This is a genomic window from Planctomycetota bacterium, from assembly GCA_016235865.1.
In the GTDB taxonomy this organism is placed as follows: domain Bacteria; phylum Planctomycetota; class MHYJ01; order JACQXL01; family JACQXL01; genus JACRIK01.
Map to the genome: position 1 here is coordinate 57,672 of JACRIK010000019.1, position 42,356 is coordinate 100,027.

Sequence of the window (42,356 nt, forward strand, 5' to 3'; positions counted from 1 at the left end):
CGCCGGAGAATATCTCTGAGGCGCTGGCGCTTCCCCCGTCAATCAGAATATACATCGGCACGTCTATTTTATCATCATTCTGTGTTCTATATTCCGCGACAATGCCTTTTCTGTCCCGGGTCGTGACAATGACCTTATCCTTTTCTATAAACAAATCTATCATCTCATTCACTGTTCTGAGCAGACCGCCCGGATTCCCCCTGATATCAATGATAATCGCCTTGACCGACTGATATTTCATCTCCTGCAGGCATTTACTTGCTTCCTTGGCCGTATCGGTGGCAAAATTGACGGTAAGTTGAAGATATCCGATATTACCCGGCAGGATATGATAGGATGCGGTGGAGACATTAACAATAGCACGAGTTAGAGTGTATTCCCGTTCCTTAGGCCAGCCGCGGCGATAGACCTTGATTTTAACCGGCGTACCCGGGTCGCCTTTCAAACTCTTAACCAATTTATTAATATCCTTACCGCGGGTTGTTTCACCCTCTACCTCAATGATTCGGTCTAAGGAACGAAGCCCGGCCTTATCGGCCGGCGCGCCATATATCGGCCGTTCAATGGTCAGGTAATCATCTCGCATACTCACATGGGCGCCAATCCCGCCGTATTTCTTGGAGATGTCCTCATTGGCTCTTTTCTTATCTTCTTCATCCTCGTATTCTGAAAATCGGTCTAAACTGCCGGCGATACCCTTGGCCGCAGCAGTCATCAGTTTCTTGATATCAAACTGATTGGGATCAACATACCGTTCCTTAATCAGCCCTAAAACCTCATCCAAAAGGGTGTAATCAATCTCTGATTTCTTGGACGATTTTGAGGTCTTGCGGCTATATGAATCCTGGTCTTCTTTATACTTCAGAAATAACCTGGCCAATCGGCCGGTCGGAGTCGGGTCTAAGGATAATTGTTTTAACACGTCCTTGCTTCTCTCAAAATCATTCATTGATGCCAGAACCAATGCGGCTGACAATCTGATATCCGGGTCTTTGAGAGTGGAGATTTCCCTTACCTCCTTAACAGCTAATGATGACCGGTCCACTTCATACCATAGTTTTGCCAGCCAGAGCCGGCGGCTTGCCTCAAGCGTTCCATCCAGAATGGACTGGACCTTCTTGGCCAGTTCGCCCCGGTCGATATCGCTTCCGCCCCCATCACTGGCGATAAGATTAGCCAATACCTCTGCGGCCGCGGAAAAAACCTGTTTATCAATCTGCTGGGCCGGCAAGGCCAATACCGCAATGAGGACCTTTACGGCCTCCTCGCGATAACCCACCTGATACATGGCCCGGGCGCAACCAACCCGCACCTTGATGTCGGAATTCTCTAAGCCAAGAGCTAACTTAGCCAACCCATCTTTGCCAACGGCTTCTATCTCTGCCACGGCCTTCCAGAAACTATCCGTGGTAATATCCTGCTTGGCTAACCCTGAAATAAGGTCGCCAATATTAGCCGCGGGCTGTTTTACCGGAGGCGGCAGTGTTCCGGTTGCGGCTGGCGGCTCCCCGATAGACATCGGGGTAAAACTCATCAGCGAAACCAAGATAACGGCGTAAAGCAAAGTCGTGATAATCTTCTTAGGCATATCTATTCCTTTCGCAATCAACAGTAACTTAAGATTCTAGGATTTGTATATTATCAATTATTTTCAAGACAGTCAAGTATAAACCAAAAAGGGGATACCCAGCCTGTCCAAGCTGAATATCCCCTGTCTTCACCAAAAATTAATTACCACTGCCAGTTGTTCCAGAAGAAGAAATAACCAATACCGCCGCAGGAATAGAATACCCCAATCATCTCGGCGCGTTGTGCTTCAGTCACTTCTCCAAAATTACCGTAATACCACGGCGTCCCTGCAGGAATCCCTTGCGGAACTACACTGGCAACCGAAACATCATGCCCGCTGCTTTCGTATCTCCGTGTTCCACCTGTGGTATTGTCAAACATAAAATCAAAACTACCCACCAGAGATTTTAGGGCGCTGGTATCCGTAACCTCAACATAAGCCGCACCGTCCCAGGCATACCACTTAACATCAACCGAAGTTATCCTTTTGCTCCCATCAACATTAACCTTAATTGAAGGAACAAAACCCTTGATAACTGTTCCGGAAATAGGCGAGGCCACCGCCACATCAAATTCAGCGCTGGAAAGTAAGGTTGATGTGCCAGTGTTGGTAACTCCAAACTTCCAGAATCCGACTGGAATTGTCCCGGTAAGCGAACCTGTTGAGTAAGATATATTACCGTATCTTTCTCCAGCAAAGAAGTCATTCGCCCAGGCCTCCCATTCACCACCGACGGTCGGCCCACCGGTAGTATTATTCAGATTAGATATCGGGGTTGAAGTATCATAGATAAAACCGCTATCTTTCGCTTCCACACTGGCAGGCGGATACAATTCCAACAATGCCTTGGGTGTTCCGGTCGGAGGACCTATAAACTGCTGAACAGTGATTCCCATAAAATTGCTATCCAGTTGGAAGTTATAGCCACCGCTGAACGTGAAAGTGCTTGGGTTGGGGAAACCGGTACCGCTGATGGCTGAATAATCCCCGCTCCAATTATAATCAGGCCTAAGATTCCAATATACGCCGCCCTGATAATTAAAATACAGATTCTTAACAATCTTGAGCAGGTCGTCGTTCTTGGCTAAATCAAGCAATTGGGACTGGCTCAAGGAAAAAGCGGTTGTGGTTACCGTATTTTCGGTCAGGGCAACATCGCTGTCGGTAATACTTTGCTCAATCGTTCCCAGATCAAGCGAGGAAGCAGTAGCCGAACTTACCGGAGCCAGGAGCATACTGTCTGTTGTATTCATCTTCAAGGCAACATAACCCACGAATTTCTCCCGGCCGGTTACGCTACTATCTACCAGAATCAAAAGCCAATTCCTGTCCTTCTCTAATGATAAATTAAAGGTGCCGTCTACGTTTATAACCGCCTCTTTTATCCCCTGGAGACAATATTCGCCCAAGTATCCGCTGTCATATGGCATTGCAATAACCTTATCCACCGTGCCATCAGAATACGCCGCCCAGGCCTTCTGGGGTTGGAAAATAGTGCAGAACCTATCAAGGATATTTGATGGCGCTGCAGCAACAATATAACTGGTACCGATTTTACCGCTTAGCGTCAGTTTGGCTACGCTGCTGCTGCCGCTGGAACTACTACTACCTCCGCAGCCGTTATAACCGATAACTATCACGGCTATCAATACTGCAACCAGCCCCAGCTTCATCCAAAGTCCTCTGTTCATACACGCTCCTATCTTTTAGCTGCGGGTTATTTTGCTTATTATATAATCACTACAACAACCCTGAATAGCAATTATATATTAATATAACCACTTACATTAATTTGTCAAGTGGAATCTTGGATTATTTCGATGCCGATTCAATATTGCGCAGTACGCCTTTGTAGGCATTCAGAAATGCTTTTACGGACTTGTCGTCAAAGCCGGTGGTGGTGACCACCAGTCCGTCGGCCTGAACCGATTCGCCGGTATAATTGGCCTTCTTGGCCATCATAACCGCGGAATACTCTTCAGCCGTGGTTATTTTCTTGGAGATAAATCTCTCGTCGGCATTGATTAGTATCACCGATGCGCCGCCAATGGCGCCGATGGCCTTTTTATTGTCCAGGCAATACTTGATGGCCGAGATAACGCCTTTGTCATTGACACTTTCACCACCCATCAAAATAACGCCGTCAATTCCGGATAACGAATCAGGATTAACAACCTGGTCTTTCGCAGCATTTACAACGACAAATTCCGCGCCATTGGTCATAAGAAATCTCATAATTATCCCCAAGTATTCAGTATCTGAAGAAGAAGACCAAACCAATACCTTCTTTCTGGCCTTGCCGGCCGGCGCCAGGTCATAGAACGGCTTCAATGCCGTCCGGATTACGGTGTTCCCGCGCTGGATGACCAGGGAAATAAATTTCTTCCGCTCGGTTAATGACTTCTCTATTTCCGTCTGGAAATCATCAATGGTATTGACAGCGACATTGTTTATATTGGTAATCATATCGCGTATCTGGAGATCGGCCCGGGCGGATGAGGAATTGGGCTGAACCCTGGTCACCCGCACGCCCTTCCGGTGCGGCAGTCCATAAATATATTGGGTCAGGGCGGTTATTCGCTTTACCCCCAGGCCCAAGTCATCGTATCTCAGCTCCTTGATTTCACCCAACTGGTAGGCGTATTCCACGGCCGGCTCGTCTTCCACCATCTTGGTTTCAATAATACACTCACTATGTTTGTCCGACGGCCTGATAACCTTCAATTTGATGGGACTGCCTATTTCACGGCAGACAATATTCCAATTGACATCATTGGCCTCGGCCGGCGTGCGGGCTGAAATCGCCTTGTCATCAATCTCAACGATAACATCGCCGGTCCGCAACCCGGCTCGGTAAATATATGAATCCTCTTCCACAAAACTGACCAGCAACCCTTTGGCTACACCCAATGCCTGGGCCAGGTTGTCATCCAGCTGATTGCTGAAAATGAACGGGATATCAGCCCGTTTGAATCTCCCGTATTTCAGGAAATGCTCTTTTAACACCTTGACCACATTAATCGGTATGGCAAAACCGATGCCCTCTTGGCCTCCGCCGTAGGTATTCATCCCGATGACATTGCCCTTTTCATTGAGCAGCGGCCCGCCGCTGTTGCCCGGATTTATCGGCGCATCGGTCTGGAATACCTTGGTAAATGTCACCAAATCAGTCCGTTCAATGTTGCTTAAAATACCGGCGGTCAGGGTGCGTTTCAGCCCGCCCGGCGAACCGTAGGCATAGACCCGCTGTCCGGCCTGGACCGAATCGGAATCGCCTAATTCTATCGGAACCAGCGGATTCTCCGGCTCAATCTTGACCAGCGCCACATCCGGGTCCAGGCAATGCCCGATTACCTTTCCCTTATAACTCTTCTCATCGGACAATACCACGCTGATAAGCTTGGCAATCTCCCTGGGGTCCTCGCTGTCCCGTTCCATGGTCGAAACCACATGCCCGTTGGTCAGGATATAACCGTCCGAACTGATGATATAACCGCTGCCCAAGCCCAGTTCGTGCTGAATCGTCACTACCGACGGGTCGATCTTCTTCAGGAGCGATGACCCGGCCTCGTCCAGTTCCCCGGGCTTGGCGTCGGTATCGCCCGGCTGGCCTTCCCGACTTCCTTGCTCGGCCGGCGCAGGTTCCTGCACACCCGAAGGCGCTGTCCCGCCCGCGGCGGGAGTCCCTTTGGGTTCGCTATCGCGGTCACTGCTGTGTTCGCTACTATCCTGGCTTAATGTAATAGAAGAATCTGCTGTTGCCAAAATCGCAACCAGAACCATCAGATATATTAAATACTTCACCCAGCCCCTCCTTTCATTCCGCCCATAAGTTATGCGCTTAATGTTTCTTTAAGTCGTGTTTTTAGTTTCTGTAAACTACTGCCGTATTGTTTTAGGTGTTTTTCCCGCTCATAGGCATCTGATTTTGAGATATATGTTTCATAATATATTAAACTAACTGGAAGATATTTACCGGTAGAATATGATTTACCTAAATTATGTTCTTCCAACCTCTTTTTTAGGTCTGAGGTACAACCGACATAAAACCAATTGCTTTTTTGGCTTTTTAGCAGATAAACATAATACATCTTAGGAGGGGCTGGGTTCATTTTTTGCCCTTCAGGTTAAGCGCCGTAAAGGAGGTGGAAATCCCGTTGGAGGTCTTCACCAGGACAATGGCCACCTTATCACGCCTGATGGCCTCCACGGCCTTGATAAAATCGTCTACGTTCTTAATCGGGGTTTTATTTAATTCTATGATAACGTCGTCCCGGTTAATCAGATAGCTGCGTCCCGATATCGTCCCGGCCGGACTGCCCGGCAGGATATTATCAACTATCACGCCTTCCCGGATAAAAAGCCCTCTTTCGTAATAATCCACATCCGTAATATCCTGAACCGCCACGCCGATATCATCAGCCCGGAACTCCTTGGATTCGGGCTTCTTGGCGAACTTCACCTTGACCGGAATCACATCAGCCCCTCTTAATACCTTCAGATTTGCCTCCTTGCCCACCTCAGGGTCAAGGTATTTGACGAACTGCGATTCCAGGGCCTTGGCGCCCACCTTGGTCAGCGGCTTGTTATCAACCTCGATAATCAAATCGCCCTCTTTTATCCCGGCCTGTTCCATCGGGCTGTTCTTGACCGTGTATTTAACGATAATTCCCTTTTTGGGCAGGCCAATCATCTCGGCGTAATCCTCGTTAATCGGCGCCCAGCCGAATCCCAGCCAGGGCTTGCCTTTATCTTTTTCCTCATTGCTACCCGGCCCGGTTGACGGCTGGGCCTTGGCCGTCAGCTTGTCAATGCCCTTTTGCACCTCATTACTGACCACCCAGTTCTGGGGCAGGGACCGGCTGTATTCGGATGTTCCGGCGCCCCGCAACTGGACCGCGATAACCCGGCCGTCCAGGGTCAGCATCACCGCGCCCTGGTTTGAGGTCAGGCCCGGGCACTGAATCTGGTCAAAATCGCCGTCGTCATTCCGGCCCCTGACAAATCCCACGTCCACCAGCACCTTGAAATCATTGGACTTGCCGCCGTTGACCGCGCCCAGCACAAACTGCCCGGTCTGGACCGCATCGGCATTGGCGAAATTAACCGGCGTCAGCGGCGCCTCAACCTGGATTTTCATAATACTCACCCGAAGCCGCTCGTCCGACTGGACCAACGATGCTTCATATCCGGTATCATTCAGCCAGACCTCAACCCGGTCATAGGAATCCTTTTTTAAATAGGCCGGCAGAAGAATCTCGCCGGATGATGAAATAACCAATCCGGTCATGCCGGACACATTGCGTCCGCTGCCGATTTCCGCGTAGGCCAAACTCGGCTCTACGGCCTTGACCGCCTGATTGATATCATCCTGCAAAGTGGTGAGTATCTTGGGCACATCCGGCTTCTGCTCTATGGGCTGGGCGGAACAACTCCAGACGAAAATAGCCGTCGTAACCATGGCTAAAACAAATATAAATCTTTTCATTCTTTAGGTTGGGGTGGCGGTTGATTCTCTGCCGGTTTAGAATTATCCTTGGCCAGTTTAAATATACCCTCTTTGCCTAAGAAAGTGAAACTACCATTAATTTTGTTTCCTTCATATAAAATACGTCCTTTTATTTCTTTTAACAGCGGATGGGCCAAGGCCAGCTCAATCCGTTTCTCTCCGTTTTCCTGGACAAATATGGCATTACCGGTCCCGCCGGACTGGGACACCACGGCTAACTTGCCCGGCCCATCCTCCTTGAAAATAAACTGGAGGTTAACAAAGTTTATCTTTTCCTCGCCCTTGAAAAATATATCCCAGCCCCAGAAAACCAGGCCCGGGTCGTTCACCTGTTCCCAAACCGGCTTTACCGATTCAGAGGCCTTTCCTTCCTTGCTTTCGCCAGATACCTTTACCGTCTTGGCCGGGGCCTGTCCGGTCGGAGAGACCATCCGCTCGATGATCGGCCTGCGAACCAACACCCTTATCTCCCTGGCAGTCCCGTCCCAGTTGGATTCGCCCTTCCACATCCCGGCCAGCGAGGCCGGACCGAATGGCGCATCCGGACCCGGGCCTTCCATGCCGGCTTCATCAATGGCCACGCACCCGGCTGAAAGAAGCAACAACCCGATTACCAAATAAAATATTATCTTAGGCATTCCAAATAATATTAACAACAGGATTGAACAACCCCCTTTAATTCCCCCTTTGTTAAGGGGGACTAAGGGGGTTGTTACTCCGTTTCCCTTTGCGACGCAATGGTCGGTCAGCATTTAGCCGGGGGCTAAAGCGCACCGGGTACATCCTGTTGTCTATAATTTAATACCCCGAATGGGATTTGAACCCATGCTGCAGGCTTGAAAAGCCTGTGTCCTAGACCAGGCTAGACGATCGGGGCGATTTCCCAATGTGGAATGACGAATGTGGAGTGCGGAATTTAATTATTCATTCCGCATTCATCACTCTGCATTCCGCATTTATTTTATGAGGGCGGGGCGACTCGAACGCCCGACCAACTGATTAAAAACCAGTTGCTCTACCGACTGAGCTACGCCCCCGTTAGAACCTGTTAGTCCACCGACGCAATGTCGGGGGCGTTACAGGTTCTTACGTCCCGCCGCTCTGGCGGGACACGCGTCGGAGCAAATATTTAATATACTCCCTATTCTTCTTGGTTTTTATTTCCGCTTCTCGTTTTATCGCTTCTTCTCGCGTCAAGAATTCCTCGGAATATGCGATTACCCACGGCTTTTTACCGCGCGTAAATCTACTTCTACCGCTATTATGTCTTTGCAATCGCTCCTCTAAATCCTGCGCTTGCCCGACATAAAAACTACCGTCTTTTAAACTCCTTAATATATAAACGTAATAAACCATCTACCGACTCCCGACATAAAGCCGGGATAAGTGACTGTAACGCCCTGCGGGCTAACAGTCACTAATGATCTACGCCCCCGTTAGAGTCCGTTGAAGCGAAGCGACTTACGGACTCTTACGCTCCGACGCATGTCGGAGCAAATATTCTTATACTCCTTACTTCTGTACAAATGCGGCACACGGAATTCCATTATTCATTCCGCATTCCACACTCTACATTCCGCATTATATCAGATGCCCCATCTTCTCTTTCTTTGTCCTAAGATACCTTTTACTGTGTTTGGTGCAAGCAATTTCTATCGGCACCCGCTTGACGATTTCCAATCCGTAACCATCCAAGGCGCTGACCTTGCGCGGATTATTGGTCAGCAGTTTAATCTTTCTGATGCCTAAGTCAACTAAAATCTGCGCTCCGATTCCATAATCCCGCAAATCAGCCGGGAATCCCAGTTTGGTATTGGCCTCAACCGTATCCAATCCGCCATCCTGCAAAGCGTATGCCTTGAGCTTATTCTCCAGCCCAATGCCCCGGCCTTCCTGCCTCATATACAGCACCACGCCCTTGCCCTCCTTGGCTATCAGCTCCATAGCCCGATGCAATTGGTCTCCGCAATCGCAGCGCAAGGAGCCGAAGATATCCCCGGTCAGGCACTCCGAATGCACCCGGACCAGGACCGGCTCCTTATGCACCTTTCCGGTACCGATATCTCCCAGGCACAGGGCCATATGCAGGTATTCATCCACCTGGGACCGGTAGAGCCGCAACCTGAAATCGCCGTATCTGGTCGGCAGTTTTGCCGTGGTGATATTCTGAATCAGTTTCTCATTCATCCGGCGGTAATTGATAATCTCGGCGTTACTGGCCAGTTTCAGTTTATGCTCCTTGCAGAACTTGATTAACTCCGGCAGACGCGACATGGTGCCGTCTTCATTCATTATCTCGCAGATTACGCCGATGGGCTTGGCGCCGGCTAATTTAGCCAGGTCAACCGAGCCCTCGGTCTGCCCGGCCCGGACCAGCACTCCGCCGGCCTTGGCCCGCAATGGGAATATATGGCCCGGCCTGACAAAATCATCACCGGTAGCATTATCCTTGATAGCGTCCAGAATGGTCTTGGCCCGGTCATAAGCCGAGATACCGGTGGCAATACCCTTGCCGGCGTCAATGGAAACGGTAAATGCCGTTTCAAACTTTGAGGTATTATTGCGCACCATCAGGGGCAGGTTAAGCTTATCGGCTTTCTCATCGGTCAGGGTCAGGCAGATTAAACCCCGGCCGTATCTGGCCATGAAATTAATGGCATCCGGCGTGACCTTCTCGGCCAGCATCATCAAATCGCCCTCGTTCTCGCGGTCCTCGTCATCCACCAGGACAATCATCCGACCCCGGCGCAGGTCTTTGATAACCTCCGGAATCGTGGCAAAAATCTTGGTCATATAATACTCGCTCCTGTCTCAAAATAAGATTTTTGATAATACCATCTCCTTTTATCTGAGTCAAGAAAAAGATTAAAGACGGGAAGGAAATCAGAAGACCAGGAAAAGGAAATAGCACGCAGATAAACGCAGATTTTGTAGATTCCCCAGATAATCGGCGTAATCTGTGTAATCTGTGCAATCTGTGGCCTACATCACATAACCCAATATGTAAATCACTAACTCAGTGGAGTTGTTTCCTGACACATAGGCCTGCCACAGGAGCGTCCTATCGGCCGCCACCGGCATCAGGACTGAGCCGCCGTTAGATACCCCCGGAGCGTTAGCGGGCGGAGCCATGACTTGTAGGGCATATTCCGCGCCCAACTGACGAAAGATGTAGGCCATCATTCCGCCGTTGGCATAACTCTGGGTGATACAGGCGATGGAGACAATCACCCCTTTGGTGTTGAGCGGAATGATTGCCGATAAATCCACTGTCGCCGGTTGGGTTGTTGCGTTAATCCCGCCCAGGTCAAGGGCCAGCGCCGGTACCGGAAACATAGTCAGGACATCCCCGCCGCCTATGCCCGGGGCTAATTTTTCCGCTGTGACTGCCCCATTTGCTATCTTCTCGGTTATGACCTCGCCGTTAATAATCTTTTCGCGATTGATGCTGTTAGACGCGATTTGGGTATAGCCAATATCGTAGTCCTTGATTTTAGCACCGGTCACGGCCTGGTTGGCTATCTTTGCCGTGGTAACTGCGTTCGTAGCAAGTTTTGAAGCAGTCACTGCGCTATCCGCAATCTTTGGTCCGCTGACCGCGCTATCGGCAATCTCGGCGGTGGCAACCGGCGGGGTAATCGGCCGGGAAATAGCCGGCGGGGTAAATGCCAGTTTCTCCAACGTGATAGCCCGGTCGAGTATCTTGGCCGTGCTGACGGCGTTATTGGCAATCTTTGACCCGGTGACGCTGTTGTCCGCCAGTTTAGAGGAAGTCACCTGCTGTTCGCCGATTTTAGCGGCGTTGACTGCGCCGGCGGCGATTTTAGCCCCGGTGACACAACCGTCCCGCAGGTCGGGCGTGTTTACCTCCAGGTCCTTGATTTTCGCGGCGCTGACCGACGCATCGGCAATCTTTTCGGTAGTCACGGCGCCGTTTGCTAATTTACTGGTGACGATGGCCCCGTCCGCAACCTTGGGCGTGGTCACCGCGGCGTCCTTTAATTTGCCGGTGGTGACCTGCAATGCGCCGATTTTGAAGGTGGTCACTGCCCCACTCTTTATTTTCTCGGTTATTACACTGTCTACTGCCAACTGACTACTGCCTACTGCGCCGGCCGAAATCTTCGGCCCGGTCACGGCTCCGGGGGCGATAGTGATGGTGGTTACTTCATTGGGTAAGAGAGACATAAATCATCCTTCGGAGGAAAGAGAAAAGATGAGAGATTATAGATGAAAGTATTTCTCTCATCTCTTCTCTCTCATCTATCATCTTTTCCTGCGTTTACGGCGCGTATTTGGATTCGGCCCCGCTGAATGCGCCCTGTCCGGCCGCACCGATGCCGGCCACCCGGAACCAGTATTTAGTTCCGCTGGTCAGGCCCAGGATAGCGGCGTAGGATTCAGTGGCCTTGGCTTTATCCGCCCAGCTGTCCGGCACGTTCGGGTCAGTGGTCATCTGGATGACGTAACTTTTTGCGCCCCGGACCGGCTCCCAATTCAGGTCAATCTCGCCGTCATTATTACCGGCCATGGCGCTCAGGGCCGAAGACGGCAGCAGTTGCCCAACCGGCACGCCTGCATCCTTGACGGACATTCCGGCGGATTGGATTTTGGCATCATCGCCGCCGGCGGCGCTCTCGACATAGAGCGATAGTGAGGTCAAGGTCCGGTCAAAAACCTTTTCCTTATCGGCCATCAAATCAGTCGCGGCCTGGGCCTGCTGGCGCAGGGTCAGCGCATTATTATAAGCGGTCAGCAAGGCGGTCTTGGCGGCCATAGTATCGGCCAGGGACGGAATGGGCGTAACGAAATTCGGATTCCCGGTCATCGCATTAATAATCCGGATGGCCAGTTCGCCCTTAACCGTAATCGGCATCCGAAAAAGGCCTAATTTTACCTTTGCCATAGTCGTGTCTCACTTTCTCTAACCGTTAAAAGACTGTCACCCTGAACTTGGTTCAGGGTCTAATGGGATGCTGAAACGAGTTCAGCATGGCACTTTCTTATAACTCCATATATTATAGATGTTATATCACATTCAAGTGATTTTGACCCATGTCCACATGCCACAGTTGTATATCAACTTACCGCAGTTGTATATCAACTTACCGCAGGTGCATATCAACTTGCCGCAGTTGTATATCCACATACCGCAGTTGCATGTCCACATACCGCAGTTGCATGTCCACTTGCCGCAGTTGTATATCCACATACCGCAGTTGCATGTCCACTTGCCGCAGTTGCATGTCCACATACCGCAGTTGTATATCAACTTGCCGCAGTTGCATGTCCACATACCGCAGTTGTATATCAACTTGCCGCAGTTATTGATGACCTGCCTGGTTGTAATCACAACTGCTCAGGTCTTACATCACCTCCTTTTCTTAGTCGCTGTTAGCCCGAATGGGCGTTATCAGCCACTTATCCCGGCACCCGCCCTAACGACCGAATGCTTTCGAGGCGGTACATTCGGGTTCGCTGTCGCGGTTACTGCGTGGTCATCGGAGCCCTCTGGTATCACCAAACCAGAGTTACTTACGAGTTGTCACTGCCGGCATACGCGGATACCAATCCTGGGGAATAACAAATCGTTGCGACTCTATGTATTGAGGAACGATTTCTATAAGAATGGCGCCCGTGCGCGCCGCGGTGGTTTCCTGCGTCGCCAGCGGTGTATCATCCGGGAACTCGGACAACCGGTTCATTATCGTCCTCATAATCTGTCCGTATTCCGTTTCGGTTTGCTGTATCAACCGCGCTTTGCCCTGGACCAGAACCGTGGTCCAGTTGATATTGTTGCCGAACCACTCGGTGGTAAAATTTACATTCTGGTTATGATTTATATTGGCAATCTTCAAACTGTTCACGCCGCGAGTATGGATATATATCTTGCCGTTAAGATAAGTATGATTTACCACTACCGAATATGGTCCATCTTTACCCGATGTATTCAACCGCCCGGCCCAACAACGGTAAAGAACGGCTTCCGCGGCTTTTAGATTACCCGCAATCTGCAGCGCCGGATTCATGGTTATTGGCACAGCCATAAATTTATTAGCATACTCAGCTGTTTCTGATTCTACATCGTTAACATCACCGGCTAATAAGCCATCTTTATTAACAAACATCATCGGTATATGCCGCGCTTGTATCTCGGACATGCCGATGCGGCGCGAGGTAACCAGATCAGGCGTTAGCTCAAAATAATCGGCGGGTGAATCTTTAACCTGGTCGTTCCAGTGCCGGATGTTATATTTATCGGCGGTATTTCCGTCAATGGCCCGGGCATTACCAAAGATATGAACGGTGCTCCATGAAGTAGGTGTGGGGGCAACGGCATGCGCCCGGCTGCCCGGAATATCAATGTGCTTGTCCACCGTGAATATTACCCGGTCATCATTCTTTAGCGCCTGCTTTAGGTTCGGATTGTACGACTTCAGGTAAATCCGTCCGTTCTTATACATATAAGGGCAGAGCTGTGTCAACGGCGCCGCACCGTTATTGACCGTCAGGTAACCGGCGACGGTCGCGCCGATAAACTTTTTCACCTCGGCCTCTGCCACCCGGCCTTTAAACTCCACCTCTAATTCACTTACAGATTCGGCATTTCCCGGAACCGGAACAGCCAGAATTGGTTGAGCGTATTGTGCCGGCTGAGTAGCGGGTGACGCACAGCCGATTAGAAACCAGACCGCCAGAATGCTAATGTGCCGATAATGTCGTTTTGACATAGTATAATCCTTTCCTTATTTTATTTTTATAAAGTTATCTTGTTTTGACGCCGGGCATCTGGGGATACCATCTCCGGGGTATGATTTCCATCTGCCGGGCGGATATCTTTTCAGGCACGAATTCCAGCACGGCCATCCGCTGGGCCATCCGGTCAAGCATCTGGGGATTGCCCATACCCAGCGCCTTGGCCATCTCTTCCGGCTTCTCAAGGATATTTATATGCCCCTCTAAATTCAGTGCTATCCAATTAGAATTGTTCCAGAACCATTGGAAATCCAGGCTGACCCGGGGATTAGCCCGGAGTAAATCCATCTTCTGGCCCTTTTTATTGGAGTGCAGGATAACCCTGCCGTTGATGTAGGTCATCGTGCTCATCGGGATGGAGTAAGGATATTCGGCGTCAATGATATTCAACCTGCAGGCGCCCACGCCCTTGAGGATTGATTCAACCACCTTGGGGTCAACTCCGTCCAACGACACTTCCTTAGCCAATGTAGAGCCCGATACCTGAACCGGCAGGTCCCTTGATTCCGCGCCATCATCAGCCGGTCCGCGCGACGGGGTCATCCAGGGCAAGCGGGCGGCATAATTCGGGTTCGCCGGGTCGGTCATCTTCCGGCCCGTGATGGTTTCGGGCGTAATCTTGACAATGACTGTATTGGCTATATCTTTTTGGGCCGGATAATTAAAACCATCCTTACCCAGGGCTTTCTCGTATTCCTTAAGCCACTTGGCCACCTGAGCAGTGTCTTTGATTACTTCGGCTATGCCGAAGACATTAGCGCTCCACCAATACAACTGGGTATATTTGTCAATCGCAAAAAAGACCTTGGGATTGGCCTGGAGCGATTTGAAAATGACCGGTTGCGCTCCGGTAACCAGCGGGAAATAAAAACATTTGTCTCTATAGAGATAGTTGACCGGTGTTGAACGGGGATATTCGCTGCGCGCGACCCCTTCGGGTTCGCCTTCGCGGTCACTGCGGTGTTCGCTGGCGCGGTCTCTGCGGAGTTCGTCATTGACTATCAGGTATCCGGCCAGGACCGAACCCATGACCTCTTCCATCTCTGCCTGGGAGGTGGCGCCCCGGTCTATGAAGTCATAGTTTAGCGTCTCGGTTGGCTGGGTCGGTTCTGGTTGTTGTACGCTACTCCGGGTGGTTTGAGAACATCCGGCTGTAATTATCAGTAAAGTTGCCAAGATAGAACCGGTGAGCGCCATAAGGACGCTCCCCGCCGAAGCGGGGACAGGCATGGCGCGGAGTTTATCCCGCTTCGGCGGGGGCGCCATAATCTTTAGTGCCGTATTTATCACAACAATTTCCTTTCTATTCAATAAAACTATTTATTGTCTTCCACTATTCCTGATTTCTCTAAGGCGGCCTTGACGCAGGCAGGCCAGCTACACATTCGCCCGGCTCAGTGTAAACGAATCACCTCCTTTTCTTACCGGCCCATTGAGCCCCCGAAGTTACATCGGGGAATAAACTCCGAGAATTAGGGGCAGTTAGACCCCCGACTACCGAGTCGTGACCGGAGAGAAGTAAACAAAATCACCGATAAGCGGATTTTCGGAGAGTAGTTTCCTGAAATCAGATTCTTTTCCCCGGTTGTCATTAAGTGTATACGGCACCAGAGTTCTAAAAGGAACCGGAAATCTTTTGTATGAGCGCTCCGGCGTATTAAATTTATAAGCCGCATGTCCGGAACCCAAAATCACCATTACCTGGATATTTTTATCATTCTTTTCCTTAAGATAATTGGCGATGGTTTCGCCGAAGGTTTCATCCCAGACACACATACTTTTATACATCCGCTCCTCCATTGGACCCTGCATCATATTTTTCATCCCGGCCGAATTCTTATCATATAACGCCCGATGCGCCTGATTCGACATATCAATATCTTTGGCGACCAGTTTCTGCTCTTCAGGAGTAAGGCTGCCCCAACCGGACGTAACCATTTTCATCCTTATATCTCGTTCCACATTCATTCCCAGGATTTTAAGTTTATTGGCCCGGGCAAAGTGGATTATCGGACTGTACATCGGATACCATCCGGGACTGAATTTATCCGCCACCCCTTTATCAAAATCCGCATCGGATACTTTGCCGGCAGAATAGTCATCCAGAAATACTTGTTGCGAACGATAGAGGAATTCCATTGCCAGAGCGGTTTTGGGATTTCCGGCGCTGAGGCTTTTTAACACGTCTGCCTGGAGGCGGTGGTGCGCCATATTTGTGTGCTCTTCTGCCAGGTAAATCACCTGGATATCCTTCAAGCGCGACATCATTGCGTCGTAATCAATCACCTCAAGAGTCCTGGTATCCAGGTATTTGCCATACAAATCCGGCATCTTCATAGACGCCAAAGCCAAAGCGGTCTTGGTAATCATTTCGCTCCGGTCCAGTGGGTGCTCGCTATCGCGCCTGCCTGCCCCGCTGGGGCGGGACTCCGCTGTCGCTCCGCCGGCAGCGCCCAGAAATAATCGGGACTCCCCCAAAATAATCGGGACTTCGCTGCGGCTTCGCGCTTCGGCTACGCAGGAAGTCAAAACCCCATTTAGAAATACCAGGCCAATTAATAATATCAGTTTACCCATAAATAATCCTTTCTATTTTTATTCCGGGAACACCGCAGTGACCGCGCGCCCCTGCTGGGGCGTAGCGAACACCGTCCGCAGACGAGGTCTCGCCGAAAGCGGACAGTGACCGCGCAGTGAACACCTTATCAACTTATTTACTTATCTACTATTTTTTACTCAATTACCCCGGTAGTTGTTACAGAATAAGGATTTGTCCCGGCAGCCACTGTGCCCTGGTCAGTCAATGCGCCGGTCGTCTGGTTAATCGTATATCTCTGGACATTGTTGGAATCCCGATTTGCCACATAGCAGAACCGGCCGGACGAGTCAACGGTGACAGAGTAAGGACCTGTCCCGGCGGCCACTGGTGTGCCGGCGGTCAGGGCGCCATTGGTCTGATTTATGGTATAGACCGAGACATTGTTGGAACCCCAATTTGCCACATAGCAGAAACGGCCCAAGGGGTCAACGGTGACAGAGTAAGGATTTGTCCCGGCTCCCACGGCAGTGCCGGCCGTCAATGCCCCGGTGCTCCCGTTGATGGTATAGACCGAGACATTGTTGTTAATATAATTTGCCACATAGCAGAAACGGCCGGACGGGTCAACGGCTACAGAGATAGAACCTCCCGCGATGGACTCGTTTTCAACCCAAGTCAATGCGCCGGTGGTCTGGTTGATGGTACAGACCGAGACAAAGACGGAGGTAAAATTTGCCCCATAGAAGAAGCGGCCGGACGGGTCAACGGTGACAGAGTAAGGATCTGTCCCGACCGTCGCGGTCAGCGCTGTTGTGGTCAATGCCCCGGTGGTCCGGTCAATCTGATAGACCGAGACATTGTCGGAACCCCAATTTGCCACATAGCAGAACCTCCCCGAAGGGTCAACGGTGACAGAGTAAGGACCTGTCCCGGCGGCCACTGTGCCCTGAGAGGTCAATGCGCCGGTGGTCTGGTTAATGGTATAGACCGAGACATTGTCGGAGGCACTATTTGCCACATAGCAGAAACGGCCCAAGGGGTCAACGGTGACAGACCAAGGATTTGTCCCGGCTGTCGCAGTCAGCGCTGTTGTGGTCAATGCCCCGATGGTCCGGTCAATCTGATAGACCGAGACATTGTTGGAGTTGTAATTTGCCGCATAGGCAAAGCGCGGGACATAGGTGATGGGGTTGGATCCAGAGGCGATTGAGATAAAATAAACCCCATTCCGGACGCTGGTGGTCCATACGTTAGTCAATGCCCCGGTGGTCTGGTTAATGGTATAGACCGATATGGTGTTGGAGGTGTAATTTGTCACATAGCAGAAGCGGCCGGACGGGTCAACGGTTACAGAGATAGGACCTGTCCCAGCGGCCACGGTGCCCTGGGAGGTCAATGCGCCAGTGGTCTGATTTATAGTATAACGAGAGACATTGTTGGAACCGTAATTTGCCACATAGCAGAACCTCCCCGAAGGGTCAACGGTGACCTCTTGAGGACCTGTCCCAGCGGCCACGGCTGTGCCCGCAGTCAATGCACCATTCGTCTGGTTAATGGTATAGACAGAGACATTATTGGTGAGATAATTTGCCGCATAGCAAAACCTCCCCGAAGGGTCAACGGTTACAGTGAAAGGACCTGTCCCGGCGGCCACGGTGCCGGTGGCGCTCAATGCGCCAGTGGTCTGATTTATAGTATAACGAGAGACATTGTTGGAACCGTAATTTGCCACATAGCAGAAGCGGCCGGACGGATCAACGGTTACAAAGTTCGGCCCTGTCCCGGCAGTCACGGTCACGGGTGTGCCTGGGGTCAATGCGCCGGTGGTCTGGTTAATGGTATAGACCGAGACATTGTTGGAACTGTAATTTGCCACATAGCAGAAGCGACCGGACGGGTCAACGGTTACACCGCGAGAACCTGTCCCGGCAGTCACTGTCGGGGGTGTGCCGGCCGTCAGCACCCCGGTGGTCTGGTCAATCGTATAGACCGAGACATTGGCAGAACCGTTATTTGCCACATAGCAGAACCGGCCTGAGGGGTCAACGGTGACAGAGTAAGGATTTGTCCCGGCGGCGATATAGCCGTTATGACGGAGTTGGCCTGTGCCCGCATCTAAAGTGTACATAGAGACAGTATTATTAGTATAATTTGCCGTATAGGCAAAGCGCGTGGCATAGGTAGTGAAGGTCAGTGGATTGGTGTCTAATGTTGTGCCGGCGGTGTTGCTGGCCGCGACCCTGAAATTATAGACCGTATTGTTGCCGATTAGGCCAAAGACCGTGGCGCTGACTACGACATCAGCCGTGCCTGAGCCGATGGCCGTTGCCGTGGTAGAAATCGTATAGGTAGGCGAGATGCCATACTGGAACCAGGCCGTGGTGGCTATCCCATTGGGATTGACGATGGCGTTTAATATGGCTGAAGTGGCCGTAACCGTGGTTGCGGCCGTGGTGGTAACAACGGGCGGACCAGCGGCCGAGGCGATTCCGAATGTCCCTGAGGTGGCTGGGGTCAGTCCGTCAGAATCGGCTGTTAAGGTGTAGGTCGCGGCCACCTGGCCGGTTATTGTAACTGCGGTGAATGTAGCCAGCCCTGCTGAAGCGGCTACATTAGTGTAGGTCCCGCCTAACGCGGCACCGGCGCTGACCGTGAGCGATACCGGGTTGGATGCGGCGGTATTATTATTATAGGCATCCCTGATACGGACTGTAACGACCGGGTTAAATGCCGAGCCGTCCACGGTCGTGGTCGGCTGAGAGAAGAAGACGAGGTTATTGGCCGGGCCGTAGCCGGTAATAGCAAAGAGCGTAGAGCTTATAGGAGTAAGACCGGAGGCAGAGGCAACTAATTGATAATTATTGGCCGGGCCGCCCACGGTCAAATCAGAGAAGGTGGCGATGCCGCCGACCGCATTGCGCGGATTGGTGCCGCCAAAGGTTAATCCGGTGCCAGTGATGGTGATGCTGTTGGTGGCAGAGGTAACCGTGTTGCCGTAGGCGTCCTGGACTGTTACCTGAATGGAGGGCGTAAACCCGTTGCCGACCGTGGTGTTAGACGGCTGCACAGCAAACGTTAATTGAGCCGGTGGGCCCGGAGTAATATCAAATGGGTCAGAGTCGGTCTGGGAATAAGCGGAACCACAGATGAACACAGCTAAACACAGATAAATACAGATTAATCCAATGCCTAATGCCCAATGACTAAATTTCTTCATAATTTTCATCCTTATTTTTCACAGGGACTTATCCCGCGGCGATGGGCGGCAACCGTCATGGGCTCACCGCCCTCGCCCTTCCCTCACGGGATGCGCTGCGCTGTGATATACCGGACCCTGTCTTATTAAGGTACCACCGTGGCTCGTAATCTATAGTTTGTACCAACCAACCGTATAGATAAATCGGCAAAGATTGCTAGCCCATAAGTTGACCCGGGAGCAGCAATAGTAGTTTGCCGGACGGTTGTCGTATTTTGCTGGTTTGTCCCATAGAGAAGGGTACCAGCCGTCGGGGAAACAATCACATCAATCACGACATTCGGAACTAAGTTACTGTATACATCCAATGCTCTAACATAAACTGATGGTGCCATACTAACACCAGCGACTGTATTAGTCGGCTGATTGCCCGGGACAAATGCTATGGTGGACACTGCTGCCGAACTAATAGTAAAGACGTTTGAAGTTATGGTCGTGTACGCTACAGCTGACGCGCTTAAAGCACAGGCGGTCGTAGATGCTAAGGTCATACTTATTGATGTAAATGTGGCTATGCCATTAACATCACTGGTCCGGGTCAAGGTGCCATACATATACGTCCCAATAGTTGTGGTGATAGAAACATCCACACCCGGGACATCGTTATCAAACTGGTCTGCGACCCTGACAGTAACCGATGCCCAGGTATTACCGGCTGTTATGGTCTGCGGCTGGGCAACAAATGTTAAGTTACCCCCTGTTGCCGAACCGACCACGAGATTACCGGTGGTTGTAGTGTCAGCCAGACCAGCCGCAATTGCCCTGACAGTGATGGTCTCAGCCGTATTATACTTAAGGGCATTAAAGGTGGCTAACCCGGCCGTTACCGTTGCAGTATAACCAGAGGCAAACGAACCTGTACCGGCTACCCTGGTTACTGTTATGACAGTAGTGTTGTCAGTAATTCTGGTGTTACCATACTGGTCAGTAATCCTAACTGTCACGGTTGTCCAGTTGGTGCCGGCGGTTATGGGTTCGCTCGGCGCGGCTACCCAGGTTAATGAAACGGCGGTGCTTGGTGTAATATCAAATGGGTCAGAATCTGCTGTTTGAGCCGAGACGGTTGAAACCACAGACCCCATTAGCAATATTATCAAAAGGATACCAGGCACCATATGTACAATTTTATACATACTTGCTCCTTTTTAATTAATATGTAGCAGTGACACCACTGCATTGTTATGACACAGTATAAACAAAGAGGTGGAAACCAACCTCTTTTAATTCCCCTTTTAGGAAGGGGAAAAAACCCGCCTACGGCGCGGTTAAACTGGCTCGTAGGCGATAGCCAACACCTGCCGGTTGTATAGATAAATCCCCAAAAGTCGCCAGACCATTAGCATCAGTAGTCATTGGTGATGTTCCGTAGAGCGTTGGACTACCACCCACGACTATCATCCAAACAGAGACATTCGGCACCAGGTTATTGTATTGGTCACGGCATCTCACCGTAACTGCCGGAGTTATGGACGCACCGGCTGTGGTCGTAGTCGGTTGTTGGACAAACTCCAGGGTGTTTGCCACGGCCGGGGTAACATTAAACCCGGTTGATGTTGTAAATAAGGTATTATAGGTGGCACTCAGGGCATAGCCGGTGGCGGCTAAGGTCATACTTAACGGCCCGAATGTGGCGATGCCATTACTATCACTGTTCTGAGACAATGTCCCGTAGATAAACGCGCCGTTGGTCGTGGTGATAGCCACCGAGATACCTGATACCGGATTGGTGTAGGCGTCCCAGACCCGGACGGTCAGGGCGGCCCAGGTGTTGCCGGCCGTGATGGTCTGCGGTTGAGCAATAAATGTTAGGTTATTGGCCGCACCCGGACTAATCGCAAAGGCAGTGGATGTTGTGGATGTCAGGCCGGCTGAGGTGGCGGTTAAGGTGTAGCCGGTGGCCGAGATGCCGCCCACGGTCAGGCCGGTAAAGGCGGCGATTCCATTGACTGCGTTGGTCTGGGTAATCACGGCTAATGTGACTCCGGCATCAGATGTAATAGTAATCGTATTGGTCGCATTCGGAACGGTGTTACCGTAGTCGTCCTGAACCGCGACCTGAACTGTCGGTATAAATGGGCTGCCTGCCGCGGTGTTGGTTGGCTGGACTGTGAAGACCAACCTGGTGGCCGGGCCGGAAACAGGGATAGTGATTGTCCCGCTGGCGCCTGTCTTGCTATTGGCGTCTGTAGCGCGCAGGATAAATCCGTCAGGCGGGGTTCCGTCGTGGGTTGCTCTGTAATAAATTGTGGCTATGCCACTGGTCAGGGTGTAGGTAACTGTCTGGACTGTGTAACCGCTGTTTGTGTAGAATAGTACGGTTGGGGTCGCGGTTACCACGGTTGTGGTCATTGTGATAACTGTAGATGAGTCGGTCGTAACCGTGTTATTGTTGGCGTCACGGGCAGTAACCGTGGCGGTCTGGTTGGTACCGGTAACCGTGGAAAAAGAGGCCGGGATAACTGAATAATTGGCGATGGCGCCGGGAACTACGGTAACGGTCTTGCCGCCGGATTTGGCCGGTGCCGAGATTGAGGTGGCGGTTATCGTTACCGTGCCTGATAAGACGCCGGTGAGTTTATCAATATTGCGGGTGGCCGTGCCGGTGCCATTGAAATTAGACCAGTTAAAGGTGTCAGTCACGGTGTTACCGGCTACATCGCGTGATGTCGCAATGTATGATGCGGTCTCTACGGCTGAAGTAATGGGGTCAGAACCGGACACCGTAACTGTAACTATGGCACCCGGAATAACCGTAACCGTCTTGCCGCCTGCTTTGCTCGGAGCCGCCACAGAGGTGGCGGTGATTGTTACCGTGCCTGATAAGACGCCGGTGAGTTTGTCTATATTGCGGGTGGCAGTGCCGGTGCCGTTGGAATTAGACCAGTTAAAGGTATCAGTCACAAAGTTGCCTGCCGTATCGTATGATACGGCCGTATATGAAGACGATTCCACGGCTGAGGTAATCGGGTCTGGGCCGGAAACGATTACGGTGTTAACTGTGCCGGGGATGACCGTAACTGTTTTACCACCTGCTTTACTTGGAGCCGCCACCGAGGTGGCGGTAATCGTAACCGTACCTGATAAGACGCCGGTGAGTTTGTCTATATTGCGGGTGGCAGTGCCGGTGCCATTGTTATACGACCAGTTGTGGGCATCTGCACCAACCGTATTACCAGCCGCATCATAGGATACAGCGCTATATGAGGATGATTCCACACCCGAGGTAATCGGGTCAGGACCCGAGACGATGACGGTGTTAACCGCGCCCGGGATAACCGTAACCGTCTTGCCGCCGGATTTAGCCGGGGCAGAGACCGAGGTGGCGGTGATGGTGACTGTGCCGGCCAGGGCTCCGGTGAGTTGAGCGCCATTAATGGCGGCTGTGCCGGTGCCATTGGCTTTGGTCCAGTTATAGGTATCAGAGACAGTATTATTATTGATGTCCCTGGAAATCGCGGTGTATGAGGATGATTCCATACCCGAGGTAATCGGGTCAGGACCCGAGACGATGACGGTGTTAACCGCGCCCGGGATAACCGTAACCGTCTTGCCGCCGGATTTAGCCGGGGCAGAGACCGAGGTGGCGGTAATCGTAACCGTGCCGGATAAAACACCGGTGAGTTTGTCAACACTGCGGGTGGCTGTGCCGGTGTTGTTGGAATTAGACCAGTTGAATGTATCAGTTACCGTATTGTTATTTATATCCCTGGACACTGCGGTATATGAACTTGATTGTATGCCTGAAGTAATCGGGTCTGAACCGGACACCGTGACCGAGTTAACTGTGCCCGGCACGACCGTGACGGTCTGGCCGCCGGATTTAGTTGGAATAGCCACCGAAGTAGCGGTGATAGTTACCGTGCCGACCAAAACTCCGGTCAATTTATCCACACTACGGGTGGCAGTGCCAGTGCCGTTGGAATTAGACCAGGTATAGGTATCCGAGACAATATTATTATTAATGTCTCGGGAGACCGCAGTATATGAAGCGGATTCTATGCCCGAAGTAATTGGGGTTGAGCCGGACACCGTGACCGAGTTAACTGTGCCCGGCACGACTGTGACAATCTGGCCGCCGGATTTGGTCGGGGCAGAGGTAGATGTTGCAGTTATTATTACTGTTCCACTTATCACCCCTATCAACTTATCAACATTCAGATTTGCCGTGCCCGTGCCATTGGCCTTGCTCCATGTATAGGTATCCGGGACAATGTTATTATTAATATCTCTGGAGACCGCACTGTATGAAGTGGATTCTATCCCCGAGGTAATCGGGTTTGAGCCGGACACCGTGACGGTGTTAACCGCGCCTGGCACGACGGTGACGGTCTGGCCTCCTGTCTTGCTCGGAGCCGCCACCGAGGTAGCGGTGATGGTGACCGTACCGGATAAGACACCGGTGAGTTTGTCTATATTGCGGGTGGCTGTGCCGGTGTTGTTGGAATTAGACCAGTTAAAAGTATCGGTCACAAAGTTGCCTGCCGTATCGTATGATACGGCAGTGTATGATGATGACTCCACGCCTGAAGTAATCGGGTCTGGGCCGGAAACGGTGACCGTGTTAATAGCGCCGGGGATAACCGTAACTGTTTTACCACCAGATTTACTCGGAGCCGCCACCGAGGTGGCGGTGATGGTGACCGTACCGGATAGAACGCCGGTAAGTTTGTCAACACTGCGGGTGGCTGTGCCGGTACCATTGGAATTAGACCAGTTGAAGGTATCGGTTACCGTGTTGTTATTTATATCCCTGGACACTGCGGTATATGAACTTGATTGTATGCCGGAGGTAATCGGGTCTGAGCCGGCCACGGTCACGGTGTTAACCACGCCCGGAATAACCGTGACGGTCTGCCCGCCGGATTTGCTCGGAGCCGAAATCGAAGTGGCCGTGATGGTTACCGTGCCGACCAGAACTCCAGTCAATTTATCCACATTGCGTGTGGCAGTGCCCGTGCCGTTGGAATTAGACCAGGTGAAGGTATCTGAAACGGTATTATTGTTTATGTCTTTAGAAACCGCAGTGTATGATGATGACTCTATTCCTGATGTGATGCTGTTGGAGCCTGCCACGGTTACTATATTAACGGCGCCGGGGATGACTGTGACGGTCTTGCCGCCCGCTTTGGTCGGAGCCGAGACCGAGGTGGCCGTGATGGTTACCGCACCGGCCAGAACCCCGGTCAGTTTATCAACACTGCGGGTGGCTGTGCCGGTGTTGTTGGAATTAGACCAGTTGAATGTATCAGTTACCGTATTGTTATTTATATCCCTGGACACTGCGGTATATGAACTTGATTGTATGCCTGAAGTAATCGGGTCAGAGCCGGCTACCGTGACTGTAGCAATTGTACCGGGCAGAATCGTGACGGTCTGGCCTCCCGCCTTGGCGGGAGCGGTATTAGATGTGGCAGTAATGGTCACTGTGCCAGCCAGGATACCGGTAAGTTTATCCACACTGAGATTAGCCGAACCCGTGCCATTGGCCTTGGTACAGGTATAGGTATCAGCCACCGGGTTATTATAGGTATCATAAGAGGCCGCGGTATATGAGGACGATTCTACTCCCGATGTGATGGATGATGGGCCTGAGACGGTTACAGTGGCAATGGGTCCGGTATTGACCGTGAACGGAGCACAACTCTTGGTGCGTCCGGCCCGGTCTGTGGCGGTAATAGTCGTTGAGCCGGCTGAGGTTATCCTGACATATACAGTCGCAGTTCCGTTGGTCATTGTATAAGTGCCGGTGGGATTAACGACGGTTAAGGCGTTATTAGTATAGTAAGTAAGCCCGGCCCCTGAATTCATCGTCAACGTAAATGGAATATGAGAAGACACAATTGCATTGATGGAATTATAGGCCGTGATGGTCATCGTTATCCCATTACCAGCCGTGATAGTCGTGGCTGTGGGCGTGATGGTGTAAGAACTTATCGGGCCGGTTACGAATGAATAGATAGAAGACGAGCGCGTGCCGAAGGGATTATAGGCATCCACCTTCCAGTAATAGCGGGAGGTCTCGGTCAACCCGGCTGATGAGGGAATCTGGATGCCCAGTTCGCCGGGCCTGGTTGTATCCGTATAAATCGGCGAGGAGAAGTTGGAGTCGTTATCCAGATAGACGATGTATTTGCTTTCCTTGGGCGCATTGGTCCAATCTAATTCAGGAGTTAGGTCCAGGCCGGAATCATTATCACTCGGCGTGGCTAAATTAAATGCGCCGGGAATAATGCCGCCCACAGAGGTATAGAAACAAGACGGGGCATCTGATGAAACGGTGGTGCCAAAGGCATTGACGGCCGTGACCCGCCAGTAATACCAGACCCCGCCCCATAAGGTGCCGAAGGTTACGGAATGGCTGGTGGTGTTGGGTCCCAGGGTGGCAGAGTAAACCATATTAGCCGGTGTGAAATCGTCATCTTTGGCAACTTCCAGGATATAACTGTCGGTGTTACTTGATGCGGTCCAGGCTACCGGCACGGGCGCTGAAAAGACATCCACATTGATAACGCCGTCAACCGGTAAAATGGTCTGGAAAGCGCCGGGCTGTGCGCTACTGCCGGATTGTGGACTTGGCTTCTCACGCTTGAAACAGCCCTTAGTGGCTATGACCAACACAAGCACGACCAGAAAAACAAAAATAACAACCCGATATTTACTCATGACAGAACCTTCTCGTTTTAACACGAATCACACAAATACGACGAATCGCACGAATAATTCATGGGATTCGCCTTTATTCGCTGGACGCGGTCCCTTCGGGTTCGTCCTATTCGTGTTATCCTTACCCCCTTAGCCATCTCTAACGGGGTTCATATTCTTGTTTTCTCCCATTTCACCAAACGCCCGTTCCGGAAGAAATAATGCTCTCGGGTATAATCAGGCAATGAATAATAGACCCATTCGCTGTCGCGGTCACTGCGGTGTTCGCTGTCGCGGTCTCTGCGGAGTTCGTCATCTTTTAATTGTGTGGCTTTTACTGCCGGTTGTCCGCGGAGATTAAGGACATCCTTTTCACTCAGAGGCGGACAGGCGGTCACTATACCGGTATTATTTCTTATAGCAGTCGCTTTCATATAATACCACTCTCAAATTATTGTTTTGTTCACTGGGCGTCTTATTCTATATATGCAAATAGCGTGCCAGATTTATGGAAAAATGATTGGGATGGCTGTTTTATCCTAACTGATGATAAGTAAAAAGGTTAGATATGATAGAGAATGACAGGTAATGGTAGTTTCTGGGGCGTTTTGACCAAATGGTCAATAGCCGTTACTTTTAGGTAACAAATTCTTGCTCACCACAAAGGACACCCCGATGTTATATCGGGGTGGTCTTAGTGCTCTTTGTGGTTAAGGAAAATCCTATAAATCTGCGTCCTGTTGCTCTGGCGTTATCTTCAGGTGTTTCATCTTCCGGTAGAAAGGCGAGAGCGCATAACCCAGTTGTTTAGCCGCCTCTGTTACATTGCCATTGCATTTCTTTATGGTTTGGGTAATTATATCCTTCTCCCATTTCTTCCTTAATTGTATTAATGTCAACCCTTCAGACAATTCTCCTGTAGTTTGGCTGCATTCCCTGATAGATTCAGAAAGCATTGTTTCAGTAATCAGTTTGGCATCAGGATACAGGACAAGGATTCTCTGAATCTCGTTTTCCAGTTCGCGGATATTACCGGGCCAGGGGTAGGCGGTGAAAAGGCCGATTGCGGATTGCGAAATGCGAATTTCGGATTTAGAATATTTCCGGAGGAAGTGTTGAACGAGAAGCGGTATATCTTCTTTCCGCTCTCTCAAAGCCGGCAGGTTAAGCACAATTGTATTAATCCGGTAAAACAGGTCTTCCCGGAAGAGTTTTTTCTTAACCAACTGTTCTATATCCTGATTACCGGCAAAGATGAAACGGGTGTTGACTGCTACCTGTTTCTGCGCGCCAATCCGCCAGACCAGATTTTCCTCCAGCACCCTCAGAAGTTTCTGTTGCATCCCGATGGACATATTACCAATCTCGTCTATAAAAAGCGTTCCGTCAGAGGCAAGTTCAATATACCCCTTTCTGTCTTCAGTAGCGCCGGTAAAAGCGCCTCTGGTATGACCAAAGAGCGCGCTCTCCAGGAGCGATTCCGGTATCGCCCCGCAATTAAATGCCAGAAAGGTTTTGGCTGAACGCTGGCTATTGGCGTGAATCGCCTGGGCAATCAATTCCTTGCCTGTGCCGGTCTGGCCCTGGATTAGAATCGGCAAATCCGCTGGCGCTATCTTCTCTATCAATGCGAATACATCCTGCATTGATTCGGAACTACCAATAACCATCTCTTTATACGGCGAGGTTTCGTAGCGGTGATTCAATGCTTTAACCAAGACTGCAGGCAGGGATTTTGGAGATGACTGTAACCCCGATGAGTAATCGGGACAAGAACCAGTACGTCGCTTCGCTCCTACTGGCTCTAACTGGCGATAAAGTTTCTCAAACTCACGGGTCTTTTCATAGAGCCAGACCGTATCCAGTCTTGAGAGCGCCGGTTTAATCCGTTGTTCCATAGCAATCGCTTTATCAGACATATCCTTAAGAAAATAGCATTTGCTTAAAAGTAACCCGGATTCACAGATAAGGCCATTGAGTTTTAGACGTCTGGCATCTCTCAGGTTTCTCCGCAATGTCTTAATGGCATCATCTATCCTATTTTCCAGAAGGTCAAGAATAGCAAAATGGATTCTGGCTTCCAGTATTCCTATGGGGATATAGAGTTGTTCACTCAGTTTAATACATTCCTGAAATGACTCACGGGCTTGTTTGTATTCTTCTGATGCAATTAAATACTCACCCCTAAGATGCTTGTAATCTAAAAGAGTAAGTTTGTCGGAAATAATAAATTCATGAGAAAACAATCGATTTTCAATAACATCCCTCGCCTTCTCTAATTCGTTTTTATCGAGATAGCAATATCCCAACCCAAATAGAGTCGCCGTTTCTGTTCGACTATCCATCGGAAATATCTTATCGCCATAATTTTTATAGTATTGCTCCACCTTCTGGAACTGAGTCAGAGCGATGTCAATATTTTTCATCGCAAGAAGATTAAGTCCCATACCATATAAAGCATAAATAATCTGTGCTTCCGGAAGAGAATGTCTTGAGGATATCAGGTAAGCCCGGTAAAAAATATCCAGAGAACTGGAATATTCTTTCAGATTAAGATAAGCGACTCCCAATCTTGTTTCTAAAAGGTATTCATCATGAGGAGAATAAGAGAGGGAGTGGAGTTTTCTCAAGGCAATTTCGCCTATTCGTTTTGCCTTGTTATAATCCTGTTGTTTTAGGGCTGATTGGATGCGGTCAAGATAATCGGATAGATTCCCCCCGCTTTTAGCTGGGGTCACTACAGGTAATTTTTGGCGTTGCATTTGACTGTTGTATACACAAGAAATGACAGGTTGTCAAGACCCCACACCTACTTTGTAATCATATTTCTATTATTGTGAATAAGTTCTATAATACAAAGTAGGTGTGGGGTCAAGCCAAATTGATTTTTGAATTTCGGGGAACGCCGTCTTCAATTCCCTTTTATCCCGCACCCCGAATGCTTTCGGAGTGGGGATTTACAATCCGCTCAGGAAGAAATCGACCCGCTCTTCGTTCCGTATTTTCCACTGGACAATTGCTCACGCTCACGCTACGCTTAGTTCAAACTTGGCCCGCTGGAATTCCGGAAACCCGCCATGTAGCGGTCCCGGGATACTTTTTGCAGGGTTACTTATTAAAATACCTTACTGGTTTTTCCTCACATTTGATTAAGGATTCCTCACCAAAGGAATAGCACAGCAAGGTACGGGTGGCCGGATTAAGATAGACCCACTCTTCAATCATTTTCTCATCTATCTTTTTTACATTTTTCAGATCCGGTTCACCATGGAGAAGAATCACCTGAGACCTATCTAACGAAGCCACTGAATTTGTCATAAGAACTCTTCTTTCTAAATAGACAGTTATTGCCTGCCAACTACTTCTACAATTGGCGTTTACCAAACCGGTATGCCACCGATATGGTCCCGAATCTGCGATGAGACATCAATTAGGTTGCCGGTTATTTTGTTAAGTGGATTTAACCGGTTTTTATCCATCAGAAACCCGATGGCGCTCATAGTGGTATACATAATAAAGGTATTGTCCTTGTCTGCGGCTGATGAGACCAATAGCCCGGCTGATTCCCGGTCGCCAATCAGGCCCAATGAATGGATGGCATGGGAGCGCAGGAGCTGGTTCTGGGTCTGACCGGCCTGTTTTACCAGGGCCGGCATGACAATGTCTTTTTTCCGGCCGAGCATGGTCAGGGCAATGGCCAGATTTGAATGATACGGGTAGGTGTATGATTTTTCCGGCAGTTTGTCCCATAACTTCTGCAGGGGCTCGACGCCTCTGGGGTCTTTAATCATGCCCAGCGCCAGGATAAGATACGGGGTCAGGAGCGTATCGCTTTGTTGTTTCTCATTACTAAGCATATTAACGATAAGGGGGACCGCTTCGGTGTCTTTCAACAGTCCCAAGCCAATGGCCGCCGATGCCTTGAACAGAGGCGAGCGTGCCTTTTTGTTCTCGAGTATCTTTCTCAGATCCGCCTTGGCTTTTTCGTTGCCGGTCAGTCCTAAAGCCAGGGCCATCAGGCCGTCAGCCTCGACAAATTTCTCTTTATGGAATAACTCTGATATGATTTCATAGGATTTAGGATTCTTTGTCTGGGACAGTGCCAGGGCGGCATATCCGCGGACCGGCGAATACCTGTCACGCAGGAACGGCGCAATAGAATCTCCGGCTTCGGGCAACCCGGTCATTCCCAGTGCCATCACCACAGCCGTACGAACATCCGCTTCTTTTTCGCTGGCGGGTGTGGATTTTCTGAGTTCATCCAGCGCTTCTTTGGTGGCGATTCGCCCCAAACCCAAGGCGGCATATGACCGAACCGCCGGGGGTTCCTTTTTCCCGCCTTCTGATTGGTTGAGCATCTTTCCCAAAAGCGGAACGGCCGAGACGTCCTTAAGATTGCCCAGAGAAAGCGCGGCGCAACACCTGACCTCGTGGTTATCACTCCGGTCTGAGAGCACATCCATAAGTGTTTTAGTTAATTCGGAGTTGTTTCCGGGCAGATAACCGAGGGCCAGAGCCGCATAAGAACGCCTTAAAGGTCCTTCCTTTTTATTATCCATCAGGACCCGCCGGGCGGTTTCACCGGCCGAGTCATCTCCGATAAAGCCCAGGGCCAGTAATACGTTATTACGGACAAAAAAGCGGTTTTCCGATTCCTCTGATTTCTTGAGTTGCTCGGCCGCCTTTTGGCTGGAGACGGCCGGGGTCAGGGCATCCGGAACTTTACTGAGCGAGATGGCGGCCCGGAAGGCGACAAAGGAATTCTTGTTGGAAAGGCCATCTACCAGGACATTGATGAGTTCATCATAAACGGGATATACCGTGACTGATTTTGAACCCTTGCCGTCATCCATGACGCTGGACCATTCAACCGGTTCCCTGAAAGAAAGATATCTGTCGCGGTTATTGCTCCACCATACTTCCCATGGTTCTACCACGCCGGATAATGACAGTGTTCCCTGGTGCATACTCTGTAAAAGCGGCTGAAGACCCAGACCTGGAGCCGGCCGAGTGGCACCGGGTGCGGTTGCGCCGGCTTTGGGGCCGTTGGCGCCGGAACCTGATGGCGGTTGCGGGTCGGGATTTGAAGGAGCCGCAGGTGGTGCGGGCTGACCGGGCGGCGGTCCCCCTTGAGACGGAAGCCCTGGTAATTGCGGCGGTGTGGGCGGAGGCGTTGACGGAGTTGAAGGCCTGCTCGGCTCATTCGGAGTAGAAGGCGCAGGCGGTGCCGGAGGGGGTGGCGGAGGCGAAGGCGTTGAACTCGCACCACCACCACCGCTTGGGCACGCCGCTTTAATATAATTACCCCGGGTTATCAGTATAGAACTTATTAGGACCAGTCCCAATATAAAACAGGGCTTACTCATGGTTAGTTATTCTTTTTATTTATAACGGCGCCAAAATGGCCTTGACGGCATTATTGACGTTGTCTACTATGTCTATGCAATTAACCAGCCCGAACAGTCGGAGCATTTCCTGGACCGCCGGTTCCCGGGGCTGGACGATAACCACATTGCCGCCCTTCTCCCGGCAGGAGCCGACTATTTTTATGAAGGTACCGATACCTGATGAGGTAAGGGCGCTCAGCCGGGACAGGTTAAACACAAGATGGTGTGTTCCGCCGACCTGTATTTCTGTTATGGCTCGCATCAATTCGTTTTCCGTATCATGGTCAAATGGACCCTCCAGTCCAATAACCACAACATTGTCCGGCAGTTTCATTGTCTGGAATACCAGTTCGCCCACACCGTCACTTTCCCTGATTCCTATCACGGATTGACCCATTTTATTCTCTCCAATCCATATTATATTTTAGGGTTTAAATAAAAACCGCGTCTCAATTATCCAGGGCTTTGACGGCATTATTGACGTTATCTGCCGTCCGGATAAAGTTGAACAACCCGAATACCTGTAATGCCTCCTGGACGGCCGGCTGGGGCTGGACGATAATAAGATCACCATAGTTTTCCCGGCAGGAATTCCCTATCTTTATAAAAGACCCGATGCCCGAAGAGGTGATGATATTCAACTTTGATAAGTCAAAGACAAAGCGATGGATGCCTTCGTACTGCATTTTAGTTATTGCCTCATTGAATTGGTTTTCGGTATTACTATCCAAAATTCCTTCCAGGCCGACAACAGCATTATCATCCTGCATCTTCATTATCCTTAATACCAACTCGCCCGCACAGTATCTTTCCCTGATTCCTATGACAGAATGACCCATTTTATCTTCTCCTATCCATCTTATGTTTATGGCCTAAATAAAAGCAACGTCATATTGTCTTTAATATTCATCTCGCTTCGTTCAGTTCATCACGGTGATTGGGAATTCTGTAGCCGCTTCTCCGTAACCCGGTTCACGATATATGAAGCCCCTTGCGGCGTTGACTGGCCCAACCAAAGATTGACAATCAGCCGGTTGCCGGCAAGGATATCTTCCATCCCGGAACTGTTAACCATCAGGAATAACGGGTCAGGCATACCGTCACCATTCACATCGCCTTCCAGTGGAGATTCCCGCAGGAAGATATTGCTGCCCATTAAACTACTCACTACCATATTATCCGAATTATCTTTTAGTAGGCATTGCATATTACCATGGACAAATCTATCCCGGAGCTGGCCATCCCGATTGTAATCAATCCGACTGGTTGTTTCATCCAGGACGACGCCGTTCGGATTAAAGCGAAAAACGAATTTCCAGTCGGGTGTGTCTCCGGCGCCCCAGTAGATATTGCCGCTGGCATCGCAATAAGAACCGCTGACGGCTACCGGTACCTGGAAGGTAATTTCGGTATGCCCGGTCGCGGTGACCGGAGGAGAAATAACCTTGCACTCCCCCATATATTCCGTGATAAAATCGCCCACCCGGTTAATCTCGGTTTCCAGGTTAACTATCCGAACCTGTTCCCCATAATTGGCCTGGATGCTCATCAGGCTGCCCAAAGCAAAAACCATAATGATGGCTATTATGGAGGCGGCAATCAGCACTTCAAGTATGGTGAATCCGGCTGGTTTATTAATTTTAATCATTTGCCCTCATCGTTTTCATGGAAAAATTCAGGGTCGCATTGGGGTCAAGCGCACCCTGCCAGGTGATAATGACGGTAATATCCAGCAGATTAGGATTAGTGTTATTGACCGAAATATAACCCGGGTTAGGCTGAGCAACCGGTGCGTTTAGTCCCGCCACGGTAAAATAGGTATTATGATAACGAGTTACCACCTGATTGAAGTCACAGGCCCCGATATCTTCCATCTTGTTGGCGGCGGCTGACTTGGCTGTGTCATATTCCTGGGTAACCTGGGTGAGGTATAAAGCTGAAGGGATAAGGGCGGTGGTGCCTAAAATCCCAATGGACAGGATGGTCATGGCGCTGATAACCTCTATCAGGGTAAATCCTTTTTCGGCGCTTTCCGGTAATTTCATAGATTTAGGCCTTTAGTTTATAAACCAGTTTATTGCAGTTTCTTAACCACCCGCGTCTGGAGGCCCCCCGGTCCCGGCGCCAGTAAAAAAGTAGTAGGCAAGGGGGTAGAATTATTAATATTACCTGCCTGAAGCAAACTAAGCGGCGACGCGTTCTTTCCCATTATCATTGAGCCGGCGGTAATCGTGCCGCCGCCTAATCGAATTATTCCTCCATTTGAATCTGCCGCAACAACACCGTTGCTCAATTTAAAATTAGACATAACGGCTTGTAAATCGTAATTGGTGTGCGCTAACACTTTGGTGGGGTTAGATGGACCCTGCAACAGGGCAAAGACGCCGCCTTTATGGGGGGTTACTATCCCCAAGCTAAAATCAGCGGTAGAAACATTCTCCGCAAGGATGGTCGCTTGCCAGGGGGGCGATGCCGGGTTCAGCATATGGTTGATTATAAATACTTGTATCCGATTAGTGTCTCTACCATAAGGGTAAGTTTCACTTACCGGACTCTCCCCGCCCGGGATATAAAATGTGCCGTTCTGGGTTCCGTCACCGTTATAACTCCAGCTTAATTCTCCCGGATAGTATGACAAAGGGACCCGGCCAATTATCTGCTGAGGCGCTTGTGTCTCTGAGCAACGCCAACCCATTACAGTACTTGTCTTTGCGTTGCCATATATAATGGTGCCGGTCTTATCGGTGACATCGCCATTATCGTGGAAGACGTAATCCGCCTGGTCCTTATAAGTAACGGGTTCTAAATTGGGAAAATTAGCATCTGGAAGTGGCGGTTGATTTTGGGAAACGGTCCCGCCGACGGTTGTCCCGCCAGTGTTGTTAAAGACCCCGGCGGTATAAATGTCGCCGTCCACACGTCCACCCTGCCCCCAAACATCTCCATTAGCCTTGATATGCCCTTTGGGCCCTAAAATTTGACTAGCTGTGCTTACCGTGCCGCTCCCGCTCAGAATGGCATAGTCCGGAGGAATGGGTGGTGTGGCGCCGCAATAATAGACGGACTCGTATCGCGACTTGGAACCATCCGGTAACATACCTATCACGCTAACATTTACAATATTGTCACTATCATGCAGGAGGTCGGAATCGCCGTCATCATTATCCGTCACCGTGGCCATAAACAAACCGCCGTTATAATCAATGTTCCGCCCAAATTGAAACCCGGCGGTTGTGGTGTCCACCGCTAGCGGTGTCGGACTCCAAGGGTCTGAAGGATAACTGGCATAATTACTTTGGCTCTGAACCAGTTCGTCATCCCATGAATTAGCTTTGCCGGTTACTAACACCGCATTAGACATATTAAGCCCAGCCAGAGCTATCTGCGAAGCGGTATGGTAATTAACCGAGGAGACGACCTCGTTATTGTTATCCAAAGCCAATGTCGTAAAAGCCATACCCAACGCCATGACCATAAATAACATCAGCATCGCGGCGACTAATGCAGTGCCTTTTTTTATTTTCTGGCATCGCTCCTTATTCTTCTTAACCATATTTCTTATTCTCTTTACCTTTTCTCCACAAGAATGACATTAAAGGGTCTTAGTTTCGCCTCGCGAACCTGGGAAACTGACGTCGCCTGGTTAATGGACATCGGAGCAAAACTGGATTCGCGAACAAAATAAACGGTGGCCGTTACGAAGGACAAGACTAATGCTAAAACGGCTATCGGCAAACCCCAGGCCTTTTTGGCGGCTGGGGCTATAGCACTCATGAAATTATAATAATCTACGGGTTGGGTTGCCCCCCAGCAGTAGTGACAAGTAAAACCACAGGATTCGCACTGGATAACTCCGCACCGTTCGCATTTCCTTAGTCCGAGTGCAATAACCTGCTTATGACAACGATAACAACTAATATTATTCACCATATATCCTTACCATATATAAGAGCAATTATTGTGCCAGTTTTCTCAGAAAGGAGTGAATTAAAATAATTGTTCCAACTTAATATAAATCAATATGTTATTGACAACTGACGCGTAAGATAAAAATGCAGATTCTAATAAAGTGTACACGAAAGTGGACGGGTGGTTACTTTTGGGTAATAAACTTATGGTCTATCTTTAGTTCTTTGAGTTTCTTATATAAACCGGAGCGGGCGTATCCGAGATGCCCACAGATTAGTTTTATATCACCGTTATATTTCTTTAATGTTTCTACAATGATATTTCGCTGGAATGAGGCAGTTAGGTTTTTAATGGTCGTTTTACCCTGAAGGGATGAGGACATCAGAGGATAATCACGCATAGGAGTAGAGAGCATTGATTCTGTAATCAGCTTGGCATCAGGATACAGAACGCAAATTCTCTGAATCTCGTTTTCCAGTTCCCGGATATTACCGGACCAGGGGTAGGCGGTGAGCAAGTCGATTGCGGATTGCGAAATGCGAATTTCGGATGGACTTCCCATCTCAGCTTTCATCTTTCCCTGCCCGTATTTCTTGAAGAAGTGCTGGACTAATAACGGAATATCCTCTTTCCTGTCTCTTAAAGGAGGCAAGTCAACGATAATAGTATTGATACGATAGAATAGGTCTTCACGGAACAGTTTTCGCTTAACCATTTGTTCTATATCCTGATTACAGGCAAAAAGGAAACGGGTGTTAACTGCTACCTGTTTCTGTGCGCCAATCCGCCAGACCAGATTCTCTTCCAGGACGCGCAGGAGTTTCTGCTGCATCCCGGCTGACATACTGGCAATCTCGTCTATAAAAAGCGTGCCGCCGGAGGCCAGTTCAATATAGCCCTTTTTATCTGCTTCTGCGCCGGTAAAGGCGCCTCTGTTATGGCCGAACAATTCGCTTTCCATGAGCGACTCTGGAATCGCCCCGCAGTTAATGGCTAAATATGGCTTATTGCCCCGGTGACTCATCCGGTGAATAGCCCGGGCAATTAGTTCCTTGCCTGTGCCTGTTTCCCCCTGGATTAGAATCGGCAAATCCGTCGGCGCTATTTTCTCTATCAGTTGATAGACCTCATTCATTATAATGGAACTACCGATGATGATATCTTTATACGGCGAGGTCTCATGACGATGGTTAAAGGTATGCGTTAGAATCTCCGGGATATATTCACCCTGCAGGCGAGGCAACAGGACCGTGTCCTGTAATTGGCGGAAGAATTTCTCAAACTCACGGGTTTTTTCATACAGCCAGACCGTATCCAAGGTGGAAAGAATTGGTTTTATCCGTCTTTCTATTGTGGCGGCCTTGTCAGGAAGGCCTTTAAGCAGGTAGCATCTGCTTAAAAGAAGCGCTGACTCGCAGGTATGGTCGTAAAATCTTAAGCGGCGGCTGTCTTTCAGGATGGCCTGCAAAATCCTGATAGTGCTGTCCACCTTATTTTGCAGAAGTTCAATCTGGGCCAGGTGGATTCTAGTTTCTAGTTCCCCTTTGGGTGATATAAGTTCTCTATTTACCCTTAGGTATTCTTCAAAGGACTGCCTGGCTTCGGCATAGCGCCGTATCGTAATCAGATATTCGCCTTTAAGATGATGATACCCCAACAGTAAATATTCATTGGATATCTCTTCCAGATGTGAGGGAATTTTTTCTTCAATAACTTCCCGGGCCTTTACCAAATCATCCTGATAAAGATAACAGTATGCCAGTCCTACCAGATAGTAAATACGATTTGCTTTGTCCATCGGCGCGATAGAATCCCCGTATTTTTGGTAATATTGATCTACTTTATGCAATTGGGTCAATGCCTGCTTGATATTTATGATACGCAGTAAACTGTATCCAAGAAGCAGGGAAACCTGGGCCAGTAGCGCTGGTTTGAAATGGTGTTTTGATGCTATGTAATGGGCCTTATAATACGCCTCCAGGGAACTGGAATATTCCGCCAGGTAGGAACAAGCATCTCCCAGGTAACAATATAGCGTGTATTCCTCAAGAAATGAGTAAGAAAAAACCGGCAATTTCTTTAATGCTACTTCGCACAGTCGTTTTGTTTTAAGCCAATTTTGTTTCCCTTTGAATGATTTTATCGATTCAAGATAATCGGATAATTTCTGCCGTTTCATTTGACTATTAGTATATACAAGAAATTGCGGACTGTCAAGCCAAATTCATTTCTGAATTCTGGGGACGTTTATTTAATTCATTCCGTTCCGATAGGATTCGCTAACGCGGTCTCTGAGGTGTTTCCCGTGCGCTCCCCGAAAACGTTCGGGGTACTCCGTTTCACTGCGGTGTTCGTTGCCCCAGCCTGCCGGTAGGCAGTATCTGCAAGGCATTTATCTTCCGGATTCAATTCCGAACGGCTCTAATCGTTTGTGGCTCTCAACCAGCCGGGTGTAGCCTTCTACCTTTCTAAATGCTTTCTCTGCACATTTTTTACATATGCCATGCGTGATGTTTTTGTTCTCTCTGGGCTTTTTTGTTCCCAAACCCTTACCGCACCAGGCGCATATTATTCGCATAATATCTGATATCTAAAAATCAGTAGCTTATAATAATCAAACCATTACCGGTCTGATAACCGGTGGTATAGATCGAACCCGTTCCCGATGTCCAGGATGAACCGCCGCCGGCCCCGCCGCCGCCGGTACCGCCAGCTTGGCCGCCGCCGCCACCGCCGCCGTAGTAGCCGCCGCCACCACCACCAGCGCCGGGGTTGGCCCCGCCGTTGGCGTAGCCGCCGTAGCCGCCGGTGCCGAGTGCGCCGGCGCCGCCGATTTGGCCGTTGCCACCCGCGCCGCCGCCGGCGCCGCCGCCGCTCTGAGTGCCGCCGCCACCACCAGCGCCGTTAGCGTTGGTGCCGCCCCAGGTGCCAGCGCCGCCGTTTTGACCGCCGGCGCCAGCGCTACCAGTATAACCGAGACTGCCATAATCGTATCCGCCACCGCCACCACCGCCGGCCACAATAATACGGTTAGCCAGAGCCGTGCCTGACTGACGGATGTCTGAACCTCCTCCTCCGCCGCCGGTACTGGCACCGGCGCCGTTGCTGTTGCCACCTCCGTTGAAGCCGCCGGTGGCGCCGCTACCCTGACCACCGGCATAGATATAGAGTGTCTGGCCAGGCGTGACAAAAAGCGTGGTCTGGACCCGTGCCCCGTTGCCAGCGGTGGCGCCGGAGTTAATGCCGTTGGCGCCGCGGGCGCCTTGGACATCCACTTGGATTAAGGTGACGCCAGTTGGCACCACCCATTGCTGCTCTGCGCCGGTATAGGTAAAGGTGATGGACCCCGATACGGGTGTTGTTGTAATGGTTCCGTTGATATCTATATAGGTTCTGCCTTGACCGCCGGCACCACCTTGATAACCACCAGCACTACTACCGCTACCGCCATCGGCAGCAATAGAACCTGAATTAATAAGGGTGTTAGCTATGATAATAATAGACCCGCCCGCGCCACCACCATTACCACCAGGAACACGGTACGAGTTACCGCCTGTCGCCGCATTAGACGTCTGGCCGGTAGCAGTTATTGATGCAGATGCGGCTACAGTAATAGCATTAGCGCCGATAAAGATAATACCGCCGCCCCTACCGCCAGAGGTATTATTAGCAGTTTGAGAACCATTTAGTGTGCCGCCGCCGGCGCCGCCGCCGCCGCCCAGATATGCCCGTTGATTAAGCGTAGATGAATTACCAACTATTCCACCACCACCACCGCCACCACCGGCGCCCTGCTCAGTAAAACCGCCGGTTCCCCAACCTTGTCCACCTGCGCCACCATTAGCATCAGAGCCATTATAACCGCCATAATAGGCAGAAACACCTGTAGTGCCGGTACCAATAGTGCCGTGCCCGCCACCACCGCCGGCGCCACCGAACATAGTACCTGTACTAAAACCCTGAATACCGCCGCCGCCGCCGCCGCCAGTGCCTGTTCCGCCGGCGCCACCGGTCCTGGCAACAGCAAAATCCTGACCGGCGCCGCCACCACCGCCCTGACCTGTATTACCGTCTGTGGTATTGGTTCCACCTGTGCCGGCCGTGCCATTATATGATTCACCAGCGCCGGCATTGGCATTATAAGCGGTTCCAGCGCCGCCGGCAAAACCCACAGCACTGGCATTAATTCCGTTAGCCACATTGACCGTTAATGTGCCAGAAACCCTGAAGGCAATAACGCCGCCGGTGTCGCTTATAGTAAAATTCCAGACATTACAGGTAAGCGAGCCGCCAGTATTAATAGTGACATCAGTATAATTCGGCACCCGTTGAACCATTATCCTTTGGGTGGAGCCGTCATAGGCATTGGTTAGGTTAGAATCCACAGTAATTGAACTGCCCGTGGGCAGTCCGGTTATCCTCCTGAATTCATATAACCCGACATCGGTATAAGTTGTTGAGATGCCTTTGAGATTAATGATAATGATTTCATCACCGATGGCAAAGCCGGTTGGCCGGGCAATGCCTGATGAAATGGTGGTCTGGCCTGAAGCGACATTATTAGTAATTGACCAGTTGACGCCGTCCGGCGCAGTTCTACCGCCGTAGCCATTGGTATCCACATTAATATTCACGGCAGTTGATATGGTCCAGGCGTTGTCAGCGCCGGTACCGGTGTTACTGGATGTAATATTAAATGAATTGGAGACGGCAGAGGCCAGGCCGGCCGAGGTGGCGGTTAAGGTATATGGATTAGCCGTGCCACTGATTGTTACACCGGTGAATGTCGCAATGCCGGCCACGGCAGACACACCAGTATACGCGCCGCCCAGTGTCGCCCCGCTACTTGCCGTAATACTCACCGGATTGGTGGCATTGGATACGAAATTATTATAAGCATCAAGTATTCTGACTGTAACAACCGGGCTGAATGGATTGCCTGACCGCGTATCGGTCGGTTGCTGGACAAAAGCCAAGGCGCCGGCCGAGCCATATCCGCTTAGGTTAAAGGTTGTAGAGGTGGCGAAGACCAGGCCGGCTGCGCTGGCGGTTAGGGTGTACCCGGTGGCCGAGATGCCGCCCACGGTCAGGTCAGAGAATGTGGCGATGCCGCCAGCCGCCGGGCGCGGATTAGTGCCGCCAAAGGTCAGGCCGCCGGTGCCGGTGATGGTGATAGCATTGACGGCGTCTGCGCGCGTATTGCCGTAGGCGTCCTGCACGGTGACAGAGACGGACGGGGTAAATCCGTTGCCAACCGTAGTATTAGTCGGCTGGACTATAAATGCTAATCTGTTGGCTGATGCCGGTATGATATCGAAATCCGTGGAGCGGATAGCGTTGAGCGTAGGAACTGAAGCGCTTAGAGCATAGCCCGTGGCGGCTAAGGTTATACTTATCGGCGAGAAGGTGGCGATGCCGCTGAGGTCGCTGGCCACAGTTAATGCGCCATTAATCAATGTCCCATTAGTCGCGGTTATTGATACATCCACTGAAGGCACCAGGTTGTTATACTGGTCCCTAACCTCAACCGCAACTGACGGCGTAATGCTTGCTCCGGCTGTGGTCGTGCCCGGCTGCTGGATAAATGCCAGTGTGTTCGGGGCGGCCGGTGTAATATTAAATGCAGAAGAAGTAGTTGATAGCGCGCCGGCGGTGGCGCTTAAAACATAGTTATTAGCAGCCAGGGTCATGCTTAATCCAGAGAAAGTGGCTAGACCGTCAGCAGCACTAACCTGAATCAACGTTCCATTAATAAGCGTACCGTTGGTGCTGGTGATGGAAACCGAAGTGCCAGATACAGGATTGGTGTAAACATCCCTGACCCGGACGGTAAGAGAAGCCCAGGTGTTGCCGGCTGTAATGATCTGCGGAGGAGCGATAAAAGCCAGATTATTAGCCACACCCGGGGTGATAGCAAATACCGTAGAGGTGGTGGATGTCAGGCCGGCTGAGGTGGCGGTTAAGGTGTAGCCGGTGGCCGAGATGCCGCCGGCGGTCAGACCGGTAAAGATTGCTATCCCGCTAACCGCATTGGTCTGGGTAATCACGCCTAATACGGCTCCGGCAGAAACGGTCAGCGTAATGGTATTGGCTGCGGCTGGCACGATATTGTTATAATCATCCTGAACCGATACCTGAACGGTCGGTATAAATGAGCTACCTGCCCCGACGGATGTCGGGGGAGCGGTAAAGACCAGTTTGGTAGCCGGGCCGGAAATGGGGATAGTAACCGTGTTGCTGGTTCCTTGATTGCTATTATTATCTTGAGCCGTGATGGTAAATCCCTGGGGCGGAGTCCCATCATACACGGCCCGGTAATAAACCGTGGCGCTCCCCCCGCTTAATGTGTAAGTCGTGGTGGTGACGGTGTAACTGCTGTTTGTATAGAAGGTCACGGTTGGGGTGGCGGTTACCGCGGTGATGGTGGTGGTGATAACCGTAGATGAATCATAATCGACCGTATTCCCATTGGCATCACGGGCCGTGACGGTTACTGTCTGGTTGGTGCCGGTAACCGCAGAATAAGAGGCCGGGATAACTGAATAAGCGGCGATGGCGCCGGGAACCACGGTAACGGTCTTGCCGCCTGATTTAGCCGGGGCAGATACTGATGTGGCGGTGATGGTAACCGTGCCTGACAGGACCCCGGTTAATTTATCCACACTGAGATTAGCCGAGCCGGTGTTGTTGGCTTTGGTCCAGTTATAAGTATCAGAGACAATATTATTATTGATGTCCCTAGAAACCGCGGTGTATGATGAAGATTCCACACCAGAGGTAATCGGGTC

General features: G+C 50.5%; 28 protein-coding genes and 2 tRNA genes (1 of these 30 only partly in view). 2 read left to right on the top strand and 28 right to left on the bottom strand.

Annotation, left to right across the window (positions count from 1 at the left end; translation table 11 throughout):
* The 16 genes from HZA49_05760 to HZA49_05835 form a co-directional block, all read right to left on the bottom strand.
* On the bottom strand, positions 1–1,588 hold the 5' portion of the coding sequence (locus tag HZA49_05760; GenBank protein ID MBI5778945.1) for a S41 family peptidase. Its footprint begins 626 nt before the window's first position; the window shows 1,588 of its 2,214 coding nt (coding positions 1–1,588); it begins with the start codon at positions 1,586–1,588; its stop codon lies beyond the left edge, outside the window.
* A gap of 143 nt (positions 1,589–1,731) precedes the next feature.
* Positions 1,732–3,261 (bottom strand): hypothetical protein, encoded by a 1,530-nt coding sequence (locus tag HZA49_05765; protein MBI5778946.1) that lies wholly within the window; start codon positions 3,259–3,261, stop codon positions 1,732–1,734.
* A gap of 121 nt (positions 3,262–3,382) precedes the next feature.
* Entirely contained in the window at positions 3,383–5,374 is a 1,992-nt protein-coding gene (locus HZA49_05770) for a trypsin-like peptidase domain-containing protein (GenBank protein MBI5778947.1), read from the bottom strand.
* Between the two features lie 29 nt (positions 5,375–5,403).
* Entirely contained in the window at positions 5,404–5,661 is a 258-nt protein-coding gene (locus tag HZA49_05775) for a GIY-YIG nuclease family protein (GenBank protein MBI5778948.1), read from the bottom strand.
* A gap of 17 nt (positions 5,662–5,678) precedes the next feature.
* Entirely contained in the window at positions 5,679–7,058 is a 1,380-nt protein-coding gene (locus HZA49_05780; protein MBI5778949.1) for a PDZ domain-containing protein, read from the bottom strand.
* Positions 7,055–7,717 (bottom strand): hypothetical protein, encoded by a 663-nt coding sequence (locus HZA49_05785; GenBank protein MBI5778950.1) that lies wholly within the window; start codon positions 7,715–7,717, stop codon positions 7,055–7,057. Before HZA49_05785 ends, HZA49_05780 begins: the two co-directional genes overlap by 4 nt.
* Before the next feature lie 164 nt (positions 7,718–7,881).
* Positions 7,882–7,956 (bottom strand) — tRNA-Glu (locus tag HZA49_05790).
* A gap of 87 nt (positions 7,957–8,043) precedes the next feature.
* Positions 8,044–8,116, bottom strand: a tRNA-Lys gene (locus HZA49_05795).
* 49 nt (positions 8,117–8,165) lie between these two features.
* Complete coding sequence (locus HZA49_05800; GenBank protein MBI5778951.1) at positions 8,166–8,435, bottom strand: GIY-YIG nuclease family protein; 270 nt, start codon at positions 8,433–8,435, stop codon at positions 8,166–8,168.
* A 225-nt stretch (positions 8,436–8,660) separates the two neighbouring features.
* Positions 8,661–9,863: a bifunctional 3,4-dihydroxy-2-butanone-4-phosphate synthase/GTP cyclohydrolase II gene (locus HZA49_05805; protein MBI5778952.1), complete on the bottom strand. Its 1,203-nt coding sequence runs from the start codon at positions 9,861–9,863 to the stop codon at positions 8,661–8,663.
* Between the two features lie 198 nt (positions 9,864–10,061).
* Entirely contained in the window at positions 10,062–11,267 is a 1,206-nt protein-coding gene (locus tag HZA49_05810; protein ID MBI5778953.1) for a hypothetical protein, read from the bottom strand.
* A gap of 94 nt (positions 11,268–11,361) precedes the next feature.
* The gene (locus HZA49_05815) at positions 11,362–11,985 is read right to left on the bottom strand and encodes a fibronectin type III domain-containing protein (GenBank protein ID MBI5778954.1); all 624 of its coding nucleotides are present in this window, start codon (positions 11,983–11,985) and stop codon (positions 11,362–11,364) included.
* A 625-nt stretch (positions 11,986–12,610) separates the two neighbouring features.
* Entirely contained in the window at positions 12,611–13,810 is a 1,200-nt protein-coding gene (locus tag HZA49_05820) for a pyridoxamine 5'-phosphate oxidase family protein (GenBank protein ID MBI5778955.1), read from the bottom strand.
* A 34-nt stretch (positions 13,811–13,844) separates the two neighbouring features.
* Positions 13,845–15,032 carry a pyridoxamine 5'-phosphate oxidase family protein gene (locus HZA49_05825; protein MBI5778956.1) on the bottom strand — a complete coding sequence of 396 codons (1,188 nt, stop codon included), beginning with the start codon at positions 15,030–15,032 and terminating at the stop codon, positions 13,845–13,847.
* A 297-nt stretch (positions 15,033–15,329) separates the two neighbouring features.
* Positions 15,330–16,412 (bottom strand): ChaN family lipoprotein, encoded by a 1,083-nt coding sequence (locus HZA49_05830; protein MBI5778957.1) that lies wholly within the window; start codon positions 16,410–16,412, stop codon positions 15,330–15,332.
* Positions 16,413–16,567: 155 nt separating this feature from the next.
* Entirely contained in the window at positions 16,568–19,591 is a 3,024-nt protein-coding gene (locus HZA49_05835; GenBank protein ID MBI5778958.1) for a beta-propeller fold lactonase family protein, read from the bottom strand.
* Between the two features lie 423 nt (positions 19,592–20,014).
* On the opposite strand from HZA49_05835, the gene HZA49_05840 reads away from it, so the two are divergent.
* Both HZA49_05840 and HZA49_05845 read left to right on the top strand, forming a co-directional pair.
* A complete protein-coding gene (locus HZA49_05840; GenBank protein ID MBI5778959.1) occupies positions 20,015–20,470 on the top strand; it encodes a hypothetical protein in 456 nt (151 codons plus the stop codon).
* Between the two features lie 42 nt (positions 20,471–20,512).
* Entirely contained in the window at positions 20,513–20,683 is a 171-nt protein-coding gene (locus tag HZA49_05845; protein MBI5778960.1) for a hypothetical protein, read from the top strand.
* A gap of 201 nt (positions 20,684–20,884) precedes the next feature.
* Here HZA49_05845 and HZA49_05850 read toward each other — a convergent pair whose 3' ends face one another.
* The 12 genes from HZA49_05850 to HZA49_05905 all read right to left on the bottom strand — a co-directional run.
* Positions 20,885–26,293 carry a hypothetical protein gene (locus tag HZA49_05850; GenBank protein ID MBI5778961.1) on the bottom strand — a complete coding sequence of 1,803 codons (5,409 nt, stop codon included), beginning with the start codon at positions 26,291–26,293 and terminating at the stop codon, positions 20,885–20,887.
* A gap of 149 nt (positions 26,294–26,442) precedes the next feature.
* Positions 26,443–26,706, bottom strand: coding sequence for a hypothetical protein (locus tag HZA49_05855; protein ID MBI5778962.1), 264 nt, complete (start codon positions 26,704–26,706; stop codon positions 26,443–26,445).
* Positions 26,707–26,994: 288 nt separating this feature from the next.
* Entirely contained in the window at positions 26,995–29,034 is a 2,040-nt protein-coding gene (locus HZA49_05860; protein ID MBI5778963.1) for a sigma 54-interacting transcriptional regulator, read from the bottom strand.
* A gap of 346 nt (positions 29,035–29,380) precedes the next feature.
* Entirely contained in the window at positions 29,381–29,590 is a 210-nt protein-coding gene (locus tag HZA49_05865; GenBank protein MBI5778964.1) for a hypothetical protein, read from the bottom strand.
* Between the two features lie 59 nt (positions 29,591–29,649).
* On the bottom strand, positions 29,650–31,239 hold the full coding sequence (locus HZA49_05870) for a HEAT repeat domain-containing protein (protein ID MBI5778965.1): 1,590 nt from the start codon (positions 31,237–31,239) through the stop codon (positions 29,650–29,652).
* Between the two features lie 418 nt (positions 31,240–31,657).
* Positions 31,658–32,056, bottom strand: coding sequence for an STAS domain-containing protein (locus tag HZA49_05875; GenBank protein ID MBI5778966.1), 399 nt, complete (start codon positions 32,054–32,056; stop codon positions 31,658–31,660).
* Positions 32,057–32,108: 52 nt separating this feature from the next.
* Entirely contained in the window at positions 32,109–32,498 is a 390-nt protein-coding gene (locus HZA49_05880) for an STAS domain-containing protein (protein ID MBI5778967.1), read from the bottom strand.
* Between the two features lie 89 nt (positions 32,499–32,587).
* A complete protein-coding gene (locus HZA49_05885) occupies positions 32,588–33,307 on the bottom strand; it encodes a prepilin-type N-terminal cleavage/methylation domain-containing protein (GenBank protein MBI5778968.1) in 720 nt (239 codons plus the stop codon).
* Complete coding sequence (locus HZA49_05890) at positions 33,300–33,704, bottom strand: prepilin-type N-terminal cleavage/methylation domain-containing protein (protein ID MBI5778969.1); 405 nt, start codon at positions 33,702–33,704, stop codon at positions 33,300–33,302. The genes HZA49_05885 and HZA49_05890 overlap by 8 nt, the downstream gene beginning before the upstream one ends.
* A 29-nt stretch (positions 33,705–33,733) precedes the next feature.
* Complete coding sequence (locus HZA49_05895; protein MBI5778970.1) at positions 33,734–35,212, bottom strand: hypothetical protein; 1,479 nt, start codon at positions 35,210–35,212, stop codon at positions 33,734–33,736.
* 540 nt (positions 35,213–35,752) lie between these two features.
* Positions 35,753–37,747 carry a sigma 54-interacting transcriptional regulator gene (locus tag HZA49_05900; GenBank protein ID MBI5778971.1) on the bottom strand — a complete coding sequence of 665 codons (1,995 nt, stop codon included), beginning with the start codon at positions 37,745–37,747 and terminating at the stop codon, positions 35,753–35,755.
* Positions 37,748–38,165: 418 nt separating this feature from the next.
* Positions 38,166–42,356 (bottom strand): hypothetical protein (locus HZA49_05905; protein ID MBI5778972.1); only part of this gene is annotated, 4,191 nt, incomplete at its 5' end.

What these genes read in the sequence shown, in the direction of transcription:
- HZA49_05765 (MBI5778946.1), bottom strand. Translation starts at nt 3,261, where the DNA reads ATGAACAGAGGACTTTGGATGAAGCTGGGGCTGGTTGCAGTATTGATA.
- HZA49_05775 (MBI5778948.1), bottom strand. Translation starts at nt 5,661, where the DNA reads ATGTATTATGTTTATCTGCTAAAAAGCCAAAAAAGCAATTGGTTTTAT.
- HZA49_05780 (MBI5778949.1), bottom strand. Translation starts at nt 7,058, where the DNA reads ATGAAAAGATTTATATTTGTTTTAGCCATGGTTACGACGGCTATTTTC.
- HZA49_05785 (MBI5778950.1), bottom strand. Translation starts at nt 7,717, where the DNA reads ATGCCTAAGATAATATTTTATTTGGTAATCGGGTTGTTGCTTCTTTCA.
- HZA49_05800 (MBI5778951.1), bottom strand. Translation starts at nt 8,435, where the DNA reads ATGGTTTATTACGTTTATATATTAAGGAGTTTAAAAGACGGTAGTTTT.
- HZA49_05810 (MBI5778953.1), bottom strand. Translation starts at nt 11,267, where the DNA reads ATGTCTCTCTTACCCAATGAAGTAACCACCATCACTATCGCCCCCGGA.
- HZA49_05815 (MBI5778954.1), bottom strand. Translation starts at nt 11,985, where the DNA reads ATGGCAAAGGTAAAATTAGGCCTTTTTCGGATGCCGATTACGGTTAAG.
- HZA49_05820 (MBI5778955.1), bottom strand. Translation starts at nt 13,810, where the DNA reads ATGTCAAAACGACATTATCGGCACATTAGCATTCTGGCGGTCTGGTTT.
- HZA49_05825 (MBI5778956.1), bottom strand. Translation starts at nt 15,032, where the DNA reads ATGGCGCTCACCGGTTCTATCTTGGCAACTTTACTGATAATTACAGCC.
- HZA49_05830 (MBI5778957.1), bottom strand. Translation starts at nt 16,412, where the DNA reads ATGGGTAAACTGATATTATTAATTGGCCTGGTATTTCTAAATGGGGTT.
- HZA49_05835 (MBI5778958.1), bottom strand. Translation starts at nt 19,591, where the DNA reads ATGAAGAAATTTAGTCATTGGGCATTAGGCATTGGATTAATCTGTATT.
- HZA49_05840 (MBI5778959.1), top strand. Translation starts at nt 20,015, where the DNA reads ATGGTGGACACTGCTGCCGAACTAATAGTAAAGACGTTTGAAGTTATG.
- HZA49_05845 (MBI5778960.1), top strand. Translation starts at nt 20,513, where the DNA reads ATGACAGTAGTGTTGTCAGTAATTCTGGTGTTACCATACTGGTCAGTA.
- HZA49_05850 (MBI5778961.1), bottom strand. Translation starts at nt 26,293, where the DNA reads ATGAGTAAATATCGGGTTGTTATTTTTGTTTTTCTGGTCGTGCTTGTG.
- HZA49_05855 (MBI5778962.1), bottom strand. Translation starts at nt 26,706, where the DNA reads ATGAAAGCGACTGCTATAAGAAATAATACCGGTATAGTGACCGCCTGT.
- HZA49_05860 (MBI5778963.1), bottom strand. Translation starts at nt 29,034, where the DNA reads ATGCAACGCCAAAAATTACCTGTAGTGACCCCAGCTAAAAGCGGGGGG.
- HZA49_05865 (MBI5778964.1), bottom strand. Translation starts at nt 29,590, where the DNA reads ATGACAAATTCAGTGGCTTCGTTAGATAGGTCTCAGGTGATTCTTCTC.
- HZA49_05870 (MBI5778965.1), bottom strand. Translation starts at nt 31,239, where the DNA reads ATGCACCAGGGAACACTGTCATTATCCGGCGTGGTAGAACCATGGGAA.
- HZA49_05875 (MBI5778966.1), bottom strand. Translation starts at nt 32,056, where the DNA reads ATGGGTCAATCCGTGATAGGAATCAGGGAAAGTGACGGTGTGGGCGAA.
- HZA49_05880 (MBI5778967.1), bottom strand. Translation starts at nt 32,498, where the DNA reads ATGGGTCATTCTGTCATAGGAATCAGGGAAAGATACTGTGCGGGCGAG.
- HZA49_05885 (MBI5778968.1), bottom strand. Translation starts at nt 33,307, where the DNA reads ATGATTAAAATTAATAAACCAGCCGGATTCACCATACTTGAAGTGCTG.
- HZA49_05890 (MBI5778969.1), bottom strand. Translation starts at nt 33,704, where the DNA reads ATGAAATTACCGGAAAGCGCCGAAAAAGGATTTACCCTGATAGAGGTT.
- HZA49_05895 (MBI5778970.1), bottom strand. Translation starts at nt 35,212, where the DNA reads ATGGTTAAGAAGAATAAGGAGCGATGCCAGAAAATAAAAAAAGGCACT.
- HZA49_05900 (MBI5778971.1), bottom strand. Translation starts at nt 37,747, where the DNA reads ATGAAACGGCAGAAATTATCCGATTATCTTGAATCGATAAAATCATTC.